The 57,671-nt window shown below is 35.4% G+C and carries 60 protein-coding genes and 2 tRNA genes (1 of these 62 running past the window's edge); 15 read left to right on the top strand and 47 right to left on the bottom strand.

Annotation, left to right across the window (positions count from 1 at the left end; all coding sequences use genetic code 11):
• A protein-coding gene (locus JKP71_RS02580; protein ID WP_200406938.1) for an Rgg/GadR/MutR family transcriptional regulator crosses the window boundary here: on the bottom strand, window positions 1-905 show its 5' portion. It extends 10 nt beyond the left edge of the window; 905 of the gene's 915 nt are visible here — the first part of the coding sequence; it begins with the start codon at window positions 903-905; its stop codon lies off the left edge, out of view.
• 314 nt (window positions 906-1,219) lie between these two features.
• Here JKP71_RS02580 and JKP71_RS02575 point away from each other — a divergent pair, with 314 nt between their 5' ends.
• Together JKP71_RS02575 and JKP71_RS02570 are read left to right on the top strand one after the other, a co-directional pair.
• A complete protein-coding gene (locus JKP71_RS02575) occupies window positions 1,220-1,603 on the top strand; it encodes a hypothetical protein (protein ID WP_200406937.1) in 384 nt (127 codons plus the stop codon).
• Window positions 1,604-1,678: 75 nt separating this feature from the next.
• Window positions 1,679-3,619 carry an alpha-amylase family glycosyl hydrolase gene (locus JKP71_RS02570; RefSeq protein WP_200406936.1) on the top strand — a complete coding sequence of 647 codons (1,941 nt, stop codon included), beginning with the start codon at window positions 1,679-1,681 and terminating at the stop codon, window positions 3,617-3,619.
• 54 nt (window positions 3,620-3,673) lie between these two features.
• Here JKP71_RS02570 and JKP71_RS02565 read toward each other — a convergent pair whose 3' ends face one another.
• Window positions 3,674-4,219, bottom strand: coding sequence for a TetR/AcrR family transcriptional regulator (locus JKP71_RS02565; protein WP_200406935.1), 546 nt, complete (start codon window positions 4,217-4,219; stop codon window positions 3,674-3,676).
• 112 nt (window positions 4,220-4,331) lie between these two features.
• On the opposite strand from JKP71_RS02565, the gene JKP71_RS02560 reads away from it, so the two are divergent.
• Genes JKP71_RS02560 through JKP71_RS02550 form a run of 3 tightly spaced genes read left to right on the top strand, consistent with a single transcriptional unit; the run spans window position 4,332 to window position 6,222 of the window.
• Complete coding sequence (locus JKP71_RS02560) at window positions 4,332-5,117, top strand: SDR family oxidoreductase (protein WP_200406934.1); 786 nt, start codon at window positions 4,332-4,334, stop codon at window positions 5,115-5,117.
• Window positions 5,118-5,126: 9 nt separating this feature from the next.
• Window positions 5,127-5,438: a DUF2316 family protein gene (locus JKP71_RS02555; protein WP_200406933.1), complete on the top strand. Its 312-nt coding sequence runs from the start codon at window positions 5,127-5,129 to the stop codon at window positions 5,436-5,438.
• 19 nt (window positions 5,439-5,457) lie between these two features.
• Complete coding sequence (locus JKP71_RS02550; protein WP_200406932.1) at window positions 5,458-6,222, top strand: SDR family NAD(P)-dependent oxidoreductase; 765 nt, start codon at window positions 5,458-5,460, stop codon at window positions 6,220-6,222.
• 116 nt (window positions 6,223-6,338) lie between these two features.
• Here JKP71_RS02550 and JKP71_RS02545 read toward each other — a convergent pair whose 3' ends face one another.
• From JKP71_RS02545 to JKP71_RS02505, 9 genes are all read right to left on the bottom strand, one after another.
• A complete protein-coding gene (locus JKP71_RS02545; RefSeq protein WP_075525134.1) occupies window positions 6,339-6,662 on the bottom strand; it encodes a DUF1292 domain-containing protein in 324 nt (107 codons plus the stop codon).
• Window positions 6,663-6,727: 65 nt separating this feature from the next.
• On the bottom strand, window positions 6,728-7,159 hold the full coding sequence (gene ruvX, locus JKP71_RS02540) for a Holliday junction resolvase RuvX (protein ID WP_075525133.1): 432 nt from the start codon (window positions 7,157-7,159) through the stop codon (window positions 6,728-6,730).
• Window positions 7,159-7,425 (bottom strand): IreB family regulatory phosphoprotein, encoded by a 267-nt coding sequence (locus tag JKP71_RS02535; RefSeq protein ID WP_075525132.1) that lies wholly within the window; start codon window positions 7,423-7,425, stop codon window positions 7,159-7,161. The genes ruvX and JKP71_RS02535 overlap by 1 nt, the downstream gene beginning before the upstream one ends.
• A 285-nt stretch (window positions 7,426-7,710) precedes the next feature.
• Window positions 7,711-8,622 carry an aldo/keto reductase gene (locus tag JKP71_RS02530; RefSeq protein ID WP_200406931.1) on the bottom strand — a complete coding sequence of 304 codons (912 nt, stop codon included), beginning with the start codon at window positions 8,620-8,622 and terminating at the stop codon, window positions 7,711-7,713.
• 234 nt (window positions 8,623-8,856) lie between these two features.
• Window positions 8,857-8,991 carry a 50S ribosomal protein L34 gene (rpmH, locus tag JKP71_RS02525; protein WP_003131818.1) on the bottom strand — a complete coding sequence of 45 codons (135 nt, stop codon included), beginning with the start codon at window positions 8,989-8,991 and terminating at the stop codon, window positions 8,857-8,859.
• 132 nt (window positions 8,992-9,123) lie between these two features.
• On the bottom strand, window positions 9,124-10,050 hold the full coding sequence (gene jag, locus JKP71_RS02520) for an RNA-binding cell elongation regulator Jag/EloR (RefSeq protein WP_075525130.1): 927 nt from the start codon (window positions 10,048-10,050) through the stop codon (window positions 9,124-9,126).
• Between the two features lie 91 nt (window positions 10,051-10,141).
• On the bottom strand, window positions 10,142-10,957 hold the full coding sequence (locus JKP71_RS02515) for a YidC/Oxa1 family membrane protein insertase (protein WP_075525129.1): 816 nt from the start codon (window positions 10,955-10,957) through the stop codon (window positions 10,142-10,144).
• A complete protein-coding gene (rnpA, locus tag JKP71_RS02510) occupies window positions 10,954-11,307 on the bottom strand; it encodes a ribonuclease P protein component (protein ID WP_155724357.1) in 354 nt (117 codons plus the stop codon). Before rnpA ends, JKP71_RS02515 begins: the two co-directional genes overlap by 4 nt.
• 122 nt (window positions 11,308-11,429) lie before the next feature.
• On the bottom strand, window positions 11,430-12,005 hold the full coding sequence (locus JKP71_RS02505) for a TetR/AcrR family transcriptional regulator (RefSeq protein ID WP_075525128.1): 576 nt from the start codon (window positions 12,003-12,005) through the stop codon (window positions 11,430-11,432).
• Window positions 12,006-12,193: 188 nt separating this feature from the next.
• Here JKP71_RS02505 and JKP71_RS02500 point away from each other — a divergent pair, with 188 nt between their 5' ends.
• Window positions 12,194-13,390, top strand: a complete 1,197-nt coding sequence (locus JKP71_RS02500) for a multidrug efflux MFS transporter (protein WP_075525127.1) — start codon at window positions 12,194-12,196, stop codon at window positions 13,388-13,390.
• Window positions 13,391-13,406: 16 nt separating this feature from the next.
• Here JKP71_RS02500 and argH read toward each other — a convergent pair whose 3' ends face one another.
• Both argH and JKP71_RS02490 read right to left on the bottom strand, forming a co-directional pair.
• Entirely contained in the window at window positions 13,407-14,786 is a 1,380-nt protein-coding gene (argH, locus tag JKP71_RS02495) for an argininosuccinate lyase (protein WP_200406930.1), read from the bottom strand.
• 40 nt (window positions 14,787-14,826) lie between these two features.
• Window positions 14,827-16,020 carry an argininosuccinate synthase gene (locus tag JKP71_RS02490; RefSeq protein ID WP_200406929.1) on the bottom strand — a complete coding sequence of 398 codons (1,194 nt, stop codon included), beginning with the start codon at window positions 16,018-16,020 and terminating at the stop codon, window positions 14,827-14,829.
• A 152-nt stretch (window positions 16,021-16,172) separates the two neighbouring features.
• Between JKP71_RS02490 and JKP71_RS02485 the strand changes: the two genes are divergently transcribed.
• Window positions 16,173-16,259: transfer RNA gene (locus JKP71_RS02485), tRNA-Ser, on the top strand.
• A gap of 85 nt (window positions 16,260-16,344) precedes the next feature.
• Here the strand turns inward: JKP71_RS02485 and JKP71_RS02480 are convergent.
• The 14 genes from JKP71_RS02480 to JKP71_RS09560 form a co-directional block, all read right to left on the bottom strand.
• Window positions 16,345-17,466 carry a tyrosine-type recombinase/integrase gene (locus JKP71_RS02480; RefSeq protein WP_200406928.1) on the bottom strand — a complete coding sequence of 374 codons (1,122 nt, stop codon included), beginning with the start codon at window positions 17,464-17,466 and terminating at the stop codon, window positions 16,345-16,347.
• The gene (locus tag JKP71_RS02475; protein ID WP_200406927.1) at window positions 17,466-17,669 is read right to left on the bottom strand and encodes a DUF3173 family protein; all 204 of its coding nucleotides are present in this window, start codon (window positions 17,667-17,669) and stop codon (window positions 17,466-17,468) included. Before JKP71_RS02475 ends, JKP71_RS02480 begins: the two co-directional genes overlap by 1 nt.
• 71 nt (window positions 17,670-17,740) lie before the next feature.
• A complete protein-coding gene (locus JKP71_RS02470; protein ID WP_200406926.1) occupies window positions 17,741-18,229 on the bottom strand; it encodes an antirestriction protein ArdA in 489 nt (162 codons plus the stop codon).
• A gap of 14 nt (window positions 18,230-18,243) precedes the next feature.
• Window positions 18,244-18,735: a hypothetical protein gene (locus JKP71_RS02465; RefSeq protein ID WP_200406925.1), complete on the bottom strand. Its 492-nt coding sequence runs from the start codon at window positions 18,733-18,735 to the stop codon at window positions 18,244-18,246.
• Between the two features lie 57 nt (window positions 18,736-18,792).
• Window positions 18,793-19,125, bottom strand: coding sequence for a hypothetical protein (locus JKP71_RS02460; protein ID WP_200406924.1), 333 nt, complete (start codon window positions 19,123-19,125; stop codon window positions 18,793-18,795).
• Complete coding sequence (locus JKP71_RS02455) at window positions 19,112-19,453, bottom strand: type II toxin-antitoxin system RelB/DinJ family antitoxin (protein ID WP_200406923.1); 342 nt, start codon at window positions 19,451-19,453, stop codon at window positions 19,112-19,114. The genes JKP71_RS02460 and JKP71_RS02455 overlap by 14 nt, the downstream gene beginning before the upstream one ends.
• A gap of 144 nt (window positions 19,454-19,597) precedes the next feature.
• Entirely contained in the window at window positions 19,598-20,635 is a 1,038-nt protein-coding gene (locus tag JKP71_RS02450; protein WP_200406922.1) for a phage tail tip lysozyme, read from the bottom strand.
• Window positions 20,636-20,655: 20 nt separating this feature from the next.
• Window positions 20,656-22,752 (bottom strand): hypothetical protein, encoded by a 2,097-nt coding sequence (locus JKP71_RS02445; RefSeq protein WP_200406921.1) that lies wholly within the window; start codon window positions 22,750-22,752, stop codon window positions 20,656-20,658.
• Entirely contained in the window at window positions 22,752-25,355 is a 2,604-nt protein-coding gene (locus JKP71_RS02440; RefSeq protein WP_200406920.1) for an ATP-binding protein, read from the bottom strand. The genes JKP71_RS02445 and JKP71_RS02440 overlap by 1 nt, the downstream gene beginning before the upstream one ends.
• Entirely contained in the window at window positions 25,352-25,768 is a 417-nt protein-coding gene (locus JKP71_RS02435; RefSeq protein WP_200406919.1) for a TcpE family conjugal transfer membrane protein, read from the bottom strand. Before JKP71_RS02435 ends, JKP71_RS02440 begins: the two co-directional genes overlap by 4 nt.
• Before the next feature lie 17 nt (window positions 25,769-25,785).
• Window positions 25,786-26,043 carry a TcpD family membrane protein gene (locus tag JKP71_RS02430; protein WP_234446101.1) on the bottom strand — a complete coding sequence of 86 codons (258 nt, stop codon included), beginning with the start codon at window positions 26,041-26,043 and terminating at the stop codon, window positions 25,786-25,788.
• Window positions 26,044-26,052: 9 nt separating this feature from the next.
• A complete protein-coding gene (locus JKP71_RS02425) occupies window positions 26,053-27,087 on the bottom strand; it encodes a conjugal transfer protein (protein WP_200406918.1) in 1,035 nt (344 codons plus the stop codon).
• Between the two features lie 22 nt (window positions 27,088-27,109).
• Window positions 27,110-27,754, bottom strand: a complete 645-nt coding sequence (locus JKP71_RS02420; RefSeq protein ID WP_200406917.1) for a hypothetical protein — start codon at window positions 27,752-27,754, stop codon at window positions 27,110-27,112.
• A 143-nt stretch (window positions 27,755-27,897) separates the two neighbouring features.
• A complete protein-coding gene (locus JKP71_RS09560; protein ID WP_234446100.1) occupies window positions 27,898-31,524 on the bottom strand; it encodes a SpaA isopeptide-forming pilin-related protein in 3,627 nt (1,208 codons plus the stop codon).
• 137 nt (window positions 31,525-31,661) lie between these two features.
• Between JKP71_RS09560 and JKP71_RS02405 the strand changes: the two genes are divergently transcribed.
• Window positions 31,662-32,318, top strand: coding sequence for a hypothetical protein (locus tag JKP71_RS02405; RefSeq protein ID WP_200406916.1), 657 nt, complete (start codon window positions 31,662-31,664; stop codon window positions 32,316-32,318).
• Window positions 32,319-32,522: 204 nt separating this feature from the next.
• On the opposite strand, the gene JKP71_RS02400 is transcribed toward JKP71_RS02405, so the two are convergent.
• The 8 genes from JKP71_RS02400 to JKP71_RS02365 all read right to left on the bottom strand — a co-directional run bounded on the left by JKP71_RS02400 (window position 32,523) and on the right by JKP71_RS02365 (window position 37,996).
• Window positions 32,523-32,768, bottom strand: coding sequence for a histidinol-phosphate/aromatic aminotransferase and cobyric acid decarboxylase (locus tag JKP71_RS02400; RefSeq protein ID WP_200406915.1), 246 nt, complete (start codon window positions 32,766-32,768; stop codon window positions 32,523-32,525).
• Complete coding sequence (locus tag JKP71_RS02395; RefSeq protein ID WP_075525960.1) at window positions 32,752-32,943, bottom strand: hypothetical protein; 192 nt, start codon at window positions 32,941-32,943, stop codon at window positions 32,752-32,754. Before JKP71_RS02395 ends, JKP71_RS02400 begins: the two co-directional genes overlap by 17 nt.
• A 100-nt stretch (window positions 32,944-33,043) precedes the next feature.
• A complete protein-coding gene (locus tag JKP71_RS02390) occupies window positions 33,044-33,313 on the bottom strand; it encodes a hypothetical protein (RefSeq protein ID WP_075525961.1) in 270 nt (89 codons plus the stop codon).
• A gap of 50 nt (window positions 33,314-33,363) precedes the next feature.
• Entirely contained in the window at window positions 33,364-33,507 is a 144-nt protein-coding gene (locus JKP71_RS02385) for a hypothetical protein (protein ID WP_200406914.1), read from the bottom strand.
• Window positions 33,504-35,030, bottom strand: coding sequence for a replication initiation factor domain-containing protein (locus tag JKP71_RS02380; protein WP_234446099.1), 1,527 nt, complete (start codon window positions 35,028-35,030; stop codon window positions 33,504-33,506). Before JKP71_RS02380 ends, JKP71_RS02385 begins: the two co-directional genes overlap by 4 nt.
• A gap of 280 nt (window positions 35,031-35,310) precedes the next feature.
• Window positions 35,311-35,652 carry a hypothetical protein gene (locus JKP71_RS02375; protein ID WP_200406913.1) on the bottom strand — a complete coding sequence of 114 codons (342 nt, stop codon included), beginning with the start codon at window positions 35,650-35,652 and terminating at the stop codon, window positions 35,311-35,313.
• Entirely contained in the window at window positions 35,649-37,214 is a 1,566-nt protein-coding gene (locus JKP71_RS02370) for an FtsK/SpoIIIE domain-containing protein (RefSeq protein ID WP_200406912.1), read from the bottom strand. The genes JKP71_RS02375 and JKP71_RS02370 overlap by 4 nt, the downstream gene beginning before the upstream one ends.
• 11 nt (window positions 37,215-37,225) lie before the next feature.
• Window positions 37,226-37,996: a hypothetical protein gene (locus JKP71_RS02365; protein ID WP_200406911.1), complete on the bottom strand. Its 771-nt coding sequence runs from the start codon at window positions 37,994-37,996 to the stop codon at window positions 37,226-37,228.
• Window positions 37,997-38,249: 253 nt separating this feature from the next.
• Between JKP71_RS02365 and JKP71_RS02360 the strand changes: the two genes are divergently transcribed.
• The gene (locus tag JKP71_RS02360; protein WP_200406910.1) at window positions 38,250-38,654 is read left to right on the top strand and encodes a hypothetical protein; all 405 of its coding nucleotides are present in this window, start codon (window positions 38,250-38,252) and stop codon (window positions 38,652-38,654) included.
• Here JKP71_RS02360 and JKP71_RS02355 read toward each other — a convergent pair.
• The 4 genes from JKP71_RS02355 to JKP71_RS02340 form a co-directional block, all read right to left on the bottom strand.
• A complete protein-coding gene (locus JKP71_RS02355; RefSeq protein ID WP_200406909.1) occupies window positions 38,646-38,912 on the bottom strand; it encodes a hypothetical protein in 267 nt (88 codons plus the stop codon). The genes JKP71_RS02360 and JKP71_RS02355 overlap by 9 nt on opposite strands.
• 363 nt (window positions 38,913-39,275) lie before the next feature.
• On the bottom strand, window positions 39,276-39,986 hold the full coding sequence (locus tag JKP71_RS09625) for a hypothetical protein (RefSeq protein ID WP_200406908.1): 711 nt from the start codon (window positions 39,984-39,986) through the stop codon (window positions 39,276-39,278).
• Window positions 39,987-40,096: 110 nt separating this feature from the next.
• Window positions 40,097-40,408, bottom strand: coding sequence for a helix-turn-helix domain-containing protein (locus tag JKP71_RS02345; protein WP_200406907.1), 312 nt, complete (start codon window positions 40,406-40,408; stop codon window positions 40,097-40,099).
• A gap of 24 nt (window positions 40,409-40,432) precedes the next feature.
• Window positions 40,433-40,498: transfer RNA gene (locus JKP71_RS02340), tRNA-OTHER, on the bottom strand.
• A 547-nt stretch (window positions 40,499-41,045) separates the two neighbouring features.
• On the opposite strand from JKP71_RS02340, the gene JKP71_RS02335 reads away from it, so the two are divergent.
• Window positions 41,046-41,390, top strand: a complete 345-nt coding sequence (locus JKP71_RS02335) for an XRE family transcriptional regulator (RefSeq protein WP_200406906.1) — start codon at window positions 41,046-41,048, stop codon at window positions 41,388-41,390.
• A gap of 3 nt (window positions 41,391-41,393) precedes the next feature.
• Window positions 41,394-41,978 (top strand): hypothetical protein, encoded by a 585-nt coding sequence (locus JKP71_RS02330; protein WP_200406905.1) that lies wholly within the window; start codon window positions 41,394-41,396, stop codon window positions 41,976-41,978.
• 556 nt (window positions 41,979-42,534) lie between these two features.
• On the opposite strand, the gene JKP71_RS02325 is transcribed toward JKP71_RS02330, so the two are convergent.
• From JKP71_RS02325 to JKP71_RS02315, 3 genes are all read right to left on the bottom strand, one after another.
• Complete coding sequence (locus tag JKP71_RS02325; protein WP_200406904.1) at window positions 42,535-43,188, bottom strand: CPBP family intramembrane glutamic endopeptidase; 654 nt, start codon at window positions 43,186-43,188, stop codon at window positions 42,535-42,537.
• Between the two features lie 689 nt (window positions 43,189-43,877).
• Window positions 43,878-44,084 carry a helix-turn-helix domain-containing protein gene (locus tag JKP71_RS02320; RefSeq protein WP_200406903.1) on the bottom strand — a complete coding sequence of 69 codons (207 nt, stop codon included), beginning with the start codon at window positions 44,082-44,084 and terminating at the stop codon, window positions 43,878-43,880.
• Window positions 44,085-44,095: 11 nt separating this feature from the next.
• On the bottom strand, window positions 44,096-44,569 hold the full coding sequence (locus JKP71_RS02315; protein ID WP_200406902.1) for a DUF2975 domain-containing protein: 474 nt from the start codon (window positions 44,567-44,569) through the stop codon (window positions 44,096-44,098).
• A 344-nt stretch (window positions 44,570-44,913) separates the two neighbouring features.
• Between JKP71_RS02315 and JKP71_RS02310 the strand changes: the two genes are divergently transcribed.
• Window positions 44,914-45,792 (top strand): LPXTG cell wall anchor domain-containing protein, encoded by an 879-nt coding sequence (locus JKP71_RS02310; RefSeq protein ID WP_200406901.1) that lies wholly within the window; start codon window positions 44,914-44,916, stop codon window positions 45,790-45,792.
• A gap of 262 nt (window positions 45,793-46,054) precedes the next feature.
• On the opposite strand, the gene JKP71_RS02305 is transcribed toward JKP71_RS02310, so the two are convergent.
• From JKP71_RS02305 to JKP71_RS02295, 3 genes are all read right to left on the bottom strand, one after another.
• On the bottom strand, window positions 46,055-46,747 hold the full coding sequence (locus JKP71_RS02305; protein WP_200406900.1) for a DUF975 family protein: 693 nt from the start codon (window positions 46,745-46,747) through the stop codon (window positions 46,055-46,057).
• A 1,033-nt stretch (window positions 46,748-47,780) separates the two neighbouring features.
• Complete coding sequence (locus tag JKP71_RS02300) at window positions 47,781-50,945, bottom strand: Cna B-type domain-containing protein (protein ID WP_200406899.1); 3,165 nt, start codon at window positions 50,943-50,945, stop codon at window positions 47,781-47,783.
• 602 nt (window positions 50,946-51,547) lie between these two features.
• Window positions 51,548-53,896: a MucBP domain-containing protein gene (locus JKP71_RS02295; protein ID WP_200406898.1), complete on the bottom strand. Its 2,349-nt coding sequence runs from the start codon at window positions 53,894-53,896 to the stop codon at window positions 51,548-51,550.
• A 351-nt stretch (window positions 53,897-54,247) separates the two neighbouring features.
• Here JKP71_RS02295 and JKP71_RS02290 point away from each other — a divergent pair, with 351 nt between their 5' ends.
• The 3 genes from JKP71_RS02290 to JKP71_RS02280 are packed head-to-tail and all read left to right on the top strand — an operon-like array spanning window position 54,248 to window position 55,409.
• A complete protein-coding gene (locus JKP71_RS02290; RefSeq protein ID WP_200406897.1) occupies window positions 54,248-54,562 on the top strand; it encodes a helix-turn-helix domain-containing protein in 315 nt (104 codons plus the stop codon).
• A 29-nt stretch (window positions 54,563-54,591) separates the two neighbouring features.
• Window positions 54,592-54,783, top strand: a complete 192-nt coding sequence (locus JKP71_RS02285) for a hypothetical protein (protein ID WP_200406896.1) — start codon at window positions 54,592-54,594, stop codon at window positions 54,781-54,783.
• A gap of 23 nt (window positions 54,784-54,806) precedes the next feature.
• Complete coding sequence (locus JKP71_RS02280) at window positions 54,807-55,409, top strand: TetR/AcrR family transcriptional regulator (protein ID WP_200406895.1); 603 nt, start codon at window positions 54,807-54,809, stop codon at window positions 55,407-55,409.
• A 76-nt stretch (window positions 55,410-55,485) separates the two neighbouring features.
• On the opposite strand, the gene JKP71_RS02275 is transcribed toward JKP71_RS02280, so the two are convergent.
• Complete coding sequence (locus JKP71_RS02275) at window positions 55,486-56,889, bottom strand: Ig-like domain-containing protein (protein WP_200406894.1); 1,404 nt, start codon at window positions 56,887-56,889, stop codon at window positions 55,486-55,488.
• A gap of 169 nt (window positions 56,890-57,058) precedes the next feature.
• Window positions 57,059-57,671 (bottom strand): MucBP domain-containing protein (locus JKP71_RS02270; RefSeq protein ID WP_200406893.1); only part of this gene is annotated, 613 nt, incomplete at its 5' end.

Here is a 57,671-nt window from a genome sequence, read left to right as displayed (position 1 = left end):
AGGTATGACGTCTTCGTCAACTTATCAAACTCTAAAATCAGAGCGTTGGCCCATTCATCACAACCTAGTAAACTCAAACCTTGAATGACCTCACGCATGTCCTCGAGCCCTCTTTCGGTTTGATTAATAAGATAATAGTGACTCCCAATATTAAACTTTACAAATGCTTTTTCAGCGATATGTTTATTAGGAATGGGATGATCTTCAAGATAGCGAATGATTTGTTTAAAGTAGGGTGTACTTTCTGTCAGATCTTCTGCCCCACGTATCAATAGCGCATCAGTCAAATTAACCAATGCGACACTCATCATCCACTTGATATCAGGGGTAATAAGACGATAATTAAAGGGATTAAGAAGCTTGTGTGTGAGCAGCTCAATGGTAGGCAAATCAAAAAGATGGATAGTACTGCAGTAAATCCTTAATTCAAAGTCGTTCCAATTCTTTGTGACCAATAAATGCTGTTTGATAACTTGTCTGTCTCTAGCATCAATCTTATCTTTATAATCAGGGATAGCCTGTGAAATAATCGCCTTTAGATTAATAATTTGAATGCGTAAAAATTTACGCTCGGGAAATTTCTGTATCTGATCTTCCAGACGTTTAATCGTTTTTTCGACTTTAACTAAATTTTTTTGTTTATCTTGAAAAGCTGAAAAATTATTGGTCGCGCTAGAAAACGAGTAAGGTATATCCAAGCGTTCTTCCACATAAAGGGTAAATTCTCCGGGAGAAACATTAATATTCGAAAGTAGTCTAAAGAATTTATCAATAGAGATCATCGCGGCCCCATGTTCAAATTTTGATATCGTGGCTTTGGAAACTTCTGTATCAGATATTTCTTTGATCGAATAGCCCTTGTTGAGGCGAAGTTCTTTAAAAATCGTGCCGTATATTCTTTTCATGTCATCATTATAATACAAAAATGTGCATTATGACTAGCTTTCTCCTTCTTTTTTATTATCCCTTCATTTAATATCGTTCAGCTGTGATAATAAGGAACCATTTCCATAGTATAATACATTCGATCCACAAGCCCTAAAAAAAGAATTTCGAATTTTCACCTACTCTTGCAAATTGCTGTTTTCCTCCACTTTTTCGAAATTTTTGAAATCTTATCCTCTTTCAGTTGTTGAAGCCATTATTTCGTAAGACAATTTTGAAGGACTCCACTCTAAATGCGATATAATAAATAGAGAAAAAGAACTGAGGCTTTTAAATGAATTATGAAGAATTTCTAAAAAGTAAACACATCGCTGAGCGCTGGGGCGAGGCCCAAGCCGCATTCGAAAGTATCGAAGCAACTACTGAAGTCGCCTACTATCAAGAGCTATTAAATGATTTTTATGATTATATTCAAGATCTTGAGCGGCAATTATTTATTACTGACCAAACGGTAAGCCCACAGTTACACGCGTCAGATCCTGCTTCTTTTCTGACAAGTCGGTCAGTTCCTCTTGAGCCTACTCCTTCTCAAGGTGAAACCTTGACTGGAGAAGAGGATCCCTGGTTTGGTTTTAATGACTGGGTCTATTTTACAACGTTAAAAATATTTAATCGCTCTCTATTATCACTAGTGCGATTCTTATATTTTTGTAGGTAACTAAGATTTTGTTGTGAAAACCTTTGCAATAGTGTTAAAATAGAGTAAATAGCTTTCACAAAGGAGAACTTGCCCATGCCTCTTAATATCTTGGACTATGATCCATATTTAGAACCTTTTAAAGATGCGCTCTCTTCACGTCTTTATGATTATGCACACACCAAAAAAAGACTCCTAGGCACTGATGGTCGCCTCAGCGATTTTGCTTGCGGTCATCATTATTTCGGCTTTCAGCAAGAAGAAAAACATTGGACATTTCGTGAGTGGGCACCAGGTGCAAAGAGAGCTTGGTTAGTCGGTGATTTTAATAATTGGGAGAATAATTACGAGCTTAAAAGAAGCTACGGCGGGAATTGGGAAATTCTCATCCCAGGAAAGCTCCCCGTAGGATCGAAAGTTAAAGTCAAATTTCTTCTGGAAAATGATGAAATAGTCTACCGTGTTCCAAGCTATAGTCTTTGTGCGCTTCCTAATGAGCATCATGAACTTGATGGATTAATCGTGAATCCTAACTATCAATGGAAACACTCGGCTCCTCAAAGTTCTGAAGCTCCTCTCATCTACGAAGCGCATATTGGTATCTCATCTGAAGATTACAAGATTAATAGCTACCGCGCTTTTATGCAAGAAGTGCTCCCTCGGATTAAAAAGGCTGGTTACAATACGATTCAGCTAATGGCCATTATGGAGCATCCCCTTTATGCCAGTTTCGGTTATCAAGTCTCTAATTTCTTTGCCGCTTCTAGTCGTTTCGGCACGCCAGAGGATTTAATGGCATTGATTGATTGCGCCCATGGGTTAGGGTTACGTGTTTTGCTTGATGTGGTTCATTCCCATGCAGTCAAAAATGTCGGAGATGGTTTAAATCTTTTTGATGGGACAACCTCTCAATATTTTCATGAAGGTAAACGGGGAGAGCACGAAGCTTGGAATACCAAACTCTTTAATTATGGCAAAGATGAAGTGCTTCACTTCTTGTTATCTAATTTGAAATTCTGGCTGGAAGTCTATAAGTTTGACGGTTTTCGCTTTGATGGCGTGACCTCGATGCTTTATAAAGATCATGGGCTAGGGACAGCTTTTACCGATTATGCGAAGTACTTTAGCGCTAATACCGACACTCAAGCGGTGACCTATCTGATGTTAGCAAATGAGCTCATCCATGAAATTAAGCCTGATGCTATTACCATTGCCGAGGATATGTCAGGCATGCCAGGAATGGCTTTGCCCATCTCAGCTGGAGGAATTGGTTTTGATTATCGCCTTTCCATGGGTATACCTGACTTTTGGATAGAACAGTTAAAAGAAAAGCAGGATGAAAGTCTGGATCTCATGAAACTTTGGTGGGAGCTAACAACTAGACGTCCGGGAGAAAAAAATATCGGCTATGCTGAAAGTCATGACCAAGCTTTAGTAGGCGATAAAACACTAATGATGTGGCTAGCGAACGAGGCGATTTATGATGCTATGTCAAAAGATAGCCAATCTCTAAAAATCGACCGTGCGATAGCCTTACATAAATTAATTCGTCTCATTACCTTTAGTTTAGCTGGAGAAGGATATCTAAATTTTATGGGGAACGAATTTGGGCATCCAGAATGGCTTGATTTTCCACGCGAAGGAAATCATGACAGTTTTCAATATGCGCGACGTCAATGGTCTCTCGTGGACAATACCCAGTTACGTTTTCAAGATTTGGCCCACTTTGATCAAGCCATGCTCCAACTTGAGCAGCATTTTAAACTCTTAGAAGCTTCAGAGCTAAACCAACTGTGGATAAAAAATGAAGACAAGCTGCTCGCCTATCAAAAAGGTCCCTTATTATTTGTGTTTAATTTTCATCCTACAGACTCACAAACTTTAAAACTTAAGCTTAGTCAAAAGCCTCTTCTCATCTTCGACACTGACGATAAGCAATTTGGAGGATTTGGTCCACGCAATACTTTTCAATGGCAAAATCAGCAACTCGATCTCCTTCTCGAAGCGCGAACTGCCATGGTTTTCCAGATTAAATAGTAAAAACCTGTCAAATGACAGGTTTTTTTCTCACTGACAGAGCTGTCAGTAAACTTAAAAGGCATTTAAATTCGGTTCAAGCAAAGTCCAAAGCTTTTCAAATTGATTTTGAAATTGGTCATCCCACTGTGGGGCAATTTTGGGGTGGTGAAAATAAGCAAACGCTTGGATATAAGCACCAGCCTCTTCTTCTGTTTCCAATTGAGCAGCTGTCTTTAGACTCTCAACCATTTCTAAAATATGTTTACGCCCTAATTCTAAATTTTCTCCAATGTAGGTTGTGTATAAGGCAAACATTTCTGGAGTTTTTCGATGTGCTTCATATTTGGCACTCGCGACTGACCAGAGCCAGTCATGAACAATCTCTTTTTGATGTTCATACTTGCTTGTGTCAAAAGGAAATATTTTTACAAGTGTCTGACCATTGAGCCAACGAAGGGCAAGTATCGTTAAAAGCTCCTCTTTACTTTTAAAATGCTTATAAATAGCCGGTTGACTAATATTGAGTTCTTGAGCAATTTTTGAAATGGTGAGTTTCTCTATTCCATGCTCTAAGATAAATTCTTCTGTTTTTCCTAATATCTTTTCACGTGTATTCATAAATTAATTGTATCATAAGTTATAATTCTTGACAAATATAACTTTCTAGTTTATAATTCATTTTGCTGGTTATAAAAGACAAAAAAAATAACCTATTAAAAAAGGAGAAATCATGACATTTACAGGACATACAATTTTAATCACAGGTGGCACAAGCGGAATCGGACTTGGTTTTGCTAAAAAGTTTTCCGAATTAGGAAATAAAGTCATCATTACCGCCAGAAATGAAAAACGTCTTAATCAAATTTTAAATGAAAATCCAACTTTTACAGGATTTGTCAGTGATGTTGCTGACCAAAACTCCCTCCCCCAATTAGTCAACTTCACCAAAGAAAATTTCCCTCAACTCGATGTCATTATGAACTGTGCCGGAATTATGCGTGCGATTAATTTGTTTGAACAAGCTGATGATTCTCTGGAAGTGCTGACAGAAGAAATTCATATTAATTTGTTAGGAACAATTGCTGTGACACAAGCATTTTTGAACACCCTTGTCGCTAATGATGGACTGGTCATTAATGTTTCATCAGGATTATCAAATCTGGCTGACGGTGCACACCCTATTTACAATTTGACCAAAGCTGGGGTTCATTTTTACTCTGATGCGCTTCGAGAACAAGCTAAATATTTTGAAAAGACTTTAAAAGTCATCGAATTAGTTCCACCATTAGTTGCTGAAACAAATCTCGAAAGCCATACAAATACTGACTCACCCAATAACATGGCACTTTCAGACTTAATTAGTGAAACTTTAGCCGGGCTTGAAAATGGCTTAGATCGGATTGACGCTGGTTTTGCTAAACAACTTCACCAAATGGGCAAAGTAAATAGTGACGAAAACACCCAACTACTTTCTCAACAAATGCTCACTACTTATTTTCCCAAAATGAAAGATTAGAGAAGAAAAATGTCACTTAATCCCCTTCAAATGCAACATACCAAAAAAGAACTCCGTAAAAATTTTGAACTTACAGGACTTAGCAAATCTGAAGTTGCTACTGATTTAAAAATTAGCGAAGTAAAACTTGAAAAAATATTTAATCTTAAACAAAGAAGGCTCGAAGACCCTTGGATTTTACGAAATTATTTACTAGAAAAAGTAGAAAAAACAGGTCAACAACCTGTTCCCTTTACCGCTTTATCTGGAGATTGGCACCGTCACTGGTTTTTAAATTCCAATCTAATTGACCAGCAACAAATGTCTGAAGGCGACAACTAAAACTCAAAGGAGAAAAATCATGAAAACACTTATCACTGGCGCAAATAAAGGAATTGGTTTTGCACTTGCTCAAAACCTTGGTCATCGCGGCTATGAAGTCTTGGTCGGAGCCCGTAATGAAACGCGTGGACAAGAAGCCGTTGAAAAACTGAAGGCCGAAGGAATTACTGCCGAATTTGTCAAAGTAGATTTAGATGACTTAAATCAACTGACGAGTCTGTCAGCACTGACAGATATTGATTTATTGATTAATAATGCTGGAATTTCTGGGAATATTCATTCAGATAAAGGGCATCTTGATATGGAAAAATCAGCTTTTGATTATTCAACAACTGATTTAGAAGAAACAATTAAGACCAATTTTTTGGGAACACATGCTGTGATTAAAGAACTGCTCCCACATTCACTGACAGAAAAGGCTAAAATTATTAACATCACCGTACCTGTTTCTCAAGAATATTGGATGCCACTTGCTTATGTCACTTCAAAAGCCGCACAAAATGCCATGACCTTTGCTTTTGGTCATCAATTCAAAAAAGACCAATCTAAAAAACAAATCTTTGCTGTTATGCCTGGTGCAGTTGCAACAGATTTGAACGGGGCAAAAGTTGGCGACAATCCATTTGTAAAATCTCCTGAAGAAACAGCTCAAATGATTAGTCAATTCATTTTTGATGATAAAAATCATAATGCTCAAATTATTAATTTTGACGGAACAATTTATGATAACTATGAACCAGGTCTCTCTCATAAAGTTATTCAAGAAATCGCTAAAAATGACTAAAAGTGCAAATGAAACAAATAAAAGTTACTGACAGAGGCTGGTCAGTAACTTTTTTAACAATTACAAAAAAGGATAAGGAAAAATAAAAAGCCGTCAGTTCATGACAGCTTTTTATTTTAATCTTCTTGTTCATCCATGAAACTATTGAAGACTTCTTCAATCATATCCCATTCATCTTCAGCATCCTCAGGGATGGGTTGCAAATCTCCTTCAGTGCCGTCCTCATTTTCAGTAAATGAGTAAGCCAAGACATCGATAAGACCTTGTTCATCTTCTTCGAATTCTGTGGGTTGTAAAACAACATAGTTTTTACCAAACTCTTCTTGTCCATCGATGGTAATCAAAATTTGGAATAAGCTTTCGTTTCCATTTTCATCTACCAAAGTAATATAGTCAGGTTCATGGTTATGGTCATGTTCGTGATCATGTGTATGCGTCATTAGTTTTCCTTTTCTGTTCCTTCAATTTTGAGAAGCTTACCGCTTCATCAGCCCTTTTATGAAAGTCAAAATTTCAGGGCATGGGCATCAAGATAATTTTGTAAAATCAAGACCGCAGCTAATTTATCAATGGATTTTTTACGATCTTTACGTCGTACACCACCATCAATCAGGACTTTTTCAGCTTGTGCCGTGGTCAACCGTTCATCTTGATACGCGACTTCCAAGCCAAACTCAGTCGAAAGTTTTGTTCCATAATCTCGTGAAGCCTCAGCACGAATTCCTTCATCGCCGTTCATGTGTTTAGGTAAGCCAAGAACGACCTTTTCAGGTTTGTATTCTTTAATCAACTCGCCAAGGCGGTCAAAGCCTAAGTCCCCTGCATCACTATCAATTTTGATTGTTTCCACAGGTTGCGCCGTCATGCCAAGTAAATCACTCACTGAAACACCTACCGTTTTTGTCCCAACGTCTAGGCCTAAAATACGTGCAAACATTATAAATTCACACCATTATCTTTCAGATAATTCTTAATTAATTCTTCCACAATATCATCACGGTCAAAGCGGCGAATTTTATTGCGGGCATCATCATGACGTGGGATGTAAGCAGGGTCACCCGACAAAACATAACCTACGATCTGATTGATTGGGTTGTAACCCTTTGCCTCAAGTACATTATAAACATCAACAAGTGTTTCGCTAATTTCTTTTTTGTCCGAATCACCAAATTCAAAACGGACCGTTTCATCTGTAAAACTCATAAGACACCTCCTTTAAAATCATTTGGACCAGCCAAATGTGCCTAAAACTCAATAATATGTCCTGTCAGCAACTTATGAAACTCCTATTGCCACTGACAAAGTGGTCAGTTGGCTCGATAAATATTGACAGCAATCTATCATTAAAATTTCCTTAGATATAATTAATTATACGTTATTTTCATTGCAAATTCAACCGTTTCTCCCTCAGCGAGACCAAAAAAAATCACTTGCTCCAGCCGAAAACAGAACAGACCATTATTTGAAAAACGAAGTCAAAAAATGCAACTAAGGTAAAATATTACCTGCAGCCATATACAGATCGTACCACTCTTCCCGACTAAGCACAATATCTGAGGCAGTCGCAATTTCTTTGATTCGACTTGTTGTCATTGTTCCAATAATTGTTTGAATATTGGCGGGGTGGCGATTAATCCAAGCCACGGCAATCCCCGTTGGAGTGGAATTATATTTTTCTGCATAAAATTCCAATTTTTTATTCAACTCTGGGAATTTTTCATTTCCCACAAAGACGCCTTCAAAGAAACCATATTGGAATGGTGACCAGGCCTGAATCGTCATCTTATTAATTCGAGAATACTCTAAAATTCCATTATCATGAACGACTGATCCTTCATCATTCATATTGACATGAATTCCAGCATCAATCATCCCCGTATGCTTTAATCCAAACTGAAGTTGGTTAAATAACAAAGGTTGTTTCACTGCGGTTTTCAATAGTTCAACCTGACCTGGATTTTGATTAGAAACCCCAAAATAACGCACTTTTCCTGCTTTTTCCAATTCGTAAAAAGCCTCCGCTACCTCTTCAGGCTCTACTAACGTGTCTGGGCGATGTAAAAGCAGGGCATCCAAATAATCAGTATCTAAACGTTGTAAACTCCCTTCCACCGCTTCGATAATATGTCGCTTAGAAAAATCAAACATTTTTCCTGGAACGATCCCACACTTGCTTTGCAAGATAATCTCTTCTCGCTTTACAGACGATTGTTTCAAAGCCTTAGAGAATAGCGTTTCACACTCCCCACCCCCATAAATATCTGCATGATCAAAAAAGTTAATCCCTGAAGCAAACGCAGTCTCAATAACCGCCGCAGGATCTTTGCCCGCTTCATTGATTCTCATGCAACCTAAAATAATTTGTGAAGCTTCGAGTTCACCGATTTTAAATGTTTTCATGATTGAACGACTCCTTTGTGTGAAAGAGCTTTTTCTACTTTAAGAAAAGAACTCTTCAATAATTTACTACTAAGATTATTATACCACATTTTTTGAAATCGCTTAACTAAGTTTGAAATAATAAAAAACCAGCTATCAGCTGGTTTATATTCTCATTTACATCTAACAGCGGACGTTCTGTTTTACAAAAAATATCCGCATCTTTAATCGTGAATTCCTCTTGATTAAACTGTATTAAACTGTAAGTGAAGCACGTCCTTTACGACGACGAGCTGCAAGGACACGACGTCCGTTTTTAGTTGCCATACGGCTACGGAATCCGTGAGTAGTCTTACGAGATTTTTTGTGTGGTTGGTAAGTACGTTTCATTATATAAGTCCCTGGGCTACTTCACTTTTTGGTTGAAAGTAGCTCCACCTTTTCGGTGTTCCTTTCATCTTAGTTTACTGCTATTAAAAGCATACCTTACAATTCTACACTATGAAAGGTCTTTTGTCAAGACTAAATCTCTTTAGCCACTACAATATAGCGATTATATTCCTGACCTTCAGAATGGCTAGACACCCCTTTTTCCTGGGCAATAATCGTATGAACAATCTTACGTTCGTTTGATTGCAAGTCATTGATATAGACGGTCTCGCCACCGCGAGCACGCTCTGCCGCACGATGAGCTAGACTTACGATGTAGGCCTTTCGTTTTTCATGGTAGTCCCCTACATTTACTGCAATATTCATGCGGGTATTCAAGATGCTATTAGCATAAGCTTTTGCCAGAATTTGTAAACTTTGTAGAATCTTACCATGTTTACCAATCAACAGCGCATCATGATTAGAAGTTAAATTAAAAACTGTCAAATTACCCTCGCGTGACACAGCGACCCGTGTTGCAATTCCCATTTCTTGTGTGATGGTTGTCAAGTAACTTGAAATCTTCGAAGCAATTTTTTCTTCTTCATTAGTAACTTCTTTCGAAGCCTCTTTTTGAACAGCAACTTCTTCTTTCACAGCTTCAACAACTTCAGAGAGATCTGTTGTGCCTTGACGATTTTGCACAACTGTTTTTTTCGCCACTTCAATGATTGCGTTGCGCTCTTCTTCAGTAATCTCGCCATTTTGCTCTTTTTCTGCCGCACGTACTGCTTTCACAACTTGACTCAGCTCAAGAGTTGCTTCCATTGCAGATTGAGCCTTAGGTACGCCCAAATTAATGTTCTCATCCACCCCACGTTGTGCCAGATGATCCGCCTTACGCACTGTTTCTTCATGGATAGGCTCAATATTAATCCGAGCTCGCTTCTTTCCAAAACCTAAAAATCCTTTTTTCTCTTTTTGTTCAATGTGAATATGAACATTCTCGCGCTTGACACCTAATCGATTTAAACCACGTTCGATTGCATCTTCGACCGTTTCACCAGTAAAAATAGCCATAATAAAACTACTCCTGTAAATATGATAAATCTAATGACAATTTCTAGCACATCTTCCAATTAAAATAAAAACTGTCAAAAGATTTTTTATTTTATTTTTTTCTTGCTTTCGCTTTTTTCATTGCTTTTTCACGCGCTTTAATCTTATCCTTTTCAGCTTTGAGCTTTTCTTCACGCGCTGCAATAATTTTCCAAGGATTTGCTAATAACATCGTTTGGAAAACTTGGAAAGCATTTGAAATAACCCAGTAAAGTGCAATCCCAGCAGCAAAATTAATCCCCATTATCAGGATAAAAATTGGCATGATGTAAGTCATAGATGTTGTCATTGCATTCTTTTCAGGTGCAGATTTCATCATCAAATATGAGCTTAAGAAGGTAAATACCGCCGCTAATATCGGTAAAATGAACGTTGGGTCTTTAGCACCAATATCAAACCAAAGAAATGATCCGTGCTTCAAGAAATCCACACGTGACAATGCCTGATAAAGCGCCCATAATACTGGCATTTGAACAACCAGCGGTAAACATCCCATGTATGGGTTGACTTTATTTTCAGCGTAAAGTTTTTGAATTTCTTCGTTCATTAAACGACGAGATTCCATGTCTTTACTTGGATATTTCGCTTGGATTTTTTTAATCTCAGGTTGAATTTCTTGCATCCGTTGACTAGACTTGATTTGTACATTCATCAACGGTAGTAAAGCCGCCCGGATAATAATCGTGAACAAAATAATACCGATTCCGGTCAATCCACCAAACGATAAGAAGCGAATCACTTGTGCAAATCCATACACAATCTGATCCCATATTCCACTTGATCCACTTGTTACTTCTGATGTTCCACAAGCAGTAAGTAAAAGCAAGGCAGCTCCTGCCATTCCGATCAAACTAAGTTTCTTTTTCAATCGTTTTCTCCATCTACATAGATTTTTGACAACTTCAAAACGTGTTTCAGATTTTTCTTGATTTCTTCAAAATTAAGTGTTTCCACGCCTCGACGCGCAATAATCACAAAATCTTCATCAGCCAAATAAGGAGAAAAATCAGCGATTGCATGACGTAATAAACGTTTAATCCGATTGCGCATCACTGCATGTCCTAATTTTTTGCTTACTGATAAACCCACACGAAAATGAGGCTGATCTGCCTTTAACTTATAAACAACAAATCGTTTATTGGCAAAGCTATGTTTCGCTGAAAAAATCTGATCAAAATCTTTAGAGCGTTTCACGCGATATGTTTTTTTGATAGCCAAGCCACTCTCTCCCATTCTAGAAATTATCGTTTTAATTTTATCATAAAGTTGCTAAAAAGTCACTATTAGATATGAAAACGCTCTTTCACAATTAATTTCTTCGCTGAGGGGCCTTTTCACTTTTATTCTTCTTTTCGCAAAGCCAATGGGGCTAGTAGTTGATGAACCATATATTTAAAGGATTCCTCTTTAGAGATAGAACCCGAATTTCTGAAATATCCCAGTTGCGTAAGTGTAATAAACCCGTGTAGCGTTGAGCGGAACATGCGACTGATGTGATAATTTTCTTCTTCAGATAACTCGAAATTTTCCAAGCTTCTTCGAACCAATCGGATATTTTCCCGAGCTAAAGTTTCCAATTCTTCGTTATTTGTTTGGTGAATCACATTAACTAATTCATACACGGCCTCATATTTTTCAGCAAATTTTTTATAACTTACAGCATAAGCTTGTAAGGCTGCTAAAGGTGTCAGTCCAACCATAGCATGGGTCAACTCATAGTTTAGCTCTTTTTGAAGAAATACTGCCGTTGCCACCCGTACCTCTTCCATATTTTTAAAGTGATTATAAAGAGAAGGCGCTTTAATACCAAAAAACTCAGCTAATCGAGGGAAGCTTACATTTGATAAACCTATTTCTCCTGCTAACTGGATGGTTGCCTGAACAATTTTGTCACGATTTAATGCAATTCTTGCCATCATCAGTTTCCTTTCAAACTTATGCATACCACTAAAAGAAAAAGGTTTATCCCCTTGGCCTCTCAGTCATATCATTTAGTATAAAACTATTTCAAATATTTTTCAAGTGACGCTTCATCATTGACAAACTACTAAAGATAGTTTTATAATGAAGCTACTAACCTTTCAAGAAAGAAGTTATCAAAATCATGAAAGAATCTTGGCAAAGAAACTTAGTTGTCCTGTGGTTCGGTACATTTATGACTGGCATTGGCTCCAGTCTCATCGCACCCTTTATATCACTTTATATAAGCACTTTAGGAAATTATAGCAAAACAGAACTCAACATCTGGTCGGGTCTTGTTTTTTCTTCTACATTTATTGTTTTAGCCATCGTTTCTCCGCTGTGGGGGAGGCTGGCTGACCAAAAAGGGCGCAAGCTCATGCTTTTACGCGCTTCATTAGGAATGGCTGTGGTTATTTCCTTAATGGCCTTTGTCACTGCCGCCTGGCAGCTTCTCATTCTCCGTATGCTATTAGGGGCCTTCTCTGGGTTCATCTCTAACTCCATGGCACTTATGGCAAGCTCAGCTCCGAAAGAAAAGTCTGGTTCTGTGCTATCCCTACTTACAACAGGATCAGTCGCTGGTACTTTAATTGGACCAATTGTTGGTGGGATACTGGTTAATTTTACTGGCTACCGTCGTGTCTTTAGTGTAACTGGTATAATCATGTTTCTTGTTTTTTTCCTAGCACTATTTTTTGTAAAAGAAACCTTTAAACCTATTGAAAAGAAAGACATGCTATCAGCTTCAGAAGTTTGGAAAGTCATCGCCCATCCTTCCGTCATTTGGGGAATGTTTTTTGCCACATTAATTACTCAAATGACAAACCAATCAATCAACCCTGTGCTTTCACTCTACGTACAAGAATTGATGCATGGTCAAGGCAACATTACCTTTATGGCGGGTATAGTTGCTGCTGCGCCTGGTATTGTCACACTCATTGCCGCGCCCTTTTTGGGACGTCTGGGAGATCAGGTCGGCCAACGTAAAATTTTAGGTTTCGGATTAATCTTCTCATTTATCGTATTTTCCGTTACCGCAACTACTACAAACATTTGGTTCCTTATTGTCATGCGTCTGCTAGTGGGGATATCTGATGCCGCCATTTTACCTTCTGTACAAGCAATTCTTGCTAAAGAATCACCTCAGGCAGTCACGGGAAGAATTTTCTCTTATAACCAATCCGCGCAATCCATTGGTGCCTTTGCAGGACCTCTTCTTGGATCTGCAATCGCCGGTTTTATTGATTATCGGTATGTCTTTGTAGGATCAGCCATTCTTGTCGTCTTTAACCTTATTAACTACTTTTCTCATACAAAAGAGCTGGCAAAACATTCTTAATTACAAAAAGTGAACTTTATCTTCTAAGTTCACTTTTTGCTTGTTTAATTTGTGCCCTGACAGATTCAAAAGCAGTCCCTCCCAGTGAAGTTCGGCGCGCTACAGCCACTCTAGGATCTAAAACTTCATAAACATCTTTTTCTATTAGAGGAGACATTGCTTTGTACTGCTCTAAACTAACATCTTGAAGATATTTTCCTTCTTTAAGACAATGAAGAACCATTTGTCCAACAATCGCGTGAGCCTCTCTGAAGGGCATCCCTTTAGTTGAGAGATAATCGGCTAACTCCGTTGCATTGGAAAAGTCCTGATGAGTTGCTTTTTCCATATTGTCAACGTTGACAGTCATCGTTGACATCATTCCATCCATTACTGACAACACCATAAGTAGAGTATCCGCTGTATCAAACATCCCTTCTTTATCTTCTTGCAAGTCCTTGTTGTAAGCTAAAGGTAAACCTTTCATCACTGTTAAAAGGCCCAAAAGATTACCATAAACGCGACCAGTCTTCCCCCTAATTAATTCCGCCATATCGGGATTTTTCTTTTGAGGCATGATAGAAGAGCCGGTTGAATATTGATCCGAGAGAGTGATAAACTGAAACTCTTGAGAACACCACAAAATAATTTCCTCACAAAACCTTGATAAATGCATCATTAACATACTCGCATTAGATAAAAATTCTAAGATGAAATCACGATCAGAAACAGCATCCATAGCGTTGTCATAGGCTTTGGAGAAGCCCAATAATTGAGTTGTCAACTTCCTGTCAATCGGAAATGTTGTCCCAGCTAGCGCAGCAGCGCCCAACGGATTAATATCAATATGGTTAAGATTAAACTCAAAACGTTCATAATCCCTAGTAAACATCTGATAATAGGCCATAAAATGTTGACCTAAACAAATGGGTTGAGCGCGCTGAAGATGAGTGTAGCCAGGCAATATCGTGTCAACATGATTTACACTTAGATTGACAAGGGTCGTTCTCAATTTTTTTAACTTTTCTAAGCCTTGGTGCACCACTGATTTCAAGTAAAGATGCATATCCGTCGCCACCTGATCATTTCGGGAACGCGCCGTGTGCAATTTGCCTGCCACCGGCCCGATCTCCTCTCTTAGGTAGCGTTCCATATTCATATGGATATCTTCATTTTCAGTTTTGAACTCAATTCTACCTTCAAGAAGTCGTTGTTGTAAACTTTTCAACCCATCAGAAATTATTTGAGCTTCTTTGTCCGTTACAATGCCAGTTGCACCAAGCATTTTTGCGTGTGCTAATGATCCCTGTAAATCAAAATATGCTAGCCGCTGTTCAAATTTAATAGATGCACCAAAATTTTCTGTTGCTTCATCTAAAGACGCCTCAAAGCGTCCTCCCCATAGTTTCTCTGTCATTTATATGCCTTCTTACAGACCGGTCAGTAAACTGACGGGCTTATTTTTTATTAACTTGGGCATTCACTTTTGTTGGAAGTCCCCATAGTTTGATAAAACCAACAGCAGCTGCCTGATCAAATTCGTCAGCCGCTGTATAAGTTGCTAGTTTTTCTTCATAAAGAGAATTGGCAGATTTTCGTCCAACAGGTGTTGCCGAACCTTTATACAATTTAATTTTTACGGTCCCATTTACAACTTTTTGTGTTGCTTCGAGATAAGCAATCATCGCTTGTGTTGCTGGATTATACCAAAGCCCATTGTAAATTAAATTCGATAGCTCATTTTCGATGATCGGTTTAAAATGGGATACTTCACGGACAAAGGTCAAATCTTCCAAATCCTTATGAGCCTGAAGTAAAGTTAGCGCACCCGGGCATTCATAAAATTCTCTAGATTTAATCCCTACTAATCGATTTTCTACATGGTCAATCCGACCTACTCCATGTTTCCCCGAAATAATATTCACTTTTTGTATAATTTCATGCAAAGGCAATTTTTCACCATTTAAGGCTACTGGAAGACCTTCAACAAAATCAATCTCCAAATAGTCTGGATTATCAGGAGCATCTTCTACTGCACAAGTCATAAAAAATGCCTCCTCCGGGCAAGTATGCCACGGATTTTCTAAAACTCCAGCTTCAATTGCACGCCCCCATAAATTCATATCAATCGAGTAAGGATTATTCAAATCCGCTGGTATCGGAATATGATTTTGGATAGCATAATTGATTTCTTCCTCACGTGCCCAGTGCCACTCCCGCACAGGGGCGATTACTTCCATTTCTGGTGCCAACGCATGGATTGCTACTTCAAAACGCACCTGATCATTCCCTTTCCCTGTACAACCGTGAGCAATAGCCATAGCCTTATATTTTTTGGCAACTTCTACCAATTTTTTAGCTATCAGTGGACGACTTAAGGCAGAAACCAATGGGTATTTATTTTCATACATCAAATTCCCTTTTAATGCCACCCCGACGAATTGCTCTGCAAACTCGGCTTTACAGTCCAAAACGATGGATTCTACAGCACCAACTTTTAAGGCCTTTTGCTGAATAAAGCTTAAATCTTTCCCTTCACCTACATCCATACATGCCGCAATGACATCAAATCCCTTTTCTGACAACCATTTTACAGCGACACTGGTATCTAAACCTCCCGAATAAGCTAGTACTAATTTTTTATTTTCCATAGATATGCTTCTTTCCATTTAATTTAAATACAATTATATGGCATAAATATTCATTTGTCAATACTATTGAATATTTATGCGTTTTTTCGAGCTATGCATTTTGCTGTCCTCCGTTTGGAATGTATGCTATAATGGAATTACAATAAAGGAATGGAGCCATGGCAGAGTGGTAATGCACTGGACTCGAAATCCAGCGAACCGTGTAAAGCGGCGCAGGGGTTCAAATCCCCTTGACTCCTTAATACCAGCTTACTCCTTTTCCACCTGTTACTTCATTACAGGTGGTTTTCTTTTGTCCTGCCCCCAAATTTGCCCCATTTTATTTTATAATTTTTTTATCTGTTCATAGCCCTGTTCACGTGTTTCTGACAAAAGATGTCTATATGTACGTGTCAACTCTTCAACTGTATGCCCCAAAACTTTAGCAATAACATCTAGTGGAATCCCTTTGTTTATCAAATAAGTTGCTCTAGTATGTCTTGCACCGTAAACAGTTATGACCGGCTTAATATTTAAACGATTTAATACCTTTTTCAAAATTTTGTTACAGCTAGCATTTGTAGGAATCTCCTTCTTTAAGCCATAATGTTGAAAAACATAATTATGCACATTCTTTATTCCTAATTGATTATTAGTCAACTCTTGCTCATTTTTTAGTTCCTTTAATACTAAAATAGAATCACTATTAATTGGTACATAACGGATAGAATTAGTAGTTTTAGGTGCAACAACCTCTAAAGTGCTTGAATTTACACGTTTATCTGTATATAATAACTGCTCCTCAAAATTCACATGATCCCAAGTAAGAGCTAGCAATTCACCTGGGCGCATCCCTGTTGTAAACAATAAGTAAAGGTAATATCTTATAACACTTCGCTTATAATCCATTTCAGACTTTAAAGTCTCTAAAACTAGCTCTATATCTGAAAACTTATGCAGGTACTTTTCTGATGAAGCCTTCTCTTCCCTACTTGAGAAATATTCAACTCCAACAGTAAAGTCTTCTACAAATATTTTATCTGCTTTCGCCATTTGAATTGCTTTTCTGACAGCATTTGTCATTAGGCTAAGAAAACTCCTATTTACATTTTTTCCAATAATATTTAACTGTTTTTGATAAAGCGTAGGTGAGATGCCACTCACTGGGTAATCTAAGTATTCAACGATTTTTTGCTCATACTGTAAATATTTTTGTAAAGTTGCCTTACTTCTACCACTATTTTTTACTTTCAAGTCATACCACTGTCTATAGAGTTGAGGTAAACTCATGTTACTATTAAGCGTAGTTCCTTTTTGTATTTCCTGAAAGATCGGACTTCCTACTAATTGTGCTGCTCGTTTTGTCTTAAAACCTCCCCGATAAGCAATGCTTTTTCCTGTCTCATCTCTGATTTCGAAATGCCACAGTTTTTTTACTCCACGTTGCCTATATCGAATTGTCGCCATTATGCAACCTCTCCTATTCCAATAATTTCACACACAAACTTAGAAGGAGCAAAATTTTGTTTACCCCTATAAAAAGAGAAACCTTCTGATACAGCATTCTTTTTTGCGTCATGTATCACTCTCTTAGCTTGCGTTGGTGGTATGCCTAATTTTTCCAAATCATCACTTGTAATTATTGGTTTATTTATCAATTTTTGATTCATAGTATTATTTTCCTTTACTTATTTCATACAACGCAAAAAAAAAAGAGCAAGACTCATCTTGCCCTTATTTATTAAATATTTCGTACATAACCATGTGTAGTCGAGGCATAATCTCCAAGAGCTAGATCTCGACCAAAACTTGCATAGTTAAAATATCGCTGAAGTGTATTTTGTGATAAAGCTTCAACACCGCCCATCTGCTCAACAATTTCTTGTGCCAAATCTTCCTCATCCGAAGCTTGCACAAACTCTAAATCATCTTTATTATTAATAACATCATCAATACCATAAACTTCAAGAAATTCTTCTAAGTGGTCAAGGTCTGATAGCTCCTGCAATTGTTCCGCATATTCATTAAGCTCCTGAAGTGAAGAATATTCCCCGACTCTATAACCATAAAAGTTTTCATAGTCGTGAATTGCATATTCTTCACCATCTTCATTCAGTTTCAAATCTCTTTGAACTTGACGAATATCAACAGGCAAATCATACCATCCTCCACGAGTTCTTGCATTATTATAACTATTTAAATTAACGATATATACTTTTGGTGTTTCCATATTTTCCTACTTTCTTATTTTGTGATACTCAACCAATTCATGTCACTTAAATTTCTACTTTCCGCAAGTGTCCCTGACAAGGAGAAACCTTGCTTTTCTAAATCCTCTATATAAGACTTCAAGTAACGAACACTGTTATCCAACTTATTAGTAAAAATGTAGAGCCTTTGGCGATAACGTTCGTCCAACTTCGCAAGATAAAGAATATGTTTTGATAGAATACTGATAAATGCTCTATCTATCCTGACATAATCAAGCATAGAATCTTCCAATCTATTCCATTCTTTTTGGGAAGCTTCTATACTATACTCACGAATTACCCTTAATTTACCAATACAAATTTTTAAATGTTCTGCCCATGCAATAATTTCCGTCAGCCTTGCATAAGGATATAATTCAAGCTCTGCTTCCATTTCCCTTAACCGTCTATCGAAACTAGCGTATCGTTCTTCTAATCTATCTTCTGAACGTAATTCAGCGCTCTTAAATTCAGCAAGTTCTAACATTTTTTCCTTTCTGAACAAACAAAAAAAGGTTGATAATTTCCATCAACCTTTTCGCTTTTATAATACTTGTTCCAAAAAATCTCGAAGTCGTGCTTCATCTCTTCCTGATAAGTAACCTATAACTCGTATCTTTGTTTCGTTGACATTAATGTTATAAGCTTGTACTGTGTCAATCCAAGAACGTTTCCTTAAGCCCGCTTCTATATAATCAATTATCTCAAAATACTTGCTCTTAATATAATCTGATTTCTGCTCATACTGACTTGTAATCCGATAAGTCTTAACCAAATTACCATCTAACTTAATAACAAAAGCAGGACGAACTTTCGAGCCCGTCCCGTCTGCATATGTAATTTTAGCAATTACTACTGTATGCTCACTTAGTTCCATTGAACAAATCCTCATATTCTGAAAAATCTTCATCAAAGAATTCTTCAATATCTTTCTTCTTTGAAAAATCAAGCGTTTTAGCTTCTACTTGTGATGTCATACCAGCTATTTTATTTCTATTTTCTACACGATCTGCTGAAAACCAGCCTTCTGGATAACTCACTGATGGTGAGGAGGTTAACATAAGCGGAACTTGTTGCTCATAAGCTGTTTTTGTAATAAGCATTTTTATTACTGTCGGAATATCCAGCCCCTGTTTAGCAAGCACTTTTTGTGCTTCCTCTTTCAGGTTTTTATCAACCCTTGCGGATACTTGAATCACACTCATCTGTTTTCCTCCTTCACTTCTTATACTAACATTATATAACAATTAGGTGCAAATGTAAACATTTTGCCAGCAATCGTAGAAATTACTTTAAATTTTTCAAACGTTATAACTAACCGCCACTTTATCCTGTGTGACATATTATTTTTATTTCCCTATCACGTAATGGTACTGACTAGCTTGTGCTTTAGTTAAGACTTGGAAGGTATATTCCGTACTAAATCCTGTTCCTGATTGTGAAATCAAAACTGAACCGTCTGAATGGATAGCCTCCACAAAAGCAACGTGACCATATGTAGGGTCTGCATTCCATTGACCACCAACACTTTGTCCTCCGCTAAAGCTAACCGCACTATGAAGGGTTGGAGTGGTAGTTACCGTATAGCCTGCTTGATTTTGCCAATCAGCGCCATTTCCCATATACATACCAAATGTAATTCCAAAATCTCTTGCTCGATTCCAAGTGAACCAAGTACATTGTTTATAAGCATAGCTTGTTGCAAGATAACCACTTGTATTAATAGGCTTATCAAGTTTCCAACCAGCGGGAACATCTGGCGTAATCCCTCCTGAACTTCCTCCTGAGGTTCCTGAGGTCATGGTATCAAACCAATATTTCGCATACGCTTGACGTTGACTTAAGCTATCAGTTGCACCTGCCCTCTCCCACTTGCGCATAATAGCTTCAGTGGTCTGGTTGAGGTCTTTTCCTTTAACTAATTTCTTTAGCAAGTCTGCATCCGAACCATCATGCTCAAACATAAACTCTACTTGCAATTGCGCATCTGTCCATGCTTTCTTTTCACTTTTAGCATAGTTCAATAAATTGACACGTCTTCCACTATCCCATTGCGCTAAACCAAAGGCATAACCTCCCAAACTGGCATCCATTGCTTTCTTTTCATCAAAACTTGCATGAGACTGGATGACAGACGGTTGAAGCTGACTTTCTACTTGGTTATTACCTAAAAGAGCAGCTGCTCCTTCTTTTGTTCCCCCTTCCTCTAATACTCTATCCCAGATGATTTGCGCTGTCTGAACTTGTGGGTCATTTATATTAGCATCTGCACTAGAACTTTCGTCATCTGATGCTGCAAAAAGAGAGAAGAAAGAAAGGATGATAAGTAAAGGAACTAAAAAAGGAAGGCTGTAAATTAAGACCTTCCGTTTAAGTCGCTTTTTCATTTTTATCTCCATTATTTTTACTATTTCTCATCTACTAAAAAAGGATGTTCTGGCACTTTTTGAGTAAAAGGATTTTCATTATCGTTTTTCCAAGGTTCTATTTTCTTCTTTTTAGGTTCGAAATTAGCTTTGGGAGTTTGATTACCATGTAAAACCTTTGGTTTCTTTTCAACTTCCTTCATAATTGGTGAGGGTGTCATCTTTTTATCTGCGGATGGTGTGGCTTTTGGAAGTTCCTCCTTAGGTTTTTTATCCTTTGGAACTACTGATTTTTCTTTCATCATAGCATCCACATTTTTCAATTGTTCTGTTTTGGTTTTGGTTTCTCCTTTTTCAGATTGATTAACCTTGTTCTTCAGATATTCTTCAGCTTTCTTATTCGTTGAATCATACATGGCTTTAACTTGATTAATTTTATTAGGATTTTTCTTTTGTTCTGCTTGTAGTTTTTTATAGGCTTCACTTTCTTCACCACCCAAGCGTTGTTTTGTATAAGCTTGACGGAATTTTGTACGAAGACTATTTTCTTTTTTATTCACTCGATTATTAAAACGATCCTGTCTACTTCCCATTTTTCCACGAAGCTTTTCTTCACGTTGACTAAGCGTTTGAGCTTTTTGAGTGCCAGGTTCTGCTTTGTTAAGTTTATCTAGCGTATGATTATAACGCTGATTATCCCAACCATGGCGCACTGAACCTGTACCTGCTGTGGTTTTGTCTTTAAGAAATGAGCCTGCCATCATCCCAGCAGTAATCCCTCCTGTAACACCTGCTAAAACTGGAGCTTTTAGAGCGCCCACTGTTTTTTGTTTCGCACCTGCCAACAGATTATCCAAGCGCCCTGAAAATTTACCTTGCCCCATATGATGAGCAGAGAAAATACGTAAAATTTTCGCTCGATGTTTATAAGCAAAAATGTAAAGACCAATTTTGGCAATTGTCACAAAGAAGTAATTGCTTCCCAAAAGACCACTTAACACCATTGAAACAAGCCCATCAAACAAGCCAATAAATGCTGTGCCAAAGACACCTAGTCCTGAAAGAATCAGGATACCAAAACTTGTCTTCCCCCAATCAAGAATCGTTTTATCAAAAGCTGGAAAGAAGGAGGCAATCGATGCAAAAGGTAAGATAAAGACTAAAATAATAAAGAGGAAATCCATGAAGAAAGAAAAAACTGAAAAGAAAAGGTAGATTGCACCCAATAAAAGCGCATTAATGACACTTCCAAAAGCAGTTAAAACTTTATCACCCAATTTTTTAACCGTCAGATGACTGTCTTTCAAATCTTCTTGAATACTCTTTAATTCATCATTATCATCATCTGAAGTAAGCAGACGGTCAATATCATCCTGTTTTACATTACTTGTGCCATCATTATTAATTTTTACGCCATCAAAGTTAAGATAAAGAAAGGGCACTTTTACCATTGTAGTAAACAAATCATTCTTATCCGTTGAAGACACACCAGCCACTGAAATAGTCTTGACGACACTTGTCGTCACATCATTCATCGCGCCATGAACTTTTTCAACAAGGCTGTTTCCTCCATAAACAAAGAAGGTCGTCATGACAATAACTAAGAAAACTTTTCTAAGTCCTTCCATCATCCGCTTATGTAAAAAATAATAGAGAAGCGTTGAAATCAGTCCTATTGCAACAACAGGAATCAATTCAGGGGTCATAAACTTACTATAAATAGATTTTGCAGTATCAAATAGTGCTGTTCGCCACGTACTGATGACAGAATTACCATTCAAGCCCTGATTAACAAAATTAACAAAGCGATAAATCGTTTTTGTCACAAAAAATTGTGAACGAACAAAAAAGGTTTGTAAACCTGCATTCATCGAGGGCGTAATTATACCTTTATCGTTAACATACATATAAGAGGTATAGTTGTCTAAATCTTTTCTAGCTTCTTCTTTTTTCGCTTCACTCATCGTTTTACTTGGGGAATCTGAACTAGAATAATCATCCATGTTATCACTTATAGGAGGTGTAAGTAGTTCACTATTAGATGAAGAGGATGACGTCGTACCTTCAGCCTGTACTAATGGAGAAAAACTAAAGAAAAAGACAACTAACCCCATAAGTAATAACACCTTCTTTTTCATTAAGCCACCATCCTTGTATTCTTCATTTTAGTTTCGACCGTATCAAAGAGAATCGTTACCTCTGGAAGTTGGAAATCAACTGTAATGCGAGCTGTTCGACCAAACGGATCACGCATGATACATTGCCCTTTCGTCATATTATCGTACCAATCTTGTGTTTCTTCTTCCACTGGAAGTTTAAAGTAACTTAATACTTTATCTGTTTCATTAGGTTCTCTAAAGGCGAAGATTGTACCAAAAGCTGTCGAATCGTCTTCTGTCTTCACATCATCAATAGACTGAGTAATTAGACCTAGGAAATTATTTTGCGAACGTCCCACACGTTTCATAGACATTAAAATAGAAGCACCAATTGCTGTCTTGTTAAAGAACCATGCTTCATCCACAAAAATAATCGTTTCTTTGGTACGGTCACGTTCGCCAAACTCACGACAAAATTCTCCCAAAGCATACATCACAATCAGTGATTCTTTATGGTCACTGGTAATCTTCTCATTTGCTTTAGGAAGATTTAGACCTGTTACTCCTAACACAGTAATATGAGCATCCATATCTACTGCTGGATTTTCACCGTGTGAGAAGACAAGTTCCATTTGAGAGTTCTTAATTTTTCGTAGAGCAAGATTAGCACGGGTTTTAATCATTTCATCTTCTGATGCAAGTAATTTTTCAAAGACATGAAGCAAACCGGCCTTTTGTCCTTGTTCTCGCTCAGCCATGACTTCATCTAAGCTTTCAAGAAAAGCAATCTCAAACTTATCCTCTTTCGTATATTTCTCACCCAAAAGTTCTTCCGTAACCTTGACAGAAATTTTCTTGCAAGCATCGCCATGTAAAAAGACTAACGGGTCAAGTGCTCCATGATTACTCTTTTCTTTCGCATCCAATGAAACAAAATGAATCGTATTAATATAATCTACAACAGGTTTATAATACTTGTATTCAATTCCCTTAATCACCCAATAAAGCTGTTCATCATCTTGAATCGCTTCACGTGCTTCTTGAATTTCCTTTTCCATTTTCGGAAAATTAGCTTCATATTTTGCTTTAACTTTCATATATTGTGCTTTCATTTCATTTTTAGGGTCAATATAAAGCGTTAAAGCTTTCAAAAGAGAGTGACATGTAAATAACCCTTTGGTCAAGAATGATTTACCGCCCCCTGTTTCACCCACAATGGCAAAGTGTGGGTTATCTGTGATTTTACCTACAATTCCTTGCTTGTTCGCTTGAAATAGATTAAGGAACACGGGATGTGTTGAACTTGCAAGAGCTTTTTTATAATCTCCAGCCCAAGATTCAACTGCATGGTCAATCCGACCAATAGTAAAACCAATGTCCGAACCTATTTTCTGACTAGTAAAAAAGAGATTCTCACAAGCCGAGGAAAGCTTCATGGCTTGAATACAGTATTTATCGGATTCTTCAAGTTGTTCAATAAAACGGTTTTTATAGAAAAAATAGAGTTGGTCAGACATCCCCGAAACAACTTGAACACCTAAATCACCAATATCTTGTTGGATAATTTTTTTATAATAATTAATTTCCTTCATGCTTTGACCAGTAATCACAAAAGAAGCCATGTAATTCACGAAAAGTTCATGTGCATCCACTCCATCAGTCATTTCATCGAGGATAATTCGTGCAGTCGCCAGAGAGGTTTTTTGATTAGAACCATTTTCATAAGCTTCAATCTGATTTTCTTTAATCCGATCAGATGCACGTTCTCCTTTCGCAGCTAAAGAAAAAGCACCCTTCATTTTAGAAAAATGAAATTTCCAATGAAGCTCAACAGGAAACGGTAATTTTTGGGCATGTTCAACCAAATGAAGGTTGTTCACTACATTGGGCATATTGGCTATTGGAAGTATTTTAACAAGACTTTTTCCATAACTATTTTTTAGTCCTAACACACCATTTGCCAACGGCTCAACCACAGTGTCATCAATATTTTGAACACTTGATTTGATAGAAGCAACTTCTTCATCTCGATGATAATAAAGCCCCCGTAAATAGTCTACTCGCTGATAGAAACCTGTTTCTGCTTGCGTTGTCTTACGCCCCTGTATTAAAGCAAGGTTAGTTTCCAAATCATTATTGACTTTCTCATAGTTTTCATACCATTTGATGTCAAATTCCAGTGTACGACTTACAGCAGATACAGCTTTTTGACGTAACCGACCCCACGCATCACCAAGCATTTGCTTTAAATCACCTGTAATCTCAAATGACTTAAGCGGTATGGTCATGAAAAATTTATAGTTTATCAGTTGACCAATTGAACTATACAGGTCATCACTCGATTTTTCCAACAGATACAACGCCATCTCATAAGTATCTTCTTCACAGTCTTCTAAAAGCGCACTATATCGCTCTTCCAAGTCAATTGGTACAGGAAGCATTCCTATATCAAACGATAAGTTCGGAGCGAGACTCGCAAATACGGCTTCTGTCCTTTTTTTAAATTTGATTTTCCCTTCAACATCCATACTTGAAATAATAGATGCTGGCACTTCATACATTGCGATAACTGAGCCATCATCTCGAAGTGCTAAATTATCATGAATCGAAATCACTCGATTTTCTATTTCAACTTTATTCAATTCTCACCATCCTCCATAAATTCATCCGCATTTCTTAAAGCTTCTTTTTCATATTTTTGACCTTTGTATATTTCAATATTTTTCATCCCATAATTAAATTGATAAACGAAAAAATCCCACACAAAAACAGGGGGCAATTTATCGTCAGGGCGTAAATCTGAAATTTTAACTGATATTTGCCAAGAAATAAAACCAATAAGCATTGCTTTTACTCCCCATTGAAAATAAGGAATCAATTTGCCAAGCGTAAAATACAAAAGGATAAATAAGATGAAGAAATAAGCAAATAAAGAAAGGCGGACTGCCTTTCTTAATGCAAAATTATCTGTCAGTTGTTGTATCCAAAACGGCTGGTCTAAAGAGAGCTTATAAGAATATTTAGGCACTTCTTTTCGTTTACTTTGCTCAGACATACCGCCTCCCTTCTAGCTTATAAACCGAGCAGTTTTTTCACGAGATTTCCAACAGGTGTCAAAATACCTGCTGGATTATTGACTACAAGCGCAAGGAAAGCACCGAAGACAATAACAATTGCCATTTTCCCATATTTTCGCCCCAAAAATTCCTTCCCTGCAAGAAAGATAAGTATCATCCATACTGCATACTGCCCTTGTTGCTGGAACCATGACCATCCACCATTTAGTCCAACTTCTCCAAACATGACATTATTAACTAAAAATGCTTTCATTATTTTCTCCTATTCATTTGTTTTACCTTCAGGTAAACTATGCTTAAATTCAGTCGCAAAATAGGACTGCTTTTGTTTTTCGATGATGAAGCGATAATTTTCTACATGTGTTCCTAGTGCATTTCCCATCGTAACCTGCACCGTTGCTTCATAAGTATTTCCTTTAGCTTTATACACACTTTGATCAAGTGATTTAAACTTCTCACTTGTGTTAAGGGTAAGCCCATCTGAAATTAATTTCAAGGTATCTCCATCAGTTGTATAAGCTGTGAATAAAGATTTTGTAAACTTATCTAAAGCTTTTTTTACAGAAGGCTTATTATCATCCACATCCGAAAATGTTTTCGTTGGAATCTGGTTTACATTAGCTTGTAAATCCTGTAAACTTGTAAAATAAGGTTGGTCAGACACATAATAACTTGACCCTGCTTTAATATAAGGTACTGTAAACATGGTTGTTTCATCATGGTAAGTGACGATATTTTGTTTTGCCGTGCCTTTACCTTTTTTGACCGTTTTTGTAGTAGTTTTCCCAGCACTATAAATGACTTTATAAGTGGCTTCGTCATTTGTTAAGCGCATTAGCGTTGCATTCTTAAATTTAGAAGGCTTGCGAACCTGTCCTTGACTAATAACTGGCAACGGCTGACCATAGTAAGCATTGAGGGCTTTAACCGTTTTTTCCTGCGCTTTTTCTTCTTCAGGAAAATTAAAGTAACGCTTTACAAAACCATCTAAATAAACCTTAGCTTGCCAGTCTACACTTGCGTTTGTAGTAGCTTTTGTAACATCATCACTGACATGAACTACTTTCTGTGTTGGTTTATAGCCACTTGCAATAAGTATGACCAGAGCAATATTTAAAATAACCACACCACCAACAACTCCTTGTATTAGTCGGTCAGCTTGTTTTGCGGATACCGTCTTAAGTTCGGGTGGTTTTTCGTTAGAAGGCTTTTTTATCGTTTCACCTTTACCCTTTTTACTGAGTTTTAATAATATAATGATTTCCTCTCTTTCTAAATAATCATTTTTTATAAACAAAAAAGCAGGTTTTTAACCTGCCTTATTCTTCACTGAGTATTGCATTTTTGAGTGTTTTTTTAAAATCTAAGATTTTTTTAGAACCTTTGCCATCTAGCCACTCTACATTCCCATGTATATCCTGACCACTATAAATTTGGTAATATTCCCAATAGAACTTGCTAGCTTCACTCTCATCCTCTGAACGTTTAGGGTATTTCTTATCTATCCGCTTGTATTCTTCATAAACATCCACCATTGAGTTAGATATGTTCCCCAACCTATGCTGAAAAAACATTAACTCTTCACTTGTTTTTTCACCTAAGTATAGACTTGCAAGCAGGATTTGCTTTCCCACATCTTTTTCTAACTTTAAAGTAGAATGATACAATTCATCATATGCTTCTGGTCTTTCAAAAATCATTTCTTGAAACGCTATTAAACCTTTATTCATAGCTAAAAGATTAGAATAATAAACTGAAATCTTTTCATAGAGCTGAATAATTAGTTCTGCTCTTTTTTCATAATACATTGAAGAAACCTTCTTGCGCCTATCCAATGCAAGTTTATATTCTTCAATAGTTTTATCATACTCTAGCTTCTGCTTATTTAGTTTTTGGTTTAACCAAAATGAGTTTACCAAAGCGATAATCAATGTACCTGCTATGGTTACTAGTGCTGCATCCATTAATTCAATTTTTCCAATCAAATATTTTACCTCATTCTACCACTATTTTTTCATAAATAAAAGCAGATCTATGGACCTGCTCTTTTTCTTTTTTCAATGTAGTTTTTGATTATTTTAAACATCCCTAACCCTAATTAATTTTTTTATTCTCCAGTTGCTTTATTTTTCTTGTAGTAGTAAACCCCACCTGCTCCAAGGGCAAGGGCAATCACTGCCATGCCTGCATAGGCAACCCAAGGATTATTACTTTCTCCCGTTTTTGGCATTACCCCTTTAGTTGGTGTAGCGCTAGTAGCGGTTGGTTTATTATAGACCACAGTCAAGGTTTGGTCTTTGTTCTTCAAGTCATTGTGTTCAGCTTCAGGCTTATCTGTCTTAGGATTTGTACCTTCATCAAATAATTCTTCAGTCCAAACATAAGTAACCTTTGAACCTTCTGGAACATCCTTATCTTTGGTTGTGTCAATTGCAGTTTCAATTTTCTTTTCTTGTTCTTTGACAGTGAAATCATCTACTGTAAAGTTAAGAGTAGAAATGACTTTAGATTCAGTTTCCTTACCCTCTTTATCCGTTACGATACGGTGAAGTTGTGCGACCATTTGGTCACCTTTTTCTGCATTGGTAAAGACGACGTCATCATAAACTGGTGTTTTAGTTGAAATTTCCGCATTTTCAATTTTTTGGTCACCATCTTTAGTGTGAGCTTTCGTCTTAATTGTTGGAGCAGGAACTTCTTCAACAGTCAAGGTTTGGTCTTGATTTTTCAAATCATTGTGTTCAGCTTCAGGCTTATCTGTTTTCGGATTTGTACCTTCATCAAACAGTTCTTCAGTCCAAACATAAGTGACATTTGAGCCTTTAGCTACATCCTTATCTTTAGTAGTATCAATTTCAGTTTGAATCTTCTTTTCTTGTTCTTTGACCGTGAAATCATCTACTGTAAAGTTAAGGGTAGAAACGACTTTAGATTCCGTTTCTTTACCATCTTTATCTGTTACGATACGGTGAAGCTGTGCGACCATTTGGTCACCTTTTTCTGCATTAGTGAAGATGACATCATCATAAACTGGTGTTTTAGTTGAAACTTCTACTTTTTCAATGGTTTGGTTACCATCTTCAGTATGAGCCTTCGTCTTAATCGTTGGCGCTTTTTCAACTGTTAGGGTTTGTTTGGTATTATTTAAATCATCATGAGTCGCTTCAGGTGTATCTACTTTGATGTCCTGTTCATCATCAAAAAGTTCACCAGTCCAAACATACGAAACTGTATTTTCAGCCTTTTCTTTACTGTCTTTGGTCGTATCAACTTTAGCTGTCAGTTTTACACTTTGACTTTCAACCGCTTCAGAATCAAGTGTCACCGTTTGATCAGAGACAACTTTATCATCAAGAATTTCACCATCTTTATCTTTAACAAGGCGGTGAAGATATCCGAGATACTTATCACCAAGTTCCCCATTTGTTAACGTAATAACATCTGTCAATGGTGTTTCAGTGGAGACTTCTGTCAGGTCAACGACTTGATTTTCATCTGCTGTTTTAGCCTTTGTTTCAATAGTTGGTTTGACTTTTTCAGTTGGTTTATCTGTCAATGTACCAAGATCAAGCTTAAACATCAAATTATTATCTGTTAGCTTGTCTGCTTCGATAGTCGTAGATGAAATTTGTTGACCTGTGACTGTGTCTTTAAGGACAACCGTGTAAGACTTAGGTGAACCATCCTTATTAAGCTCAGGGGTGCTTGTGACAGAGATTGGATTAATAGCTTGTGTGCCTTTTGGAACATCCGTTTCTTCTAAGAGATAATCCCCAATAGCTAAACCGTCCGTATTAGCATTTCCAGCTACAACATTGGCTTTTCCATCAAAGAGAACAAAACCATTTTTAGTAAAGCCATCTGAATCAGTACTTGATTTTGAAACGGCTTTGATCGCTTTTCCTTTTGTTCCATTTTGTGGTGTCAGTGTAAACCCTGCACCATCAAGACCAGTTAGAGAATCGTTAACACTTTGTGCTTTCCAAAAGCGCAATTGGAAAGCGAGTACCTTGTCTTGTGCCTTTTGATTGTTCGCAAAGTCATTGGTTGTCACATCAACACTTTCTTCACCTGTAAAGTTGACAGGAATTTTCTTAGTTGATAGTGAATAGCCTTCAGACGTTCGCACTTCTTTCCAGTAATACTGGTCATTGCTTGCTAAGTTAAGATTTTGAACACCGACTTTATTATCCTTATCAAGGCTCAATTCTACATTAGTGTCATTGGCTTTTGTACCGTTTGTGATGGCAATTGGTAAAGCTTTTAAGCCATCCGTCCATTTAACAGGGCTATCATCCTTGGCATTGAACAATCCATAAACAACACCATCCCACTTCGCTTCACCTTGTGTCTCAGTGGTATTTGTGTCAGCATCCAGTTTTTGAAGCGTTGTAGAACCTGTTGGTGTTTCCTTTGATTCACCGTCCACATGGTAGTTACTTGTAGCAGTATTAAAGGATGAATTTTCATCAAAGCTGAATGCATGTTTGGTTTCATCAAGGGCAAATCCTTTAGGTGCTTTTGTTTCTACAAAGTAGAATGCTTTATCATTTTGAAGGTTTTTAACCCCAAATGTACCATCTTCACCAACTTTAAGGACAACATTCGTGTCATTAGCTTTTGCACCATTTGTGGCAGTAATGGCATAACCTGATTGACCATCAGCCCATTTCACAGGTGAACCATCTTTATAAAAGAAGCTATATTCAGCACCTGCCATCAATTTTGTATCAAATTTAGAGTTGGCAGAGACTTTGTTTGCTTTGATTTCTCCTAGACCAATGATGTTAATATTCAGAGAGCCGAGAGCTTGTGAAGGGTCTTTTGTAGCCATAACTGATTGACTATTTTCACCTGAACTATCCCCATCAGTTGAGTAGACAAAATAAGGCAAATCACTGTTAGATAAACCAGTATTACCAAAACTCAAAGCGTCAGAAAATAAACCAAGTTTTACTGTTTTATTAGCTTTCAAAGTCACATTGTTTCCCGAAACAGTTTGAGTTACTCCTGAAACATTACTAGCAATATAAGGAAAATTAGACATCACATCATTTGTATCAGTAATAGTTTTATTTACCCCTTGAATCAGGTTGATGGTAGAACCATTAAAACTAGGAAGTTTACGCATTTGACGTGCTTCCTTAATTAAGTTAGCAGAAGTATTTTTTATTGCTTCGGAGTCTTGTAAAACGGTATTAGCCTTCACAATAACGTCTTTCGATTGGTTGACAGAAAGCCCTGCTTCATCAAGCAATTTATACGTTGCATTTTGCGCTCCTGCGTAAGCTAAAAGTGAACCATCTTTTTGTGCTAGATAAGTCACGTTATTCAAAACTGCAATTTGCTCGTCATCCAGTGCGTTAAGAATAGCATTAGTTGCGTCATATTGAGCTTGCGTAGTGTTATTAGGAAGTGGAACACCAAGACCCAAACACCATGCAGGAGTGCCATCACCAAGCGTAAGCATTGGTTTTGGGTGTTCAACCCCATTTTGGTCTATTTCATAATAGAGTGGTTTGTTATTTTCCCAATTGACCGTTGTATCAGTTGGTAGGCTTTCCGCTGATACCGAAGTACTTTGTCCGCTCACAGCTACTAAACCAACTACACCCAAACCAATAGCTAAGACACTTGCACCAAAGACCATAGCTTTTTTGCGTTTGTGCATTTTCCAATTTGTGACTTTCTTTTCAGTCGTCAACATTTTAAGTAAATTTTTCTTTTTACCCATTTGTAAAAATCTCCTTTTTTATTTTGCAAAATAAAAAAACTGCCATTACTGACAGTTTAAGCGACTAGTTTATTGTCGTTTCGGACAAATACAATATTTCTTTGTATAATTAAAGAATAAATTAAGTGAGGCATCATATGAACACATATCTACAATTTTTTCTTTCCCTTCTTATTGGTATTATTGGAGCATCTATAACTTCATTTGTTAATTATAAAAACTCAAAATCTCCGAATAAAGAAAAAATAGCAACTGAATTACTTGAAAATTTCTTTGCCCCGAATTCAGAAGAATTAGAACTAATGCTATATCATAAGCTAGATAGCAATATAAAACAGAAACTAATTGATTTGAGAGAGAATTACAAAAAACAATTAAGTTACTTTAGCTCAGACTTTACTATTGACCTTAGAATAATTACTGAGCAAGATGATAACAATCTTGGCGAAGTACAAAATAATTTTGATTCATTTTCTTTGATCTATCTTAAAACATTAAATAAAACACGAACTACTCTCGGTTTACCCAGGATTTCAATACAGTTTAGAATACGCAATGAACTATTCAAAGACTCGAAAACAGCAATAATATTAAATTCATTTCAGAAATACATAATGATTATATTCCTTGTATCTGTTATAACGTTCTTAACTTCATTTCTGCTTTTTAGTGATCCATTTAAAAATATTCCTTATCTATACAATATCCTGCCTTTTTCTTTTATAATATCACTTGCACTTTTAATAGTATCAGCAATTTCCTTATACCTTCTAAATGAGTTCTTTAAATATTAAGTATATACCTAGCAGAAACATTCAACAAAATAATCGTGAAGATTTCAAACTTATGTTCTATTGGATTATCTTTAACAGATGTTCCCCACAAATTGTAAATTGTTCTAAAGTTCATTGCTATAAACACTGATAAGGTGATTATTGTCAATGTTCTATTAATATTTAATTCATTTATTAGTTGATTAAGAATCAACAAATTACCTATTAATTCAACCTAGTTGACCAACGCGGAGTACTGATTAAGCGTTTAGGCAAGAATTTATGTGCAAGCCCTACTGATAATGGAACTGACACAGGATTATATTTTTCACATAGATAAGTAACTTTCCCCTCTGTTAGTTTCGTCCAAGATTGCCTTGTACCATCCGTAAAAATTACCACAACATCATATAATTTTGATGTCACTTCATGGCGCTTAATATCGATTTTTACTTTATTTTCTACTTTCATCTTCTACTTGTCCTTTAAATAACTTTATTTCTTCACGTCTTAGTTTTTCAACTCCACCATAGGTTGGATTTGATGATGTCGCTACACCATCTATATCCGAGGAATAAATCGCCCAGCTTGTACGTTGTTCATATTTCTTTTCTTTAATTTGTTCTTTTTTATTTTCTAAACTCATGATGAGTTACTCTTTTCTAAATCCTCACCACGAGGTCAAATTTGGTGTGATTTTTGCTATTCCCTTATGCTCTCCCCACCCTGAATAGCATTTTGTTAGATTATTTCAATTTTGCGTAAGCTTCATTCACATAAGCTAAGGCATTTTTAGAAGCGGTAACTGCACCTGCTATATTTTTTCCTGCAAATCCTCCACGTTTAGTCACTTCTTTTACAAAACCTGCAAGAATCACATCATTTTGAAGGTCTTCATCTTTATTTGTTGCATGATAGAGTTTTGTGAGTGCTTCCGTAGAAACATTGAGTTTAGAGATTGTTTCAAGTTCTGCTTCTGCTGCTTGAATCAAGCTTTTAAGTTGTTGTTTTTCCATAAATAATCACCAGTTCTTTCTTTTTAAGAGCAACCCTAAACAGTGATTAATTAATCTTTTAGTTGGCGCTGAATAAATTCTTCTTGCCATGAGAGTTCTTGAAGTGTTACAGGTCTTCTTTTTTCAATCCTTGTAATCAAATCATCTTGATATTTTCGGAGTTCTTCTTCCTCCTTTTTCTTATCCTTCTTCATTTTTCCTCAAATACTACAAATAAAGGGCTATTGATAAAATCAACACCCTTTTTTTCACTTAAATCATTAATTTGTTCTAATGTCATTCCTAACGGTTGGCTCACTTGATACTCACCTTGCTCATTAATATAGATATTATATTTTGTAGGTGAATCTTTTAAACGGATACCCCACAGCTTTAAATCAAGGTTTTCTTTTTTCCGAGGAATATTATTCGGACTATATTTACGTTCCGCAAACTTCTTTTTATACCAAAGGTACATCCCATTCTCATTATCTAAAAGACGTGCTTTCTCAAATAAAATTTGACCCTCTTGTTTTTTATTAAACTCTACTTCGTCCATGATATGCTCTAACCAGTCATATAACCACTGGCGACCATAGATTTCTCGAAGTAAAGCAAGAGTACCCGCAACCTGTGAAATAATCCATTTCATAGAACGTTCTATACTTGTTTCAACTTTTTTGCCGTTGATTTTTACGCTTTGATAATTTCCAAAAACCTCATAAAAATCTTTAGAATACTGATAAGCAATTTCACCAGAATCAGTCGTCACTTCATCATACACTGTAATTTTTGAAAGAAGTAGATTAATTGCAAATTGATCCAGACGACCATTTCGAGCAAGTTCATCAAAAGCACTGGTCGCATAGTTTTCACGGATTTGCATTTCATAGCGATTCACCACACCGTAATCATGAAGAACATCTTCTAAATCACGATTTTCTTTTTTAGCACGTTCTTTCGCTTTTTCATACATCCTCAGTAGAAAGTTACCATTTGGAGAGCCAAAGTAGAGCGTTAAACCTAAAGGCTTATCATTCCAGTAGCTTTCTATGTCATGACTAGAGCGTAGTTTAGTTTCTATCAACTTTTCGCTATGATGGTCTTTTTTCCACTTTAAATCATGTAAATCATAATTTCCTGTGGGTTTGTACATCTCATCAATCGCAATATCTAAACGAGAACAGTTATATCTTGAAAATAAACCTTCCTTTAAATAATAGTCAGGGTCAGTTATCATAACCAACCACTCATTTAAGGTGAAATTCACATCTAACTCTTGAAGCCAGCTTTCCATTTCAGTCAAGCCTTGACCTGTCAATTCAAGCATGATCCCTTGTTCATTTTTATCTGAAGCGTATATCCTTATCATTCCGCTTTGCCAGATACCGTCAAAACCATGTAATTGTTTTTCACTGTATGTAAAATAGGTTTTCTCAATTCCTAAAACCCTATTCATAATTGTTTCAAGTGAAGCGTCAAAAAAAGTTAACCGCAGATAATCAAGATGAACATGAAGCTCATAATCATATTTTGGTTCAAGACATAAACCTAAAGCCTGTTTGATTTGTGCTTCAGTACGTGCAGAAATAAATCTCTTTCCTTTTTCGTATTGAGAGACATTTCTAAAATCAATTCCCACCTTAGAACCAAAATCACGTAAAGTATAGTTTAATTTCTTTCGTAGTTTCCGTAACTCCTTTCCTGTCATTAAGGGAGTTTCTACAATTTCGCTCATCATTCATTTTCTAATTTTGTCGTCATTACTTTGCGTTTTGTCGTCATAAATTCAAAACCTGTCAACTATTGATATGACAAGCTTTATCGACACTCACTATCGACGAATTAACGTAAGGTATACCCCGTGTTACAAAACGGGGTATTAACAAGTTGTGGGGCTAACGCCCCACAACCCACTTAGTGCTTCTGACAAAGCCCACAGTCCATGCTTTAGCCGTTGGCACACATGGGCGGGCATCGTCCGTAACGCTAAGCGGGCAAGCTTCAAGTTTGCTTGTTTATTGATACTTTTTACGTTCTTCTTCAATATCCCATTCTCCTTTTATCACACGCTGATAGTCTTCTTCACTTAAAAAGACACGATAGATGGCAAAGGTCAAATTTTCTTTTTCATAGAACACACGATCATAAAGCTCTTTGAGATTTTTATAGTCTAAATCATCAAACACTGTTACCTGTTGTGGTTGACCATTTTTAAAGAGTTTTGGTTGTGATGGAATCCCTTTTTCAAAGCGATAAGGGGTTATTTCTTGAATTTTATTAAGCCAACGGTCAAATTTACGTCTAGGTAAATCTCTGCTTATCTTTGAACGTACTTCTGTTTTAGAATAATATGTCAATTTTCCACCTCCTCATATTTAGATTTTTTGATTGCTTCTTTGTAGGAAATTCCAACATTAGACATCAATTTTTCGATATTTTCTTCTTTCTTGACTTCTTGTTCTTGACGAATTTTTTCTTTCTGATTTTCAATAAAGAAATTTTCACCTTCTTCTACTGTTTCATAAACTTCTTCCAGCTCTTTCTTGACTTCAGGTGTGATTTCCATCCTTGAAACATCTGTAAACGGCATGTCAGGCATATTTTTGAAATACTCCACAAAATCAAAACTTGCAGGAACATAAGGAGAATAGAACTCAATTGGAACACCTGTTCCAATATCTATATAACCTCGCCCTTTCACACCTTGCTTATTAATAAAAGTTTTATTTTTACTGTTAGGGAAGGTCATATCATACCCTTGGTCGCTCAAAACACCAGTAGAAACTTTACACAACATATTATCACGCAAAGAGCCTGGTAATGTGGAAGTATCAGGTCGTTGAGTAGCAAATATCAGGAATATCCCTGCCTGTCTTGCTTTTAAAACAAGCAGTCTTACATACTCCCAAAATTCATCTTGTTCTCTATAATCCTTTAAAGTAGTAACAAATGAAGCGAGTTCATCAAGAATAATAAATTCAGGTTTCATATTATAAAAGCGATAATTTTTCCCAATTGTATAATTAGGTTGTTGTCGCATATAATAATAACGCTGATCCATGAGAGTAACAGCGCCCTTAAAAAGATTGATAATATCATCTTTTTTGTCTACTACTAACCCTTTAAAAGCAGGAAAATCAGCAAACGCTGCTAAGTCTGCCATCTTAGGGTCAGCAATCCTTACACGTCCTATTTTCCCAAACACACGGATAAGAGAGTAAATAAAGTAAGTTTTACCACCACCAGTACCACCTGTGATTATCATGTGAGGAAGACCCTCAAAATCCCACTCTACACCATCCATAAGAAGTATTTTCCCATTGTTTACTTCAACTTTATCAAAGTTTATGCGTTTTCCAATCGTATCCATTAGGAAATCATAACTGATGAAACCCATTTCCCATTTAATATTTACCAAGTCAGCAAGATACATTTCACTCAATGTTTTACTGATGGTAATCACTTGGTTATGGAATTGAGTACCCGTCTGAAAAGTAAAAGTATCAATATCCTTTTTATGATAATAATAAGCTTTAGCAAATTTTAGTTTTTCTCTTGAACCATGCTCGGACTTGATGACCTTTTTAGTCACCATGTTCGTAGAGTACATGTAGACCGCAAGCATTTGCATTTTGTAACGGCGCATAAAGAAGCCATCTCTATTACGACTACTCTTTATTACAAACCATGAAAAGACAATACTGGCAATAATAAATAATAAAGTAATAAGTACAGGTTGGACATATAATGTCCATTGCTTAAAGTCTTGAAGTGTTTTAAAGAATTTGTACGTAACAAAGTAATGATAAGCAATTAACCCTAGAAAAAAGGGGATTGAAAGTGTAAGCCCCCAGTTTCTAATCAGATTTCTAGAAGAAAGGTGAAGTCGTCTACCTCGATAAGTAATTAACTTATTCATTTGACCTTACCTTATTTATTATTTTCTTTATTTTGGGTTGGTGCTGATTGATTTTGTGGTTTTGACTCTTGTTTTGGTGTGTCTTTGACTTCTGTCATATCTTCCGCAGATAGGGAAACTGTAATCGTTCCTGTTTCCACTTGACTAACGTCAGAGAACACACGTCCTGAAGGATTCACCAACTTCAATTTAGTGAACATTGGCATTTTAAGAACAGCAGTATTGATATTAGAAACTTTAATTTCATAAGTTTCTTCATTTTGTTCAGAGCGAGTAATAACCAAAATGTGGTCAATCTGTCCTGTTTTCACCCCGCCAACATATTCATCTACGGGAGTAGCACTTAGAAGCAGCAACTCCCCGAAAGTTTGTTCAAAATCACAACCATCTGTAATATCACCATTCCCTGTGTTTGGTTTAACATACTGTTCTTCAGCACGGTCAATTTTAGTCAAATCTGCTTTACCTTTTGATTTCACAGAATCAGCTAAATAGACGAACTTAACAAACGAGCCTGTTTGATTTCCGTTATTATCACGAATTTGTTGGATCATTGGACGTTTACGAATTTTACCGACTTCTAATTCATAACCAAAATCAACATCTTCTGAAGTACGTGGGCGCATTCCATAAAGGTCAAGGTTAGGGATTTTACTTGTCATTACTGTATATTTTGGAAGGTCTCCTACACGTTGTACACGTCCTGTTGTACGTTTACCCAAAGCATAAAATTTACCAAAAAACTCAGGTTTCATGATGAGGTCTGTAATTGTATTTGTCATTATTATTTTCTCCGATTTCTTTTTTTATTAATTTTATAGATTTGTTCTTTACTAAATACTCCGTTTCAAACCGAGTTAGGAGTGTATTTTTTATGAACTATCCACCATAAATTGAGTTGCAAATGTACCGTCTTTATTCATCAATACGCTTCTCTCTTTCTTCTTTTTTATAGTTTAATGACTTTTCGGTCAATTTTCCGATTTATTATTAAACTAATTTCAAGTATAATAGAGCTATAAAAAGGAGTGAGCTATGAACTTTAGCCAAATACAAATTAAAAATATCTTTAACATTACTGATAAAATTTTTAGGGAACAGCCTGAAGTCTTAGCAGAGCATATTATGCAGGTATATTATGAATCTGATATATTTACTGCTATTAACTATGGATGCCGTTACCCACTAGGTCTTATTGATACGCAACTTAAACCTTTGAATTTAACTGCTGAACAACATGAATTTGTCTCTCGAACCTTTCAGGATTTCATTCATCAAACTTTATTAAATAATAAAACTCGACTCTTACAAATCTTAACTAGAGAAAACAGAATGAGTAGAAATACACTCAACTCATTAGCCCAATTCATTTCAAATATCATGCCCGATAAAGATAAAGATTTTCTTATCTACTTCTCAAAAAAAGCTGAATTACTCTAAGTCAGTTTTATCTTTTAATATCCATTCAGCTCGTAGAGCTAAAACTTCTCGATACAAATTTAAAATTTTAGGAGACATTTCTTTTTGAAGTTTTTCCCATTCATCTACTATATGTTTATAATCAGAACTACATTCATAAAGTTCTTTTTCGTTTCCAAATGCGGAATAAAAATTTCCTTCTTCCACTCCTTTAACACTTTTATAAGCTCTTAAAATATCGATTTCTAAAAAACTTAAAGTCTGAATTTCTTGTAGCATTCAACGCTCCTTTTATATTTTTATTGCAAAGCGAACGTTGGGATTTGAACCCAATTCAACCGTGCTAATCGTCCGCATACAAAAACACCTCTCAATTGGAAAGAAGGTGCTTTTTGGGAGTATTATGAAAATGAAAAAAGAACCTTTTAACGACATGTTCAGGTCATAAAGTAAATCATTAACTTGTTTTTACAATTTACAAAGCGAACGTCGGGATTTGAACCCAATTTAACCGTACTAATCGTTCGCATACAAAAACACCTCCCAATTGGAAAAGAGATGCTTTCTAGGAGTATTAAGAAAAAAATTTTCAAACCTTTTAGTGACATATTTAGGTCATATTTAAATCTATTTGCTAAAAATTTATTTTTTATCAATAGGATACACACCATAACGGATACTGTGTCCTGCAAGGAGCAAGTTAACTACCTCTTGAGAATCTTTAGTTTTATCACCCCATTCATTCGCTTCTTTAAGAGTATCAAATGTTTTTTGATATTTACGTACACCATCAACTGATACCCATGCAACATATTGATATTTTTGAGTAGGTTTTGTCGGTTGAGTTGGCTTAGTAGTTTGACTTGTAGTAGCACCATACCATGCAATACCTTCATAGCGCCATCCTGCTTTTACCAAGACTGATTTTTCATAACTATCTTTCGTATAGAAATGTTCACCTGAATTGGGGTTATACACTCGATACAACGGTGTACCAGAGTTTGCTGTGTACCAACCAATTCCTTCATAACGCCATCCTCGTCCTACTAATACTGATTTTTCATAAGCACTTTTTGTATAGAAATGTTCGCCTGAATTTGGATTATAAACTCGATAAACAGCAGAACCACTTGTCGGAGCATTCCAACCAATTCCTTCATAGCGCCATCCAGTTTTAACTAACACTGATTTTTCATAAGCACTCTTTGTATAGAAGTGTTCACCTGAGTTTGGATTATAAACTCGATACATTGCATTGCTTGTAGAAGCTGAAGCATGAGCAGTTGTAACCCCTCCAACTACTCCAAGTGTTGCGACTGCACCTAAGGCAATAATTTTTTTACTTAGTTTCATAATACTCTCCTATTTCTCCCAACATTTTTCAAATTAATTATATCACGAAGTCCAGTTTAAAGTGACATCTTTATTGATTTTTTTACTCATGTAATACGTCGATTACGCTTTTACATTTTCTCTAGTTCCTTTAACGCATATTGTGCATATAACCCCTGTTCATCACCCTCTTTAGCAATATGTTCCAGAACTTCTTTCAAAAACTCGGTCTCATTCTGTAAATGACCAAAGCCAAACATATATGCAGGTGATACATTATAAAATTCAGCAAACCTAAGAATCGTATCATTATCAGGTACTCTAGAACCAGTTTCCCAACGATTATAAGTCGACTTTAAAATTTCCAATTTTTCATAGACTTCTTTTCGGGAATAATTGTGACTATGTCTTAGGTGCGTTAACCGCTCTGCTACACTTTCCATAAAATACTCCTTATCAATATTTTATTAGGGCAATTGGAATCGAACCAACATCTGTAATAACTTACTGCTCTACCTTTAAGCTATGTCCTAGCTGTCTATTTTACGTTCAGTACTTACTTACCAGATAGTATCAACACATCATGATGTAATCTACAATCACACTAAAATAGACTTTCTTGTATTAAAAAAAGTAGTCACTTGACTACTTTAAATTTATAAACCTTTTAACTTTACCGTTCAAATTTTAATTCTAAAAAAGGAGTACTGTGTCTCTCTTTGACAGCATACTCCCCTTAAACGGTATATTCAGAATGTCTCACGACAATACGCCCTTTCGGGTATCGGGGCGCAATCATCGGCTCTCTCCCTTATCTAGTTGGCAATTGGAACTAGCACCTTGTTATTAAGTTCGGTATAGTTAAGTACTAAGCTGATAACTTGCATTGACTAAACTCCTTTAAAAATGTTAAAATAATAGTGTTCGAAGTTATTAAATTAACATTTTAGTGGGAGTTGCCTCAGCGCGCTTCCGCTTCTTTTTGTATCTCGCGGTTAATGAATTTCATTAACTATATATATTTTAATGTATTTCATTAACTTTGTCAAGAATAAACTCATCTTTTTTGGAGAAAATAAAATGTTCTATGAAAAGCTACAAAAATTAGCCAAAGAAAAAGGGAAATCTTTTGCTCAAATTGAGAAAGACCTAGGTATGGCTAAAAACTCTATGTATAATTACAAAAAAAATAATCCTACCGCTACACGACTAAATGAACTTGCAGAATACTTTAATGTTAGTACTGATTATCTTTTAGGAAATACTGACTTAAAAAATTCTGTTAAAGAACCTGTTGACTTAGAAGAACTTGCTTCTGATGATGACATAAATTGGGATGAATGGCTTTCTTTTGGTGGTAAACCAATTTCTGAACATGATAAACAAAAAATCAAGGAAATTTTTGGAGATCGCTTGAAAGACTAATTTATGAAAAAAGATGAACTACTTGACCTTATTCTCTTAAACATTGAACGTTTAGGTATCGTCATGAACCCCGCCACCTTAGATCAATATGCTATCATTAATTGTGAAAAGTGTATCGGTGTCTATGACCCAATAAGTGTCACACCATTTATTCTTGCTCATGAACTCATTCATGCAAAGTATAGAGATAAACAAAGACATTGTGACAATGATGTACTAAGTTTTGAAGAAAAAAGAGCCAATAAAGAAGCTATACTTTTGCTTTGGGAAATTTATATTGAGCAAGGGGGAAATTCAGATTATTTCACTAACTTTATCGAAGTTTCGGGCTGTCCTTTTGAACAATCTATTACTTTTATTAGAGAAAGTAACGATGTATCAGCGGAGAGCATTAATGAAGAAATAATACAATCTACGTTTGATGGTAATTTAAGAAGCTGTGCAATTGATTATATTTCACGGTTTGACACTATTGAATTCATTAGAGTGTATGATTTTCTCGAAGCCTACAATTTATCTTATGATTTATATGAAGACGCTAGACATGAATTTAATGAACTCGCTCATCAGCAAGGATTTGCCTACTAAAGTGAGGTTTAATAAATTTATTTATAATCCCTAGTTTCTATAAATTTTATTTAATAAAGAGTCACTAGTGTTCTAGTGACTCTTTATTAAATATAATTTTTAAAATTATCTTATTTTATTCTCCACTCGACGTATCTCATATAGGAGTATCTTGGAAGTATTATAGACTCTACAAATCCCCCTCATCTCAGTAATACCAAAATTTTTTAATTACTCAATCCTTAGATAGTGTAAGTAGAACGTGTTCCATAAACGTTTGCAACACTATTTAATTCAAAGTCATGAACCAAAACTACTTGTATTATCCATTTATTATAACATGCAAAAACAATTTAAATTTTTTTTAAAATACAATTAACAAAATAAAAAGCGCTAATCTTTTTAGCAACTTTTTATCTTATACATGTCTTTCATATGATATTACTCAATGAATTTTCACAATATCTGTGAGAATAACTAAGTTAATCACTAATTATATTCTGGAGGAGATCATAAGTTTACTTTCTCAGTTTTTCTATTACATTTGTCCTATTATGTAATTAACTTTCTTTAAGTCCTATTTTGGAAGAACCAGAGGTAATACAAACAAGAAAAATAAATCAAAGATTAAATGTACTGCATAAGAAGTCCATATACTCTTAGTTTTCAAATATGCATAATTCAAAATTAATCTAGCTACTCCTTGAACAAGTAAAATTTGAATAATAGTTCGTAAGATATCCCCCCCGTTGTAAGTGTTAAAGTGGATAAGCCCAAAGATTGCGGCAGTAACTAAGCTTGAGATAAGCGTAGAAATACCCCACTTCGTTCTTAACGTTTCTAAAATGCCGATAGAAAACAGTTCTTCTCCCATAAGCATAAAAGGTACAAAGAAAATCAAAAAGTAGTTGCCATATGCAGAGTTTCCATGACTACTAGCATCCCCAAAAATTAGCGAAACTAAAGCACCACCCAACATCGACCAAACTGCATTGATTAATAGGCAAGCTATTATAATTTTAATATACTTACCCTGCGGCTTTCCAAACCATGACAAAGCTTGTTTACCAAAAATTATAGCAACTGCTGCAATACTAAATACTAGAACAGTAAACTGTTGTGCATATCCTATGTGTAAATTTACATTTCCCATTAAGTAAAAACCTACAAATAGTAATATTAGCCCTATTAAAGTTCTTACGATATTCGTTGGTGATGTTTTTTGTTCCATTTTTTTTCCTCTCTTTAGGTGAAATATGTGCTATTATTTGTATTTAAATTATACAACATTGTACTCATAATAATACATTTCCTGCTTGATTATGCCAAGTTTGGGTTCACTTTCTTTCAAGCAAGTAAACTCAAATACTATTAATAAAATTTCAATTTATGACTACTAAACAGAAATTTGTGTATACTGTTTTTTTATTAGGTTAGAGCGAGCTTCGGATTTCCCACACACCTTCTTAATATATCGATATAGGCTGCCTTTTAATCCTTCCCAAGGATCTTTTTTATAGATGTAGGCTTAAGGTACAATCTTAAAATCTGATTTTCTTTGATCTTGGTTAGATACTTTTGGTAATTTTTCTATGACACCTTGTTGTTTATCCAATTTGATTTGTGAGATCTCATAAGACTCAATAAGTCCCTTCCCATACTGGTATTGAAATATGTTCAATACTAAGGATAATAAAAGAGCAGCCATTTGCGTTGATAACTTTAAATTAAACTTCTTTATAATATGTGTTGACTCCTAACTTTCTAAGCTATTGAAAAATGGACGTGAAGTTCATCAAACATTAATTCTATATCAGTTTACAAAAATAAATAATGTTTGTCAATACTTTTTTATTGTTTTTCGATATTTTTTTATCGTTTTTTAAAAACAAAAAACACCCCAAAGGTGTAAAATAATTACTAGTCCTCAATATACTCCAAAATATCTTTGGGTTGACACTCTAAAACCTTGCATAATCCTTCCAAAGTAGAAAATCTTATCGCCTTTGCTTTTCCATTTTTTAATATTGAAATATTAGCCATTGTAATGCCCACTTTTTCCGATAGCTCTGTAACAGACATTTGTCTCTCAACCAACATCCGATCAATATGTACCTTTATAGCCATAGTATCCCCTTTCAGACAGTTAAGTCATTTTCAGATTTTATATCAATTATTCGTAATAAAAGCTGTTGAATAACCGCTGTAAAAGTACTAAGAACTAAGGGTGAACAGATAAAAATTAGTGAAATTGGTAACACAATATAAAAATGTGTTAATTCAATGATATGGTAAACCATAGGTAATATCCCTATCAATACTATTGTACTAGCAACAGTAAGCCTTTTAATGTCGATTATAATTTTAAGAATTTCCCTCGTAAATATGATGTCTTTATCTATTAATATCAATATTGTATATGCTTTACTTAGCGAAATCAGCGCAAATATTAAAGCACCAAAAAAGCATAAATAAAATAAAATTTTAGAAAAATAGATATCATTACTTTGAAAAGAATTCCAAAGCCCTATCGCGAGCAGACCAAATAAAAAAATGATAAATGCCATTATTATAGCGATAATGAGCTTGAGTGGATTAGTTTTAATTTTCAACGCTTTTCCTCACTTATTTTAGATTAATTTTATCTAAACAATTATAACTTGTCAACTAAGGTAGATATTGGTAGTTCATATTGTAAAAATGCTAAATAATTCACTTAAAACATAGCCATTCTCGACAATCATCGACATTTCAGGCTTATGTTCATGTGATAATTGTTTTTTTGTGTTCTTTTGTTATAACATCATCTATTTTTTATATTAACTGTGATTCATAGCACCTGAAAATCGATATTGTTTATCAATGTTTATTTATCGTTTTTCACTAAAAAAATATTGACTTTCATAATTTATTATAATAGAATAAAATCTCACAAATAAAAAAAGGATTTTAAAACATGAAAAAAAGAACCAAAATAACTCTTATAACTTCAACTCTCATAGGAATTTCTCTCACAGGTGTCCAAGTAAATGCAGATAGTAAAGTTGCAGCATTTGACAGTGGAAGATTCTATTTGGAGGGTGTTGAAATCGCACCGCTTCCTCCACTTCCTCAAATTACGCCTGTATTGGAGCAACCAGCTCAGGTTAAGGTACCGAGTCAGACTCCACAAGCTACTCCAGTATTAGAGCAACAACCAGCTCAGATTAAGGTACCGAGTCAAACTCCACAAGCTACTCCCGTATTAGAGCAACAACCAGCTCAGGTTAAGGTACCGAGTCAAACTCCACAAGCTACTCCCGTATTAGAGCAACAACCAGCTCAGGTTAAGGTACCGAGTCAAACTCCACAAGCTACTCCCGTATTAGAGCAACAACCAGCTCAGATTAAGGTACCTAATCAGGCTCCACAAGCTACTCCAGTATTGGAGCAACAACCAGCTCAGATTAAGGTACCTAATCAGACTCCACAAGCTACTCCAGTATCAGAGCAACAGCCAGATCAGGTTAAGGTACCGAGTCAGACTCCACAAGCTACTCCAGTATTGGAGCAAAAACCAGATCAGATTAAGGTACCTAATCAGACTCCACAAGCTACTCCAGTATCAGAGCAACAGCCAAAGCAGGTTAAGTCTTCCGGTTTAATAAAGAAGATTACTAAATTAAACAGAAATTCATTTAATACTTCGGGAGAAAGTGAAAAGCCTTCCTTGTATCAATTACCTGTGACTGGTGATAAGTCTAGTTTAGAATTCTCTATCATTGGTGCACTTACTTTAGGTCTTGCAACAATATTTGTATCTAAGAGAAAGTATGTCTCTAAACATGATAGATAAAGATTTTCACATATTAAGGATTAATATCCTTAAGGATGAATTAAAAGAGCTTCAAAATGAAAGCACACATCTTTTAGAAGAAAACAAAAACCTTATAAATCGTAGACGTACTAATCGTCTACAAATACAAGGCTGCCGAGGTGAAATTAGAAAGATGCGAAAACTAATTCGTACTAATAAAAAAGAAATGCGATAGCACTATGATCCTATGAGAAGTTCACTTTAGATTTTTCTGTTGTAGAAATTACAATAATCCTAAAAATCATATTATCACTTTTTCATAGTAAGCAACTAGGGACATATTTATATAGGGGATAGTCCAAAATCCAATAACTCCAATAAAAATTATATTTAGTAACTCCCAACCAATAAAGCTCAATCGGTATCCTAAATAGTCCCACCTCTTCCCTCTCATCTTCTTAGAAGAAGCCTTCAAAACCTTCCAGATACTTTGATAATTCCCGTTATCAAGCTGGTCAAATAAAATATAAGTAGCTTGCGACCATCCTAACGCTAAATATAAGCCTATCCCCCAACCTATAAAAGGGATAAGGGCTAGGAGAATATAGGCTAACCCTTTAGTAACATTCAGTGATAGAATCTTAACAACATCTTTATCCAGAAATGGAGCAAAAACATACCTAATGCTGGGCTTTATTACATATCCCCGGAATATGTTAATATACACAAAAATCGCTCCAGTAGAAACAATCTTTGCGAAAATAACAAATAATATCAGAAATACTAGCTCCATACTTTTTCCAAATGCTGGAGTAGTCCAAAAACCGCTTAGTCCCATTTTATTATGATCAGCAAAAAATTTAATTATGTTTTCTAGAATCGGACCAACACCAGTAATACCAGATATGATAGAAATAATGAAAAGAAACATTTTTTGAGGGAAGTTTTGTTTGAGGGCCTCCCTAGCATCCCTTTTTAGCACTCTATTTTTCACTAATTCCCCTCCTTAAGATAACTTATACGATAATTACAATTGGCAATCCGAATATTTAAATCCAGTATATCATTTTTTATTTACTGTTAAAACAATTCACACTATACTATCTTTAGTTTATATATATAACTAAATCTAAAAATAAAGAGCCACCGCTAATGGCCTAGGCTTCAAACATACATATTTAGACTAATTTTTATAGAGGCTTTATCAAAACTCTTTTGCGTCTAATTACTTGACGTTATTCCAATTTAGATTAATATTGAGATTTTAACCAAAATTATAAAATAAAAAGCCACAAATCTAATTTTCTGTGGCTTTTTATTTTATACTTTTATGTTCAAATCTTCTAAAAATATGGTTAGTTCCATGGTTAGTTTCGAAAAGTTATAGATTTGAAATCCCAGTAATTACAGAGAAAATCTACCTTTTACTTAAAAATACTGATTTTATACCATAATTCCCCTGTTTTTGCTTTAATTTTCACTTGTCTTTCTCAACATTGGTTAGTTTATATTTTTTTTATTCTGATCTTCCAGAATAGCTCTGCTAGGCTTTCTGCCAATTTTTACAAATTATACACATATTCATCTTTAAATCTAAGTGTTGTTCATATTATATGAGGTAAAATAATATTTATTTCCTTGATACCCTTCCCCTATAACTGACCTTCCTTTCATGCTTATCAAAATATCCCAAAATACAATCTTTATAGTCCAAAAGTTCTTTTCTTTTTGTATTTAATTCATGCTCATAAACTTTTACATTATATGCTTTAGACTCAATATAAAAACCTTGTTCGTCACTACTATCACTCGTATGACCAAGTGAATTTCCTATCTCTCTTATTTTTTTCCACTTACTAAATATACTCCTATCAAACTCTCTTGGTTCAATATATTTAAAAAATTCTCTAATTAATACAGCATATTCTGGTTTGTCATCAGTTAAAATATCATAACGATTATACCTCTCTAAAAGCTGCTGTTTAAAAATTTATAATTAATCTTACTTATTCGTGGACACTTTATCCTTACTTTTTACTTTTTTTTAACGCGTGTCCAATTAAGCTGGTTAGTAAAGCGATACCTCCCACAAATGCTATAAACCAAGAAATATATTCCCCAGTTGCAGGTAAAGTTTTCCTGTCATCAACTTCCTTATCTTCTATTTTTTCAACATCATTACCTTCTTCCTCACTATCTTTAATTTCTTCTTCCAACATTGTATTTTTTAAATTAATAATTAGATGTGTTGGGGAAATTTCTTTATTTTCAATTTCTTTTTTATAACCCGAAAGGTCATCTGAACTATTTATTACTGACTCTCTAATAGTATAGCTATATTTTTTCCCACTTTCATCATAAATTGCCCATTTTCCAAAATCATATCCCCACTTCTCTTCATCTCCAATATTTTGACTAGCCACTGCCGTACCATTCTGTAGTAATTCAATTTTAAGTGGGAATGTTTTACTTCTATTTGACCAGGTTTTTGTTCCTGAAATGTTGGCTAACAACGTATTAACTATTTTTCCATCAACAACTTCTGAGACGTAATTTTCTGGAACATCCATTTCTTCCACTTTGTATTGATATCTATCACCGTTTTTATCAAAAGTAGGTAAGTTTTCTAGATTCAAGTTCCATTCTTTGTCTGAACTATTGCCTGACACTGTTATCTCACTATATTCAGGAACTATTTCCCAATTTTCACCATCTAGGCTTCTAAATAAGTTAACCTTTATGAGTGAAGGACGCTGTTTAAACATTCCATCATTCCAGAGTTTCTGTACTGTGAAAGTGGTAGTTTCTTTTTGGTTATACTTATTTATCATAGTTACTTTCCCGTCATGTGCAATAATATCCTCTGTAGCTGATGTAACATAGCTATCTAATTCGCCTTCTTCTGCCGCTCTCTCAACAACTGAATACTCAATCAGTTTATTGTCAACAAACCTTGGAACATTCTTAAACTCATGTGACCACTTTCCGCTAGCATCTGGCTCTAATTTGACAAAGTCACCTACCTCTGTCCACTCACTCTGACTACCGGATATTCTACTAACTAACTGTATTAATATTGATCCTGGTCTTGTATCAAAAGCGTTTTCGTTATCATCCCATAATTTCTCAAAGGTTATGCTAACCTCTTCTTGAAGGTCATTAATAATATTGTTTCCAATTAGACGTTGTTCATATCCAAAAATGCCTTTTACTTCTTGTACTGAATATGTAATCTTACTATTATTTGAATCAGTACTTGGCAAATGTGTAAACAAATACTCCCAGGTAGTTTCATTCACTTTTCTAACAACTTGTTGGTTCCATATTTCATCGTCAGCTGAAGCGTTCGTGAGTTCAGGATATGATTCACTCACTGGACCAGCAAGTATACTCTCATCAATATACTTTGCAAGGTCCTTATATAAGACAGGTTTTTTCTCGCCCCCATTGATTGATTGAAGAATACCAACCGTTATCTCAGACCTTCCCCCATCAAAAAGGATATCATTCCAAATTTTTCTGCCCCGGAGTTCTGTTGGATTAGCATAAGTATTTGTAATCTCAAATTCACTTTCGTTAATTTCTTTTACCATACTAATATACCCAGGTACAAAAACTTCTTCTATTTTATAAAATATTTCTTTTAATCCATGCCCATCCGTATCATCCGAATATTTAGGCAAATTATCCCATTGAAACTTCCACGAGTCATCTGAAACTTGTACATTAGGGTCATTCACCCCTATGGTATTAATCTCATCTAGTGGAGAAATTTCTATCCTCTGGTTATTAACATCAATAAACCGTCTTACGATTACCTCTATTTCCGAAGGTCTTCCTTGCTTTTCCCGCTCAGTATCAACATCTTTAGACTGCCATTTCTTCTCAATTGATAAACGCTTTACTGCATCAAATTCCATGTAGTCAAATCGGAATTGTTGGAGATTTCGAAAAGAACCTGTAGAGGCTGTAATTGATAGTGCCAACGATGCCGATGATGCTATATCTTTCTGAGCAATCAGTTCCATTTCTACATTTTGCTCTACACCATTTATACTTACTCTTCTATTTTCAACACCTCCAATAGGAGATCCTGCAACACCTTTTAAGAGATAAACATATAAAATACCACCTGTATCACCATTCGATTCAGAATTTTGCACATTCGCAACGTACTTATACATCACATCCACAAATCCGTCACTATTATTAGACGCAACATTTGCATCATATCCATAATCATCAATAGAATATCTGGCATCTTGTATTTTTCCCCCGCTTATTCCACCAGCGATTTCGTCTCTTTTACCAAGTGTTCCTCCAAAAATTGCTGACTCATTTAAAAAGACTGGGTCTCCCACTTTATTTGCAAAGTGATTGACAGTCGTATCCACCCATTGTCCATCCTGTAATACTTGACCTGTAATGCCCTCGTCATTTATTCCAATAGGGGTAGTCTCTAAGAACGTCCCATATGCTTTACCTAAGGGAAAAGCAAACGGATCTTGTGCAAATCCTAGAAGATGGTTTTTATCGTAGGCTCGCCCTCCTTCAGCAACTGAAGGAGTATATTCATTTCCAAACGTATCAAATTTAAATCCAACAGCTTCCTTCAACCCTCCAATACCTAAATTAGCCCCAGTATAACCGCTTATGCCTGTATCATCTTTATTAAAAGCAAATCCGATTCCATCTGCTCCTCCTGCAAATGATGGATATCTATGCTCAGTTACACCATTCCCTTCTGGTATAACTACATCATTATCATCAGAAGTATAGTTATTCCCATCATTAGCCCCTAGGTATACAGCCCCTTTTAACTCAAATGAATGTTCTGATGAAATTCTTTCATTCAGTGTCATGTTACCTGTCCAATCATTTCGATTAGGAGTTAGTGTAACTATACCGGTAGTTTCTTCATATCTTGCTGTTGGATCAATATTTACTTGTAAATCTGGAAACAATGATAGTAATGGGTTTCTTGAATCGTGATAAAAATGCCCAGCTTCTCCACTTAATGTAAAGTATTGATTAAAATTTTCTCTGCTCACTCTTGTGAAATCAGGAGTTGCGAGTACTTCTTGTGCATCTACTTCTGTTTGTTTATCTCCCACAATGACCAGAACTAAAATTGCAATCACTAAGCTCGTTATTCCAACTAAAAGTATAGAAGCTCTTTTTAAATTTTTCATATGTCGTCCCTTCTCATTTAATTCTATAATTTTTATAGAATGCGCTTACTATACTAATAATTTTACAATAATTTTCTCATCTCAAGAAATGATATTATAAAAAATACATAACGAACTATATTGTATTTTGTCGCCTTGATTTAATTGTTAAATCATTCCACCTCAATTCTTTTTATAATATCCCATTGCGGCGGAGCTATACTATAAAAAATTAGGTACCAATAGGTGTGTTATAATCTGTCTAATAAGTCACTAGACGAAAGAGCCTTTATTTCAAGCTTTAAAGAGCATAATGAGGACTTTAAACAGTGCTCTCTAAATGAATTAAGCAATTTTTCGAAGTTAAACTTGAAGACAATATGGTAATGGCAACCAATAAAATTTAAGGATTACATAAACGAAATACCCAACTATCTGTATTTAACTTTGTCAGCGGCTTAACAAATTTTTACTATTATTAATAAATAAAAACCACTCATAATCAAACTTAGTGGTTTTCTTGTTGTTTAAATTTTTTGATGAAACTCGTTATGGGTATCTGCTAAGCCCATACCGTTGGAAATAAAATATAAATGGTTTTTCCTTTCCGACCCTTCCATTACTCACTTTATCCTGTCCCGATGAATTTTAAGCTTGCTATAAAAAGCTGTACTAACAGCACCAATTAATACGATCAAGCCGATAACAACCGCGAAAACACTTTCGTTATTACCAGTTTCTGGTAAGGCTTTAGCTACTTTAGCAATTTTACTGCTTTGGTCTGATTGACTAATTTGTGAATCATTCTCAACTGTTTGGGCAGGAGCGTTTGAATCTCCATTAATATTACTGTTGTCATTGATATTCGAAATTCCGTTATTTTCATCATTTAGCGTATCGTTTGAACTGGAATTATTCTCGCTTTCCGAATCCTTGTTTTCCTCTTCAGTGGTGTTACTTGCTAAAACTGTGACTGTTGCAGAAGCCGTATAAGTACCTTCATGTTGCTCGTCAGATAAGCGATTACGAACCAATCTAGTATAAGTCACTGTATATTGTCCTGGCGTAGTCGTATCTACTTCGCCATCGACTGTAATTTCTGAGAACTCTAGTTCATTACCTGAAGCATCTGTTGCTTCGTCAAAGTTATCTTCTGGTGACCATGAATCGTTAACACTCAAAGTAGAGTCATGAACCACTACATGGGCTAAGGTTACTTCTTCGTTTTTCGTGTAGACATAAGTCACTGTTTGGGTTTTATCAGAGAATGTACCTGTGGCATTATCTTCTTTTACTGCTTTGAAGGTATAGCCATCGAACTCTCTTTGCTCGCTTGTGTAAGCTTCACCGACATTTCCTTTAAGGACGATATCATCCTGAAGCTTATTGCCTTCTTCATCAATGTATTGAACTGTTACATCAGCTCCTTGTTGGGGTTCAGGTTGGGGCGCATTGACTTTAACTGTAGCAATCGCTGAATAGGTACCCTGATTTTCGGAATTTGAAAATAAATTTGGTATAAATCTTCTATATGTCACTTCGTAGGTTCCAACTTTAGTAGTATCAACTTCACCTTCAACACTTATATCTGAGAACAGGACCGGATTGCCATAATAATCGGTGGCACCATCAAAATTGTCCTCAGCAGTCCAAGTGTCTCCTACTGTTAGCTCTGAATCATGTACAATCAGACTAGTCTTATCTTGATTCTTTTCATATACATATGTGACAACTTGTGATTGATCTGTAAATGTACCATTTGCATTATCTGGTAATCGATTTTCATCTAAGGTATAGCCAGATATACCTAGTTTATAATCGGAAGTGGTGACATCATAACTCTCTCCAATATTACCTGTTAAAGTCTTCTCTTCAGCAATTTCTTCACCGTCTTCATCCACATATTTCACTACAACACTTCCCTTAGAAGCTTCACTTCCGGTAAAAGGCTGGATAACAGTTCCAGAAAAGTAGACTTTGTTTGCTTTTAAGTAATCCTCTGAAGAGCTACTCGAATATTGACGATCAAAGGAGTATTCTAAGTGGTCTGTTTCAGAAGATAAATTATTCCACTCAATAGTCCCATTATTATTATAGAGAGGAAGGTAAACCCCACTATTACTGATTGAAAAATTATTCTCTACAAAGAGGTAGTTACTAACATGCTTTACACTCGGTATCGTAATATGCTCGCTTCTCTCAATAGGCGGGTTTGTTATTGTTTGATAACGTGCGAGAAACATCGTAGTGCTTGAACCTACACTACTGATATCAGAAATATGGTTTGAATCAGCATTAATTATCTGTATAGAATTACTTAAGCCCCATCCACTTAACCGATTCACATTATTATTTTTTATTATAAGAGTATTTAGTGCAATATTTTTCAAGGCAGATAAATCACTTATATTATTATTTTCAACATCAAGCTGAGCAATTCCAAGACCTGTTAATGGTGTCAAATCAGAAATATTTCCATTCCTAAATACAAATACCATGTTAGTCCCATTTTTAGCATACTGGAGTCCTTCCAGGCTATTCACTCCTGATGTTTGAACACTTTTGTTTCCTGGTACTGTACCTAGTTCGGCAACCTTTTCTTTAGTTAATTGATCTACAGTAATATCCAATGCTCCTGCTACAGCCATCTGTAACTGGTTATCAGGCATCCAACTATCGATGCTTTCCGAACCTTCATCTTGATTATCTATTATTTGTTCCGTACTCGCCAAATCAGGAGCACTATTATCTGGTTCTCCATTTAGATTATCTTCTTCCTGTTCATATTGATTAACTTCATTTTTTTGCGGTTCTGTTTCTATATCCTCTGAATCATTTCGATTTACCTCTGTTGATGTTTTTTTAGAAACTTCGCTATTAACTGACTCGACATTGTTATCCGCAAGCACCGTCAGAGGAGAAAGACTAGATGAGAGGATAATTGTTAACGCCAAAATATTTTTACTTTTCATAATAATAACCCTTCTATTAATTTTATTCCTTAGGAGATTTTAACAAAAATTTTATCATTTTCGGTATCATTTATTGTACATAATTATAGCTTTATGTAATATCCAGAACAATTAAAACAACACTTGTGAATAAAATAAATAGCTTATAGTCCATCATCATGCTTTTATAACGCCATTTGAACGTTTTTATACTTTGGTAAAACAATCTGTTACTCATAAAAAATTAAAATTGTAGGTTTACACTTTGTTAAAAATGTCACTTGAAATAAATGAGAAAGATTATAAAATAGTAAAAGACTTTGTGTCAAAAATAACAAGGAGCTTATGACAGACCCGTCAACGGATAATTAAATGGAAAAAAATTATATCTTTCATCAACGCCTTAAAGAACAATGCAAAAAAATTAATAAACCAATTTATTGTGTCGAACAAGAATTAAATTATCCCAAAAGCGCACTAAACAATTATCGCTATGGCAAAATTCCTTCTGGTGTACGACTTCTAGAACTTGCAAATTATTTCGATGTTACCCCAGAATATTTACTTGGTTTATCAGATGATCCAAATAAAACCACTATCGCTGAGTATTTCTATGGTTTAGAAATTAATAAAAAGAGAGAACTTTACCAACTCTGTAAAGAGTATTTTGACCCTAATTACGTTTAAAATAGTTGGAATATAAGGAATAGAAGCCTATGAGACCCGGTGAAAAAATTATCTTAAATGATGGACAAGCAGCGACTATAGTTGTTAACAATCCTAGTCGCTACCAAAATATAATCATTGTACGAGTTAAAAACACTAATTCACATGATTCTGAGTTACGTGTCATAGATAAAAGAAATAAAAAACTAGTTTTTAGAGCTAACAAAAAGCATTATCGCTAAAGTTATCTAGAAATAGGAGTACCATGAATAATAAAAAAACAGCGGATCAGATTATTTCATATTTTCTCACTCAGCTTCAGAATAAACCCTTAGATAAAATCTCTATTAATGATGTTAGTCGAAAAATTGGAATAAGTCGTGTCACATTTTATCGCTATTTTAGAAATAAGCAAGATGTACTTGATACCATGTTAGAACAGTTCTTAGTAGAGTTTGATGACCTATTGAAGCATAAGTTTACAAATATAGAAGCTTTCAAAATGACAACTACCAGAGATGTTAAACAAGTTCTATTTGACTATACTCTTGATTTGGTTACTTTTTTTTATTCAAATAAATCACGAATTAAAATACTAACCGAATCCTCTGATGAAGTAGCATTTATGGATATCTTACACTCAACCTATTATAACCATTTCGTCAGATCTCTTACAGACACATTCTCTTTAAATCAGAACGATCAGTCACTTATAAACTACTCCTTATACATTACTGGTGGTGTGAAAAGTATTATAGAGGAATGGTATCGCACAGACTACATTCAGTCCCCTGAGGAAATTACCAATCAAATTCTAAATATATTAACACCTACACTGAAAGAGCTGCTCACTATGGTATCGGACTAATTTAGCAGCTGCTATATTTTAATGAAAAAAAGAATAACTTAGTTAAAGTTATTCTTTTACTATATCTCTAGATATTTTATTTGATGTTAATCAAAGCTTCATTATTTGGACCTGTTGTAAATGTAATAGTACGACCACCTACTGATTTAGATTCAATTTCATTCCAAGCATGATGTAAAACATATCTTTGTGCTTTGGTATTAGAAGCTGAAAGTACTGCACTATCCGTACCATTACTGTTCTGTGCCCGAACTTTAATCGTGTAAGTTCCACTTGGAATAATAGTTGCACTACTTAAAGCACTAGTTGGAAGTGAAATTTGGTAGCCATCATACATTCCTGCTGTATACCAATCTGTAGTTGCTCCTGATACAGGATATACAGCTTCTCCTCTTGAATTAACTAAATCAGCTGCAAAACTTGTGTTTTCTTTTTTACCAAAGTCAAATGCCTTATTAACAAAACGGCCTTCAACTATAAGATCAGCTTGGCTATCTGTCCAATAACCAGTTTGGAAATAAGTGTTAGAAGCACTTACAACTTCCTTCTGTTTTACATGAGTAACCACTGGTTTACTTTCACCAAGTCCTGCATTTTGAGTAATATGAATTTCATCATCCACAGCTAGTGGAAGATACTTACTATCAATTTTTACACTATAGGTCCCATCTTCTTTGACTGTACCATGTCCAATGATAACATTATCATTATTGTAAACATTTATTGTAGCGTTAGGGGTTCCTGTACCAGTTACCAAAGTATCTGTATCATAAATATCATTTACCACAGGTTTTTGATTTTCATAACCATATCCTGGATCAATTTTAGGGATACCAGTTAACATTGTAGCTGCATCTGAACTTCCTACTACAGACCAGTTAACAAGTGTATCAGTTGTAGTGGTTGTAGCATGGAATGTGTAAACAGATGTGGCATCTGGAATGCGGACATTAGATTCAGTAACTGCCTTACCTAGGTTAATAGCAATTTCTGATGTTGCCTTACTTGCAATTGAACCAACATGTCTACCATTATCAACACGTATAAGGTGATCTCCAACAACCTTGATATCATCTGGTGTATAGACTACATTTTTAGTTCCACCCAACAGTGTTTGGTATGTAAATATACCACTAATATATTTAGTAATATCGGTCTCATCCATTAACTCCTGAAATTCAGTAGGAACTTTAAAATAAGTATAAGTATGATCCCCTAAATCAATATTAAGGCTATCAGTAACGACATATTTTAATGCGATAGTACCAGTTGTTTTACCTGAACTATCAATAGTCATCCCTTTATTATCTACGATGCTACCACTGGCAGCGATCTTACCTTTAGTAAAGATAGTAATATCTCGAGGTTGTACAGAAGATGTTTTAGTTTCTGATTGTGCATCTGCTTTTACAACCGAACCTGCTGAAGCTACAGCTGTAAGTGATACTGCCGTGAGAATAGCTACTGAAATTTTGTTCATTTTAGACCCTCCAAGTCTTAAAAAATTTATGTTAAAAGGAATTCTTTCCTTGCTTAACCTTGTTTAAAAATAACTATTTATAGTGTATCTGATACCTTATCCAACACTAATAAAAACTAAACTATTTACATCGTAATCTTTCTAAGATGTTTTTTAATAAAATATTTGCTTATCTCTTTTTAGATTTAAATGTATAAACTACGATACTAAAGCCAACTAATAATACTCCTAAGATAGAGCTAAACAGAGCTAAAAATCTGTTCTCTCCTGTTTCTGGTAAACTATTTTTACCTGTTTCAGTGTAAGCGTCATCCGTAGAAATAGAATCATCACTAGGGTTTGAAACATTTATCAAAACACCTTCATCGTTCGAACCATTGTTGTCTGCTACATCTTTTCCAACTTCTCCATCATCTGAGCCTTCATCATTTACTGTCTCTTCGGAAGTATCTGCATCTTTAGAATACACATAAGTTACAATTTGAGATTCATCTATCAATGTACCTGTCGCATTTGTTGGCAATTTCTTCTCATCAAGCGTGTAACCTGGGATGGTCAATTTATATTCTGGTGTGCTTGCATCATATTCATCACCAATGTTACCTTTGATGGTTTGTGAATCATGGATGCTATTTCCTGATTCATCAACGTACTTAACTGTCACATCTTCGGCAGCGACCGCATCTTTAGAATACACATAAGTTACAATTTGAGCTTTATCTGTCAATGTACCTGTCGCATTTGTTGGCAATTTCTTCTCATCAAGTGTGTAACCTGGGATG

It is taken from the genome of Lactococcus taiwanensis (assembly GCF_014905395.1).
Classification (GTDB): domain Bacteria; phylum Bacillota; class Bacilli; order Lactobacillales; family Streptococcaceae; genus Lactococcus; species Lactococcus taiwanensis.
The sequence above is the reverse complement of the archived record's forward strand: the minus strand, read 5'-3'. Positions and strand labels throughout refer to the sequence as shown.

Bases quoted from the DNA above. Each gene is read 5' to 3' on its own strand.
- JKP71_RS02330 (WP_200406905.1), top strand. From the start codon at position 41,394: ATGAAAAAAGATGAACTACTTGACCTTATTCTCTTAAACATTGAACGT.
- JKP71_RS02430 (WP_234446101.1), bottom strand. From the start codon at position 26,043: ATGAAAGCATTTTTAGTTAATAATGTCATGTTTGGAGAAGTTGGACTA.
- JKP71_RS02360 (WP_200406910.1), top strand. From the start codon at position 38,250: ATGAACTTTAGCCAAATACAAATTAAAAATATCTTTAACATTACTGAT.
- JKP71_RS02470 (WP_200406926.1), bottom strand. From the start codon at position 18,229: ATGGAAACACCAAAAGTATATATCGTTAATTTAAATAGTTATAATAAT.
- JKP71_RS02365 (WP_200406911.1), bottom strand. From the start codon at position 37,996: ATGACAAATACAATTACAGACCTCATCATGAAACCTGAGTTTTTTGGT.
- JKP71_RS02295 (WP_200406898.1), bottom strand. From the start codon at position 53,896: ATGAAAAGTAAAAATATTTTGGCGTTAACAATTATCCTCTCATCTAGT.
- JKP71_RS02335 (WP_200406906.1), top strand. From the start codon at position 41,046: ATGTTCTATGAAAAGCTACAAAAATTAGCCAAAGAAAAAGGGAAATCT.
- JKP71_RS02550 (WP_200406932.1), top strand. From the start codon at position 5,458: ATGAAAACACTTATCACTGGCGCAAATAAAGGAATTGGTTTTGCACTT.
- JKP71_RS02380 (WP_234446099.1), bottom strand. From the start codon at position 35,030: ATGAGCGAAATTGTAGAAACTCCCTTAATGACAGGAAAGGAGTTACGG.
- rpmH (WP_003131818.1), bottom strand. From the start codon at position 8,991: ATGAAACGTACTTACCAACCACACAAAAAATCTCGTAAGACTACTCAC.
- JKP71_RS02455 (WP_200406923.1), bottom strand. From the start codon at position 19,453: ATGAGTGTGATTCAAGTATCCGCAAGGGTTGATAAAAACCTGAAAGAG.
- JKP71_RS02450 (WP_200406922.1), bottom strand. From the start codon at position 20,635: ATGAAAAAGCGACTTAAACGGAAGGTCTTAATTTACAGCCTTCCTTTT.
- JKP71_RS02420 (WP_200406917.1), bottom strand. From the start codon at position 27,754: ATGGATGCAGCACTAGTAACCATAGCAGGTACATTGATTATCGCTTTG.
- JKP71_RS02490 (WP_200406929.1), bottom strand. From the start codon at position 16,020: ATGGAAAATAAAAAATTAGTACTAGCTTATTCGGGAGGTTTAGATACC.
- JKP71_RS02385 (WP_200406914.1), bottom strand. From the start codon at position 33,507: ATGAAGAAGGATAAGAAAAAGGAGGAAGAAGAACTCCGAAAATATCAA.
- JKP71_RS02355 (WP_200406909.1), bottom strand. From the start codon at position 38,912: ATGCTACAAGAAATTCAGACTTTAAGTTTTTTAGAAATCGATATTTTA.
- JKP71_RS02325 (WP_200406904.1), bottom strand. From the start codon at position 43,188: ATGGAACAAAAAACATCACCAACGAATATCGTAAGAACTTTAATAGGG.
- ruvX (WP_075525133.1), bottom strand. From the start codon at position 7,159: ATGTTTGCACGTATTTTAGGCCTAGACGTTGGGACAAAAACGGTAGGT.
- JKP71_RS02320 (WP_200406903.1), bottom strand. From the start codon at position 44,084: ATGGCTATAAAGGTACATATTGATCGGATGTTGGTTGAGAGACAAATG.
- JKP71_RS02565 (WP_200406935.1), bottom strand. From the start codon at position 4,219: ATGAATACACGTGAAAAGATATTAGGAAAAACAGAAGAATTTATCTTA.
- JKP71_RS02545 (WP_075525134.1), bottom strand. From the start codon at position 6,662: ATGACGCATACACATGATCACGAACATGACCATAACCATGAACCTGAC.
- JKP71_RS02535 (WP_075525132.1), bottom strand. From the start codon at position 7,425: ATGAGTTTTACAGATGAAACGGTCCGTTTTGAATTTGGTGATTCGGAC.
- JKP71_RS02395 (WP_075525960.1), bottom strand. From the start codon at position 32,943: ATGAGTTTAGAAAATAAAAAAGAACAAATTAAAGAAAAGAAATATGAA.
- JKP71_RS02345 (WP_200406907.1), bottom strand. From the start codon at position 40,408: ATGGAAAGTGTAGCAGAGCGGTTAACGCACCTAAGACATAGTCACAAT.
- argH (WP_200406930.1), bottom strand. From the start codon at position 14,786: ATGACAGAGAAACTATGGGGAGGACGCTTTGAGGCGTCTTTAGATGAA.
- JKP71_RS02465 (WP_200406925.1), bottom strand. From the start codon at position 18,735: ATGTTAGAACTTGCTGAATTTAAGAGCGCTGAATTACGTTCAGAAGAT.
- JKP71_RS02275 (WP_200406894.1), bottom strand. From the start codon at position 56,889: ATGAACAAAATTTCAGTAGCTATTCTCACGGCAGTATCACTTACAGCT.
- JKP71_RS02570 (WP_200406936.1), top strand. From the start codon at position 1,679: ATGCCTCTTAATATCTTGGACTATGATCCATATTTAGAACCTTTTAAA.
- JKP71_RS02530 (WP_200406931.1), bottom strand. From the start codon at position 8,622: ATGAAAACATTTAAAATCGGTGAACTCGAAGCTTCACAAATTATTTTA.
- JKP71_RS02445 (WP_200406921.1), bottom strand. From the start codon at position 22,752: ATGAAAAAGAAGGTGTTATTACTTATGGGGTTAGTTGTCTTTTTCTTT.
- JKP71_RS02575 (WP_200406937.1), top strand. From the start codon at position 1,220: ATGAATTATGAAGAATTTCTAAAAAGTAAACACATCGCTGAGCGCTGG.
- JKP71_RS02300 (WP_200406899.1), bottom strand. From the start codon at position 50,945: ATGAAAAATTTAAAAAGAGCTTCTATACTTTTAGTTGGAATAACGAGC.
- JKP71_RS02555 (WP_200406933.1), top strand. From the start codon at position 5,127: ATGTCACTTAATCCCCTTCAAATGCAACATACCAAAAAAGAACTCCGT.
- JKP71_RS02500 (WP_075525127.1), top strand. From the start codon at position 12,194: ATGAAAGAATCTTGGCAAAGAAACTTAGTTGTCCTGTGGTTCGGTACA.
- JKP71_RS09625 (WP_200406908.1), bottom strand. From the start codon at position 39,986: ATGAAACTAAGTAAAAAAATTATTGCCTTAGGTGCAGTCGCAACACTT.
- JKP71_RS02390 (WP_075525961.1), bottom strand. From the start codon at position 33,313: ATGGAAAAACAACAACTTAAAAGCTTGATTCAAGCAGCAGAAGCAGAA.
- jag (WP_075525130.1), bottom strand. From the start codon at position 10,050: ATGGCTATTTTTACTGGTGAAACGGTCGAAGATGCAATCGAACGTGGT.
- JKP71_RS02310 (WP_200406901.1), top strand. From the start codon at position 44,914: ATGAAAAAAAGAACCAAAATAACTCTTATAACTTCAACTCTCATAGGA.
- JKP71_RS02505 (WP_075525128.1), bottom strand. From the start codon at position 12,005: ATGGCAAGAATTGCATTAAATCGTGACAAAATTGTTCAGGCAACCATC.
- JKP71_RS02475 (WP_200406927.1), bottom strand. From the start codon at position 17,669: ATGAATCAAAAATTGATAAATAAACCAATAATTACAAGTGATGATTTG.
- JKP71_RS02435 (WP_200406919.1), bottom strand. From the start codon at position 25,768: ATGTCTGAGCAAAGTAAACGAAAAGAAGTGCCTAAATATTCTTATAAG.
- JKP71_RS09560 (WP_234446100.1), bottom strand. From the start codon at position 31,524: ATGGGTAAAAAGAAAAATTTACTTAAAATGTTGACGACTGAAAAGAAA.
- JKP71_RS02370 (WP_200406912.1), bottom strand. From the start codon at position 37,214: ATGAATAAGTTAATTACTTATCGAGGTAGACGACTTCACCTTTCTTCT.
- JKP71_RS02290 (WP_200406897.1), top strand. From the start codon at position 54,248: ATGGAAAAAAATTATATCTTTCATCAACGCCTTAAAGAACAATGCAAA.
- JKP71_RS02400 (WP_200406915.1), bottom strand. From the start codon at position 32,768: ATGAAAGTAGAAAATAAAGTAAAAATCGATATTAAGCGCCATGAAGTG.
- JKP71_RS02560 (WP_200406934.1), top strand. From the start codon at position 4,332: ATGACATTTACAGGACATACAATTTTAATCACAGGTGGCACAAGCGGA.
- JKP71_RS02460 (WP_200406924.1), bottom strand. From the start codon at position 19,125: ATGGAACTAAGTGAGCATACAGTAGTAATTGCTAAAATTACATATGCA.
- JKP71_RS02480 (WP_200406928.1), bottom strand. From the start codon at position 17,466: ATGGCGACAATTCGATATAGGCAACGTGGAGTAAAAAAACTGTGGCAT.
- JKP71_RS02280 (WP_200406895.1), top strand. From the start codon at position 54,807: ATGAATAATAAAAAAACAGCGGATCAGATTATTTCATATTTTCTCACT.
- JKP71_RS02285 (WP_200406896.1), top strand. From the start codon at position 54,592: ATGAGACCCGGTGAAAAAATTATCTTAAATGATGGACAAGCAGCGACT.
- JKP71_RS02405 (WP_200406916.1), top strand. From the start codon at position 31,662: ATGAACACATATCTACAATTTTTTCTTTCCCTTCTTATTGGTATTATT.